This is a genomic window from Massilia sp. HP4, assembly GCF_005222695.1.
GTDB lineage: Bacteria > Pseudomonadota > Gammaproteobacteria > Burkholderiales > Burkholderiaceae_D > Telluria.
Map to the genome: position 1 here is coordinate 1 of NZ_STGG01000069.1, position 56,732 is coordinate 56,732.

Genomic DNA, 56,732 nt, shown 5'->3' on the forward strand with positions numbered 1-56,732 from the left:
GCTCCGAGAATACCGGCGCGCCGCGCTGCCGGGCGATATCAGCGCCGGCATCGTGGTGGCGATGATGATGATCCCGCAAGGCATGGCCTATGCGCTGGTGGCCGGCCTGCCGCCGGTAGTGGGGATCTACGCCAGCATCATCCCGCCGCTGCTGTACGCCCTGTTCGGCACCAGCAGCACGCAATCGGTGGGGCCGATGGCCATCGTGTCCCTGATGACCGCTTCCGCGCTGGCGCCGCTGGCCACGCCCGGCACCGGCCTGTACGGCGTGCTGGCAGCCCAGCTGGCCCTGATGTCGGGCCTGGTGCTGCTGGCCTGCGGCCTGCTGCGCATCGGCTTTCTTGCCAATTTCTTCTCGCGGCCCGTGATGAGCGGCTTCACCATCGGATCGGCGATCGTGATCGCCTGGGGACAGTTGTCGACGCTAGTCGGCTTCAAGCTAGACCTGGACGCCGCGCAACATGGGGCCACGCACTGGCCCACGGCATGGCCGAGCCTTGCGCTGGGCCTCGGTTCGGTGGCCCTGCTGGTGGCGGCGCGCAACTGGCTGGCCCCGCTGCTGCGCTGGCTGCGTGTGAAGCCCGTCGCGGCCGATATCGGGGCCAAGCTGGCGCCGATGTTCGTGGTGCTGGGCGCCACCGCCCTGGTGCCGCTGCTGGGCCTGGAGCGGATGGGCGTGGCCACCACCGGCGCCGTGCCGGCCGGGCTGCCGGGGCTGAACCTGGCCACCTCGTCCAGCCACTGGCAGGCCTTGCTGCAGCCGGCGCTGCTGATCGGCTTCATGGTGTTCCTGATCAGCATGTCGGGCGCGCAGGCACTGGCGCTCAAGCGCGGCGGCGAGAAGCTGGCCAGCAACCGCGAGCTGGTTGGGCTGGGCGCGGCGAATATCGGCAGCGCCCTCTCCGGCGGTTTTCCCGTCACCGGCAGCATGTCGCGTTCGGCCGTCAATTTCGCGGCCGGCGCCAATACCCAGCTGGCAAGCATGATCACGGCCGGCCTGCTGGCCCTGGCCCTGGTGGCGCCCACCGGCTGGCTGGCGCTGCTGCCGCTGCCGACCCTGGCTGCGACCATCATCGTGGCGGTGCTGGGCATGCTCGACTGGTCGACGCTACGCACCGCCTGGCACTACGACCGCGCCGACGCGCTGGCCTTGTTGGCGACCGCCGGCGGCGTGCTGGTGCTGGGCGTGGAGGCGGGCGTGCTGGTGGGCGTGGCGCTGTCGATGGGGGCGCTGATCTGGCGCGCCAGCCGGCCGCATATCGCGGTGCTGGGCCGCATCCACGGCACCGAACATTTCCGTAACGTCGACCGCTATTCGGCCGAGACCACGCCTGGCCTGCTGATGCTGCGGGTCGATGCCGGCCTGTTCTTCGGGAACGTGGAAGCGGTGAACGAGCGCATCGACGACGAACTCGCGCTGCACGCCGGCACCCGGCACCTGGTGCTGGTGCTGTCGGCGGTGAATGCGATCGACACCTCGGCCTTGTTCGGCATGCAGGAACTGAATACCTCGCTGCGCCAGCGCTGCGTGACCCTGCACCTGGCCGAAGTGAAAGGGCCGGTGATGGACCGGCTCAGGGACAGCGACTTGCTGGGCCAGTTGAGCGGCCAGGTATTCCTGAGCGCGGCGAATGCCTGGGACCGGCTGGCGGGATCGGACGCGGCGGGCCGGCCGCTGCCGGCCGCCTAGCGGCCAGTGCGGGGACGACCATCAGGCGCGCTTGCGCTGCGCTTCGTTGTCGTCTTTCGGCGCCAGTTCGATCGGCGCCGCATTCTCGGGATAGAGGGCGGTGACGTCCTTGTACACGGCGCGGATCGCATCCATGTCGCGCTCGATGTCGCCCGAGAGCTCGAGCGTCTCGGTCAGGCGCAGCTCTTTCTTCTTGTAGTCGAAGCTGACCAGCAGCAGTGGCACATTGGCGGTACGCGCCAGGTGGTAGAAGCCGCTCTTCCAGTGCGGCCGGTAGCCGCGCGTGCCTTCCGGCGTGATGCCGACCCAGCACCAGTCTTCCTTGAGCATCTGCTGGGCCAACTGGCGCGTGGCGCCCATCGGCGCGCGCCGGTCGACCGCGATCCCGCCCCAGTAGCGCATCAGGCGCCCAATGGCGCCGCGAAACAGCGAGTCCTTGGCCAGCCAGCGAAACGGTGTATCCAGCGCCCACTTGGCCACCAGCCCGATCGGGAAATCCCAGTTCGAGGTGTGCGGGTAGACCACGGCGATGCCATGCCGGCCGGGCAGCGGCTTGAAGTACACCTTCCAGCCGAACAGCTGCAGCGTACGCAGCGCAGTGCGCTGGCGCAGGGTGGGCAGGGCAGCGGGGCGCTGCAGGTAATCGCTCATCGGGTCTCCGTTGCGGCGTAATGACATGTTGTTATGGGAATCCTCATTGCGCTCTAGAAAATCAAGCGTGGGATTCTAGCCCGTGCGGGAAGGGGGGACAAGCAAAAATACTGGTGCCGGGTATGCGCTGTGGTTATCATGCCGCTATCCAAACGACAATCCGATGGTGAGCAGACACCACCTGTTATGACGATGAATATCACGATTTACCACAACCCGCGCTGCGGGACTTCGCGCAACACCCTGGCCGCCATCCGTGATGCCGGCCACGAGCCGGACGTGATCGAGTACCTGGCGCATCCGCCGACCCGCGCGGCGCTGGCGCGCCTGATCGCCGACGCCGGACTGCAGCCGCGCGACGCCGTACGCCGCAAGGAAGCCCTGTACGCCGAGCTGGGGTTGGACCGGCCGGAGGTGGACGACGCCGCCCTGCTCGATGCGATGGCCGCGCATCCGCTCCTGATCGAGCGGCCGTTCGTGGTCACGTCGAAGGGCGTGCGCCTGTGCCGGCCGTTCGAGCGCGTGCGCGAGATCTTGTAAGCGGCTGGCCGCCCCGAGCCGAGCCAGAGCCAGTGCCAGCGCCGATGGTCGCGCTTGCAGCGCGCCTGCTAAGGCGGCGCCGACGGCAGGGCCCCGATATCGGCCTTGCGCACCGGCCGCACGCCGCTGTTGCCGCTGCCCGGCGGCGCCGGTTCGGCCGGCAGGCCCTGGCCGATCGCGGGCGAGCCCGGGCGCAGGCGGAAATCTGGCGTGCCGGCGGCGCTGTAGTCGACGAATTGCGGCGGCGCGCTGATGCTGCCGGTGTGCTCGCGGCCGGGCGAGAGCTTCCAGTCGTCGCCGGCGTTCTGGTAGACGAGGTTGTTGCGAAAGCTGTTGTGCTTGCCGGTCGCCCCCTGTTCGAGTATGCCGTGCCCATTGTCGTAGACGATGTTGTTGCTCACGTGGGTATGGTCGTTCGGCCCCTTGCTGTGATAAAACTCGCCCCCGCCCACCACGATGCCGCTGCCCGAGGCGGCGACGGTATTGCCGCGCACCGTGACGCGGTTGGCGTCGTGCCACAGGTGGATGCCGGCGCCCGATACCCGGTAGATGATGTTATTGCGCACGCCCGCCGTGGTGCTGATGTAGATGCCGTGCATGAAGCGGCAGCCGGGCGGTCCGATATCGTGCACGTGGTTGCCGGTGACAACCGCATCCACGCCCTTGTAGTAACTGTCGATGCCGATGCCGGCGCCGCCCTTGGCCTCGCACGGCACGTCGTTGCCGATATGGTGGATGCGGTTGCCTTGCACGCTATTGTGCGAGCCGCCGTTGTAGATGCCGCTGAGCCATTTCATGCCGCTCTGGTATTGCGTGCCGTCGATCTCGAAGCCGATGATGTCGACGTAGTTGCCGCGGTTGTCCCAGGCCGCGCTCTGGCGCGCGTCGAGCGGCGGCACGATGCGGGCGCCCCAGCGCTCGGTGCTCTGGTACACGATGCGCGCCTCGGAGGTGCCGCTGGCGGCGGTGCGCATGCCGCCGGAATAGATGCCGGGCGCCACGTGCACCGTGGTGCCGGGCGTGGCCACCTGGGCCGCGCGCGCCAGCGTGCGGAAGGGTTCGGCCCGGGTGCCGGGATTGCTGTCGGAGCCAGTGGGCGCCAGGAAGAGATGGGTGCGCACCAGCTCGGGCACCACGAGCTCTTGATGGCCGCCGTCGCGCAGCCTGCAGCCGGCCAGCAATGGGCCGGCCAGCAGCGGACAGGCCAGCAGCCAGAACAGGACCAGGCGCATATCGATCGAGACCTTGGGCAGAATCCGGTACATCGCGTCCTCGTGATGGGAGCAGGTGACGCGACCAGTCTGATCTGCCTTAAGCGAGGGGGATGCCGGATCGATCAAACTCGTCCTTGAGGCTGCGCAATGCATCCACGCCGGCGGACGGCAGCTCAGTCCGCCAGAGGCGCAACGACCACCGGCATATAGGTGTCGAGGAACTCGGCCGGCATGCGGCGCGGGCGGCCGCTGCTGATCTCGATGCAGACCAGTTCCCAGCGCCCGCGCAGCACGGTGGCGCCATCGCTGTCGCGCACCAGCTGGAAGCGGCGTTCCATCGAGAGCTTGCCGTCGCCGCCGACCAGCCAGGTGGCCAGGCTCAGCGCTTCTCCTTCCAGCGTCGGCAGCAGGTAGTCATAGCTAGCGCGCCGGATCGCCATCGCGCGGTCCAGGCGCCGGTAGTCGCCGAGCGACAGGCCGAGGCCTTCCGAATGGGCCCAGCCGGCCTGTTCGCACCAGCGCACGTAGACGGCGTTATTGGTGTGGTCCAGGCCATCGATATCGCCGGCGCGCGGCACGACCGGCAGGATGAACGGTTGCGGATAATCCCAGTCCAATGCTATTCCTTGGCAGCGCGGCCGGGGCCGCGAACCCGGGCATTGTACGCCAGGGTGCGGCAGCGCGCCGGTCCGCGCCCGCAACCACGCCAGCACCATGTTTACGATGATCCTGCTGCTGTACCTGCAACAGAACCTCGACGTCGTGCTCGAGAGCAGCAGCCTGCGCGGCCCGTTCGCCAACCGCGCCGCCTGCGAAGAGGCCGCCATCGAGCTGCGCGGCCCGCTTCCCACGCCGGAAGGCCTGGCAGCAGCCTGGCATGACGCCCTGTGCGTGCCGGTCGCGCGCGGCGTGACGGTGCGCGAGCGCGGGCCGCCCGACCTGGGCGCCTTGCTGCGCGAACGCCCGCCGGCCGATTGCGGCGCCGACGGCGCCTGGCGCAGGGTGGCAAAACTGTGCCTCCCAAGCGCGCCGCCGGCGGCGCCGCATCGGGCCGGCGCGAGCGCGCCGCAGCCGATCAGCCCTTCGGCGCCGTCATCGCAGCCTTGATCGCCACGCAGCGCTGCTCGTTCTGCAGGGTGTCCAGCAGCGAGCGGCGGGTGAAGGCCGACAGGTCCTTCATGCCGTCCGCGGCGCGGCTCAGGCGCTGCACGCTTTGCGGGGTGCAGGCGGTCGGGATCATGGTGGTCGCATACGCGCGCATATAGACCGGGCCGGCCGCCTTGTCGATGGCCGGCAGGCGCGCCAGGCGCGCATCGGCGTCCGCTTCGCTCAGTGCACCCTGTTCGGCCTGGAACACGCTGCCCATCGCGGTGCGGATGCGCGAGAACGGCAGCGGCGACTTGAGGTCTTCGATCCGCTCGACCCACTCGGCCTTGACCTTCGGATCCGGACGAATGGCGGTGGCCGCCACCGCCGCCACCTGGCCGGCGTCGGACTTGTCGCGCGCCGACTCCAGCGCGATCAGCTTGTCGGCGCCGGCGTGGTTGTAGCGGTTCAGGTGGGCGATAATGGCCCAGCGCAGCTCCTGGCTGACCTGCAGGCCCGCTACATCGACCTTGCCGTCCAGGATGCCGGCCAGGCGCGCCAGCGCATCCGGGCTGGACGCCACGCTCACGTACAGGCCGAACCAGCGGCGTTGCACGTCGGCGTTGGCCTTGTGCGCGAGCACGCCATTCCAGGCCATCTTTTCCAGCGCGGCATAGGTCTGTTTGGCATACGCATTGTCGAGGTCCATGGCATCGAGGTACTGCTTCGATTGGACGACCTTGCCCAGCACGTCGCCGAGCAGCGTGTAGTCCTTCTCTTGCGGCGCGTTGTTCAGGGCCACCGTGATGAAATCGTTCAGCGGCAGCGTGGCGTCGCGCACGCCGTCCCACAGGCTTTGCCACAGCATGGCGCGCAGCAGCGGATCGTCGACTTGCGACAGCTTGGTGCGCGCCGTATCGAACGAGCGCCCGTCGAGCTGGACCTTCGCATAGCCCCAGTCCTGGTAGTTCGGGTAGACCAGGTCGGGGCAGGCCGCGCCGTCCAGGTCTTTCACCGCGGTCCTGGCGCCCTTGTAGGTGACCGGCACGTTCTTGACCAGCACCGGCTTGCCGCCCTCGAACTTGAAGGCCGCGACCTGCACGCGCTGTTCGCGCAAGGTCGGCAGTTCCTGGCTCGGCGCGGCCTGGGTCAGGGTGAAGTCCTTGATCTTGCCGTTGCTGCAGCTGTAGTTGGCGGCGATCGTGTTCACGCCGGCGTGGTACAGCCACTCCCTGGTCCAGCCGGACAGGTCGCGGCCGGCGGTCTTGGCCAGCGTGTCGATGAAGTCGTCCAGGGTGGCGTTCTGCCACGAATACTTGACCAGGTAGTTGTGCACGCCCTTGCGGAACACTTCCTCGCCCAGCAGGTGGCGCAGCTGCTTGAGTGCGGCGCCGCCCTTCGAATAGGTGATGGCGTCGATATTGTCGAAGGCGTTGCTCGAGGACGGCACCGGCACCTCGATCGGGTGGGTGCTCGCGGACTGGTCCTGGATATAGGCGCGCTGCTTGCCGGTCTGGTAGAACTTCTGCCACGAGTCCTTGAACTCGGTCGATTCGGCGGTGGCCAGGATGCCCATGAAGGACGCGAAGCTCTCGTTCAGCCACAGGCCGTTCCACCATTTCATGGTCACCAGGTTGCCGAACCACTGGTGGGCCATCTCGTGCATGATCACTTCGGTCATCGACTGCTTCTGTTCGGCCGTCATATTGGCCACCCCGTAGCGCGCCTCGGCGAAGGTGATCGCGCCGGCGTTTTCCATCGCGCCGTACAAGAAGTCCGGCACGATCAGCTGGTCGTACTTCTCGAACTGGTAGGGAATGCCGAAGTACTCTTCGAAGAAGGTCATGCCGGCCTTGGTCTGGCGGAACCAGTCGCCCGGCACGACCTGCTTGGCCAGTGACTGGCGCGCGAACAGGCGCATCGGGTACTTGCCGCTATTGTCCTCCCATACCTGGTAGGGACCGGCATGCAGCGAGAAGTTATAAGGGCTCAGGCGTTTCGTTTGCTTGAAGCTCCAGCGGCGGTTGGCGCCGGCATCGATGATCTTCGTCTCGCGCGTGGTGGTGACCACATGCCAGTCCTTCGGCGCGGTGACACTGACGGTGTAGCTGGCCTTCAGGTCGGGCTGGTCGAACAGCGGGAACATCTGCTGGGCGGCGACCGGCTCGAAGTGCGAGTAGGTGTAGACGCGGCCATCGGCCGGGTCGACCATGCGGTGCAGGCCTTCGCCATTGGTGCTGTGCAGGCGCTCGTAGGCGACGGTGACGGTGTTGCGGCCCTTGGCCAGGTCTGCCGGCTCGATGGTGATGAACCAGTCGTTGTAGCGCGCCTTGACCGGCTTGCCGTTGACGCTGACCGACTTCACGGTCGCCTTGTTCAGGTCGAGGGTGACGGGCGCGCCGGTGTCCTTGAGGTCGAAGGTGACGGTCGTGGTGCCGGCGAAGGTTTCCTTGCCGGTCAGGGTGAAGTCCAGCACATAGTCCACGTTCGAGATGCGGGCCGAGCGGGCGAAGGCGTCGTCCTGCGACAGGAAGGCGGTCTCGGCGCGGGCCGGGGCGGCTTGTTGGCCTGGCGCGGCCTGGGCGACGCCGCCGACGACGAAGGCGGAAGCGATGGCGAGCGCCATCACGCGGTGTGCGGGAAAGTTCACTGAAAATCCTCTCTCGGGTGGGCGCATCTGGGTGCGCGAAATGTCAATCGCGCAAGAATAGCACTAACATTCCACACTGGACACCCATTGGAGGGATTACGTACTCGACGTATGCACGTCGTATGCATGCTCGATGCCGGCGTCATTACGCACGAAAAACGGGACCGCATGGGTCCCGTCGAAAGAGGCGCCGCGCTTCGCCGGCGAAAAGGCAGCGAAGCGGCGGCGAAAACGTGAAATCAGGCAGCGGCTGGCAGCGCCGGATAGTCGGTGTAGCCGACCGGACCCGGATGGTAGAAGGTCTCGGTATCCGGCTGGTTGAGCGGCGCCTTCAGTTGCAGGCGCTTCGGCAGGTCCGGGTTGGCGATGAACAGCTGGCCCCACGACACCGCGTCGGCGGTGCCGCTGGCGATCAGTTCCTCGGCCTTTTCGCGGGTGAGCTGCTGGTTGGCGATCCAGACACCGCCGAATTCCTTCTTGAGCATCGGGCCCAGTGCGTCCGGACCCTGGCCTTCGCGGGTGAAGATGAAGGCGATCTTGCGCTTGCCCAGCTCGCGCGCCACGTAGCCGAACGTCTCGGCCGGGGTCGAGTCGCCCATATCGTGCGAGTCGCGCGCCGGCGCCAGGTGCACGCCGACGCGGTCGGCGCCCCATACGTCGATGCAGGCGTCGGTCACTTCGAGCATCAGGCGCGCGCGGTTCTCGATCGGGCCGCCGTAGGCGTCGCTACGCTGGTTGGTGGAATCCTGCAGGAACTGGTCGAGCAGGTAGCCGTTGGCGCCGTGGACTTCGACGCCGTCGAAACCGGCCTTTTTCGCGTTTTCGGCGCCCTTGCGGTAGGCGGCGACGATGCCGGGGATTTCTTCGAGCTCGAGCGCGCGTGGGGTGACGAAGGGACGCTTCGGACGCAGCAGGCTCACGTGGCCGTCCGGCTGGATCGCCGATGGCGCGACCGGCAGCTCGCCGTCCAGGAACGATGGATCCGAGATCCGGCCCACATGCCACAGCTGCAGGAAGATGCGGCCGCCGGCCTTGTGCACGGCGTCGGTGACGATCTTCCAGCCTTCGACCTGCTCGTCGGACCAGATGCCCGGCGTATCGGCGTAACCGACGCCCATCGGGGTGACCGAGGTCGCTTCGGACAGGATCAGTCCCGCCGACGCGCGCTGCACATAGTATTCGGCCATCAGCGCGTTCGGCACGCGCGCGCCGCCATCGGCGCGCGAGCGGGTCAGCGGCGCCATGACGATGCGGTTCGGCCATTCGAGGGCGCCCACCTTGATCGGATCAAACATAGTAGTCATTCGGGTATTCCTAAAGTCCGTCGTTCAGTTGTGCGAGGAAGGATTGGATCGCTTCCTCGTTCCGTTGGAAAAAGATCCATTGGCCGACGCGGCGCGTGTTCACGAGCCCGGCGCGCTGCAGGGTGGCCAGGTGCGCCGACACCGTCGATTGCGACAGGCCGGTTTTCTGGTCGATCAGCTTGCAGCACACACCCATCTCGAGCGGATGTTCCTGCTCGATGAAGTGCTGCTGCGGCTCCTTGAGCCACTGCAGGATCTGGCGCCGCACCGGGTTGGCCAGGGCCTTGTGGATCGCGTCGATGTCCATGGTCTGTTCCTTATATCGGTTTCTTTCGATCCGAATATCGTCATCTTACGATATTCAAGAAAAGTTTGCTGGACGTGGCCCGAATTTGTCCCGTGAGTGTGGATCGCGCGGGGTGGACGGCCGTCCACCCCACAAGGCATGTCACTCCTGCTCGCGTCCGAAGCGCGGGTTCGGGCGGGTGAGGTAATACCACTCGGTATTGGCGGCGGCATTCGCCGCCGGGAACAGGATGCGGCCGCCGAACTCGGCCACCACCGGTGTGCCATCGGCGCGGTGGCCGAGCAGTTCACCTTCGCTCACCGGATCGAAGCTCTTCCACGGACGCACGAATGCGTCGTCCGCATGCAGCTTGTCGTGTACCACGACCATCGACAGCGCTTCCATCTCGTCGAAGGCGACCGGTTCCGGATCGCTTGCGGCGATCAGGCCCAGGTGGGCCAGCGTGTTCATGATCGCGCGGTAGGCCACTTCGGGCGCGGCCGGATCGTCATGCTGGCCGCATTCGAGGGTCAGCGCGTAGCCGCCGGTGCTGCGCATGTATTCGGTGGTGCCGACGCCGTAGCGCAGCACGGTTTCCAGTTCGTCGGCGCTGCGGCTGCGGCGCTGCACGCCATCGCCATAGGTGGCCAGCCAGCCGTCGACGAAGCGGCGCACGCCCAGGCGGCGCGCCCAGGCGCGTTCTTTCGCGGCGTGGCGGAACGGCTGCAGGCTGCCGTCGTTGTCGAGCGGGCCGACCATCACGAACGGCTCGCCGGTGGCGGCGAAGGAGTGCAGGTCGAGCAGCACGTCGTGCTGGCCGAGCAGGGGGCACAGCCAGTTGGCGACCTGGTCTTCGAAGTCCAGTGGCTTGTCTTTCGGGAACAGGTCGCGGTTCAGGTTGCGGTCGCCGTTGCGGGTGTTCTGGGCATAGGCCAGCGGGTTGACGATCGGGACGAAGGTGACGCTGCCGGCCGCGATGTGGAGCAGGCCGCTGTCGATTTCTTCGATGACCCGCTGGATCGCCCTGGTGCCGCACACCTCGTTGCCATGGGTCGCGCCCATGATGATGACGCGCGGGCCGGCCGCTAGGGCCGTGTAGTTGATGGATTTGAATTGGAACTGGCGGGCGGATGTCATGGGTAGCGTGGGCCGGTGAAAAAGGGTGGCGATATTCTATCGGACAATGCGTGCACGTAGAGAAAGGCGTGGCCGAGGGCCGGTTCGCCCCGGCGCATGAGTCTGGTTATACTGTCCCCTGGAGCGCGGTCGATATCGTCTGCGCTACCCGATCTGAATGGAGTGACATGAAGACGCGACTGAAGAACGCGGCGCTGCTTGCGCTGCTGCTTGCCGGCGCAGCCCAGCCGGTCATCGCCTGCCGATTCCTGCCGCAGCGGATCAGCGCAGAGGAGCAGGTCGCGCGCGCGACCGATGTCGCGCTGGTCAAGGTGGTGCGCGCGACACCCCGGCCGCACCCGCCGCCGCGGCGCCCGCCGGACACGCCGGCGTGGATGGTGCCCTACCAGGGATGGAATCCGGCGCTCTGGCAAAGTACGCCACCGGATCGGGCCGACGAGCACTACCTGGTCCAGTATCCGGTGGAATACGAGTTCGTGGTCGAGAAGCGCTGGCGTGGTACCGACCGCAAGGTCTTCACGCTCATGGGCGTGTCGCCGCCGACGACCTTCGCCGACCCGGGGCCGCAGGCCAACCAGGGGCGCGAGGAATTCTGGGAGCCCGGAGGCGGCCGCTTCGGCCGGCTGCACTTTTGCACCATCGAGCCGTGGTTCGTCGTCGGCGAGCGCTACCTGGTCTTCGTCGGGAAACCGGTGATCGCGCGCAGCTATGAGCACGTCGCGACCGTCGAGGGCCAGGCCAATCCCGACGACAAGTGGTTGCGTTATATCGAGAACGAACTCGGGGAGGGCGGGCAAGCGCCCGTCACGCCTCGATGACGCCGAACCCCGCCGGCGCATCGCCCAGGTAAGCCAGCACCGCATGTGCCTGGATATTGGCGTCGTACTGCGCATTCGCCGCGATCGCGGCGCGCAATCCGGGCACGATATCCGGCGTATGCGGCTGGCGATACGCCTTGATCAACAGATGCACCAGGTCGGCCGGCGCATCGGCGCGGCGCAGGCGCGCTTCGATGATGCCCAGCAGCGCGCGCTGCATGCGCGGCGTCGGATTGCGGATCTCGCCGAACACATAGGGCGTATTGGCGATCGCGGCGCAGACGATGCCCTCCATGCGGTCGCCCTTGTAGTCGGACGGGATGTCGAAATATGCCTTGTTCCAGCGCGTGTGCGGATAGGCGTGGCCGGGCGGGAAGCGGTCGGCGTTTTCCAGGCCCATCGCCCGGCTTGCGCGCGACCACAGGTCGCCGAGGGTGTCCAGCAGTGCCATTACGAGATGTCTTGCGCTTGTGTCATCCCGCGAGTGTAGCGCATGGCCGACAAGCTCGCATAGGGGGCGGCAGGGCGGTTTGGGGCGCCCTGCTGCCAGTCGTTCAAGCGAACCTGCCGGCCCGGAAATCGTCCACCGCCTGGTGCAGCTCGGCCTGGGTATTCATCACGAACGGGCCGTACTGCGCGATCGGCTCGTTCAGCGGACGTCCGGCCAGCACCAGCAGGCGGGTCGGCGCTACCGCCTTGATGCGCACCCCGTCCGCCCCCGGTGCATTATCGAGGATCGCCATGCGACCCGCGCCCACGCCCTTGCCCTCGATGACCGCTTCGCCGCGGAACACATAAACGAAGGCATTGTGCCCCGCCGGGATCGGCTGGTCGAAGCTCACTCCGGCCGGGATCTCCAGGTCGAGATACAGCGGCTCGGTATGCGCGCGCTGCACTGCGCCGTCCACTCCGTGGGTGTGGCCGGCGATGACCTGCACCGTCACGCCATCGTCCAGCGTAAAGCGCGGCACTTCCTCGAGCGGGATGTCGCGGTACCAGGGCTCGCTCATCTTGTCCCTGGCGGGCAGGTTGAGCCACAGCTGGAAGCCTTCCATCAGGCCCTCGTTCTGCTCGGGCATCTCGGAGTGGATCACGCCGCGCCCGGCGGTCATCCACTGCACGCCGCCATCGGTGATCATGCCCTCATTACCGGCGCTGTCGCGGTGGCGCATGCGGCCGGCAAGCATATAGGTGATGGTCTCGAAGCCGCGGTGCGGGTGCTCCGGAAAGCCGGCGATATAGTCGCCCGGCTTGTCGCTGCCGAAGGCGTCGAGCATCAGGAATGGATCCAGGCGGCGCTGCAGGGGACCGGTGAGTACGCGGTTGATCTTCACGCCCGCGCCATCCATCACGAACTGGCCGTTGATGGTGCGCTCGACGCCGCGCGTTTTCTGTACTGGGGTGATGGCAACTGCGGTGTTCATGCTGTTCTCCTGTTGGTTGCGCCGCCCGGTGGGCGACGCGGATTTACGCCAGTGCTGCTTCGATGGCCGCGTTGGCGGCGTCCTGGCCCCTGGACACGGCTTCCGGTCCCATGGCCATACCCGACGAGTAGATGAAGGTATGGTCGTTCAGGCCCAGGAAGTTCAGCAGGGTGCGCATCTGCGGCACTTGCGGGTCGGTGCTTTCCTCGTACACGCCACCACGCGATGCGGCCACGTACACCTTTTTATTCTTCAGCAGGCCTTCCGGACCGGTCTCGGTGTAGCGGAAGGTCACACCGGCGCGCGCCACCGCGTCGAACCAGCTCTTGAGCTGCACCGGCATCGCGAAGTTGTACATCGGTGCGCCCAGCACGATTACGTCGGCTGCCTGCGCTTCGGCGATCAGCGCGTCGTCCAGCGCCACGCGGGCCGCCTGCTCGGCGCTGCGCTGCTCAAGCGGGGTGAACAGGGCGCTGACGGCAGGGCCATCCAGCAGCGGGTGCGGCTGGGCGCCGAAGTCGCGGCGTACGACGGTCGCGCCAGGATTGGCGGCAGTCAGCTTGTCGACGATCTGCTGGGTGACGCGGGTCGATTCCGATGCGTCGCCGCGAACGCTGGTGGTGATGTGCAGGATATTCATGGTCAGGTCCCTTCGTTGTATGGAGTGTTTCGATGGATGTACTTTATCAATACCAAAAACCATGCGGAAGCCAGTAGAATGGATAACATTATTCTGCTAGTGGAACAATCATGGATGTAGAACCGAATGACCTGCTGCTGTTCGCGCGGATCGTCGAGTCGGGCAGCTTCACCCGGGCGGCCAGCCGAGTGAACCTGCCCAAGTCGACCGTGTCGCGGCGCCTGGCGCTGCTCGAGACGACCCTGGGCGAGCGCCTGCTGCAGCGGACGACCCGCAAGCTGGTGGTCACCGAATTCGGCGCCAGCCTGTACGAGCACGCGCGCCGACTGGCCGACGAAGTCGAGCAGGTCGGCGCCCTGGCCCAGCACCGGCAGAGCGAGCCGAGCGGTAAGCTGCGCATCTCGGCCCCGGCCGACTTCGCCAACAATGGCTTGAACGACGTCATCGTGCGCTTCCTGGCGCGCTATCCGGCGGTGTCGCTCGAGATGGATCTGACGCCGCGCCGGGTCGACCTGGTGGCGGAGAATTTCGACATCGCGATCCGCATGGGCGACCTGCCGGACGACGCCACGCTGAGCGCGCGGCCGATCGTGCTCGAGCAGCCAGGCCTGTATGCTTCGCCGGCCTACCTGGCGCAGCACGGCATTCCCGAGCATCCGGACGAACTGGCGTCGCACGAAGTGCTCTGCATTTTGAGCCGCAGCGGCGGTGCGATGCCGTGGGCCCTGTTTCGCGGCAAGGTTCGCTGGGAGCGCACCCTGCAGGCGCGCCTGACGGTCAATTCGCCCGACCTGCTGGCCGATATGGCGGCGCGCGGCGCTGGCATTGCGATCAGCTCGGCGTTGTTCGCCAATCCCTATGTGCAGACGGGCGAACTGGTGCGGGTGTTGCCGGAGTGGGTGATGCCGTCGGCCAGCGGCTGGGCGGTGTTCCCCAGCCGCAAGCTGATGCCGGCCAAGACCCGCGCCTTCCTGGACATGATGGAAAACATGTGTACCGAAAAAGGCCACACGCCGGAAATGGTGGCGGCAGCCGCGCGCGAACGCGCCGCGCTGGTCGAAGCGGCGCGCGGCGGCGCGGACGGCAGTTAAGGACGCCGGCCCATCGGCTCGCCCAGGCGCACCTTGCCTTCGGGCGCCCAGTCCGGGTTGAAGGCGATCGCGCCGCGCTGGAACAGCATCACCACGGTGGAGCCGAGCAGGAAGCGGCCCATCTCTTCGCCTTTCCTGAGCGAGACCTGGCCCGGCTCGTAGCTCCAGTCGCAGATACGCGGCATGCGCGGCGGATTCACCACGCCATGCCAGACGGTGGCCATGCTGCCGACGATGGTCGCACCGACCAGGGTCATCACGAACGGCCCGAATTCATCGTTCTCGAACACGCACACCACGCGCTCGTTGCGCGCGAACAGGCCCGGCACGCCGCGCGCCGTGGTCGGGTTCACCGAGAACAGCTTGCCCGGCACATAGATCATGCGCGTCAGGCGTCCGTCGCACGGCATGTGGATGCGGTGATAGTCCTTGGGGCTCAGGTAGACGTTGGCGAAGTGGCCGTGCTGGAAGTGCGCGGCCAGGGACTGGTCGCCGCCGACCAGTTCGGCCGTGGTGAACTTGTGCCCCTTGGCCTGGAAGATCTGGTGGTCGTCGATGTCGCCGAACTGGCTGATGGCGCCGTCGACCGGGCAGACATAATCGCTGGCCGCCAGCGGACGCACGCCGTCGCGCAGCGGGCGGGTGAAGAATTCGTTGAAGCTGGGGTAGCTGGCGATGTCCGGATTGGCGGCTTCGCTCATGTCGACGCCGTACTTGCCCACGAACCAACGGATCAGGCTGGTCGTCATCGACCCGCCCTTGTGGCCGGCGACGCGGCCGGCGAAGTTGGTCATCGCCTGTTTCGGCATGACGTATTGGGGCAAGACTTTTATACGGGACACGGGCGATCGCCTTTCTTCGAAAAGTGCGCATTATAGCGGGCGTACTACAGCGGGCGTACTACAGCGGGCGTGCCGAATGGAAACGATATTTCCATGGCAAGGCATGCACGAGTGTACTCCACGCCGTGGCACCGTGGCGAACGATGGTGCTGGTGCTTTTGTATGGAATCAAAAAATGCTCGTTGATGGAAGTTGAATATTCCTCATGTGGGAAGCATAAGTTCCATAAATGCGTTTACATTGTGCCATCAATGGGCATATATTTCCTCTACACATACCTAATAACGAGGAGATTCCCCTGTGATAGTGCCGATCCGATCCCGCCATCCACTTTCCCTGCTCATGCTCACGGCCTTCGCCGGCCCCACTTGTGCACAACAGGGGGAACCCGCGCCGCCCGTCTCACAGGTGGAAATCAAGGGCAGCAGCGCCAGTTATGACCCACGCCGCGACGACACGGCGACCCGCATCGTGATCGGGCGCGACGAACTCGGCCGCTATGGGGACCGGTCCGTGCTCGATGTCCTCAAAAGGGTGCCGGGTGTGACCGTCGACTCGAACCAGGCACGGGGCGGCACGATCCAGATGCGGGGACTCGGTGCCGGCTACACGCAGGTCCTGATCAATGGCGAGCGCGCCCCGGGCGGCTTCGACTTCGATTCGCTGTCGCCCGACGTCATCGAGCGCATCGAGGTGCTGCACGCTGCCACCGCCGACCTGTCGACGCAATCGGTGGCCGGCACCGTCAACATCATCCTGCGCCATGTAGCCAAGAAAGGCGAACGCCAGCTCAAGCTGGGCATGCTGCAATCCTCGCAGTTCAAGGGCCCCAACGCGGCGCTGCAACTGAGCGAGCGCGGCGAGGGTTTCGCCTGGTCGCTGGCCGGCGATGCGACCGCCGAGCGCTATGACCGCGCCTGGAGCATCTTCGAAGAGACGATCGCGCCCGGCGGCGCGGTCGACGTCGCGCGCCTGACCAGTGCGCCGGAACGAGGCCGCATGCGGCGGATGAACCTGACGCCGCGTCTTGAATGGACGCTGGCCGATGGCGACACGATCACCTTCGAGAATTTCGTCAATGTCAACCGCTTCCGCAACCGGACCCGGTTGTCGGTCGCCACCGGGATCGGGGCGCCGCCACCGGTGCCGGAACTGGTCACCCGGATGCGCGCCGACGCCGAAGACCTGCGTAGCGACCTGTCGTGGACGATGGGCTTCGATTCCGGCGCGACGCTGGAAGCCAAGCTCGGACTGCGTGGCGAGAATGCCACGAACACGATTTTCCGCCAGGGCCTGGACGCCCAGGGCCGGCCCGCGACCGACGGCCAGGTCGATGCGGCGTGGCGCGATCGCGGCGCGAATTCGACCGGCAAATACATGCGCAAGCTCGAGAACGGGCATGCCATCGCGGCCGGCTGGGACGGCGGTGTCGGCTGGCGCGACGAGAGCCGCAACGAACGCGACGCGATCCGTGTCTTTCCGCCCAGCCTTCCACTCGACGAGACCTTCGAAGCGCGCCTCACGCGCCTGGCGCTGTACGCGCAGGACGAATGGAATATCACGCCGCAGTGGTCGATGTACCTCGGCCTGCGATGGGAAGGCATCCGTATCCGCGCGGATGGCGACTCCTTCGACTCCACCCGCACCAGTTCCGACGTCTGGAGCCCGATCATGCAGACCCTGTGGAAGATCCCGGATCGCAAGGGCGACCAGGTGCGCTTGGCCGTGACCCGGACCTACAAGGCCCCGGACCTGTATAGCCTGTTGCCGCGCCGCCAGGCCTACGAAAACAATAGCGCCACCGAGGCCGACTTCCAGGGCAATCCCGACCTGAAGCCCGAGCTGGCCTGGGGCATCGACGCCAGCTACGAGCACTACTGGGCCGAGAACGCGATGGTGTCGCTCGGCGCCTCGTTGCGCCGGATCGAGGACTACACCAGCAACCGCATTTATTTCGACGGTTACCGCTGGATCTTTACGCCGGTGAACGACGGCCGCGCCGAGACCCGGACGCTGCAGCTGGAAACGAAGTTCCCCCTCAAGTCGCTGTTCGCCCAGGCGCCGGCGATCGACGTGCGCGCTGGCGTGAGCCGTCACTGGTCACGGGTCGAATCGGTGCCGGGTCCGGACAACCGCCTCGAGCGCCAATCGCCGCTGTCGGCCAATCTCGGCCTGGACTACACCGTCGGCGCGCTCTCGCTGGGCGGCAGCGCCGCCTACCAGCGCAACGGCTATGTGAGGGTGACGGCCAACCGCGGCTACTATTCCGAGGCGCGCACGGACCTGGAAGCGTACGCGGCCTGGCGCTTCGATCCGAAGCGGCAGCTGCGGGTGTCGCTGACGAACCTGCTGCACGAGGATGCGGGCTTCGAGCCGACCTACGCCGACCCCATTGCCGGCGTGGAGAAGCGGCGCTTCCATTATCCGGATGCGGTGCGGGTGCAGGCGAACTACGAGATCAAGTTCTGATCACGCCTGCTTGATTGCCTGGCCATGGCGCCGAAAGTAGCGCCACGCCACCAGCAAGGCCACCGCCTGCATGCCCGCGCACACGAAGAAGCTGCTGCCGACCCGCCAGTCGTCCTGGGGCAGGCGGCTGACCGCGCCCAGGATGGCGGTGCCGAGCAGCGGCGTGACGATCACGCCCAGGCTGCCGATCGATTGCAGGGAACCCATCAACTCGCCCTGCTGCTCGGGCGGCGAGGATTTCGACACGAGGCCCTGCAGCGCCGGGCCGGTGGCGTAGGCCAGCACATTGGCCAGGATGAAGACGTACATCGTCCAGCCCTCTGTGGCCAGGCCATAGGCGATGAAGGTCAGCATGCCGGACGTGAGGGCCAGCAGCGACAGGCGCACTTCGCCGAAGCGCCGGATCAGGATGCCGAGCAGCCCGGCCTGGACCACCACCGAGCCAAGGCCCACGCAGAACAGGGCGATGCCGTTGTCGCGCGGCGTCCAGTCGAAGCGGAAGGTGGTGTACAGCACCCAGGTCGACTGCAGCATCATCTGGGCGAAGGTCGCGAGCGTGATGACGATGACCAGGCCGCGGATATCCTTGCGCTGTACCAGGCGCAGCAGGGCCGACAGGGGATTCAGGCGCGCCAGCTTGAAGGGTTCGCGGCGCCCGGCCGGCAGCGACTCGGGCACCATGAAGTAGCCGTAGACGAAGTTCGCGGCCGACAGCGCCGCCGCCACGTAGAACGGCAGGTGCAGGTTGGCGTCGCCCAGCACGCCGCCCAGCATCGGGCCGCAGATGAAGCCCAGGCCGAAGGCGGCGCCGATCTTGCCGAAGGCCTTGGCGCGGTTCTCCGGGTCGAGATGTCGGAGGCGTAGGCCGAGGCGACCGACATGCTGGCCGAGGACATGCCGCCGATGATGCGGCCCACGAACAGCCAGGCCAGGCTCGGCGCCCAGGCGGTGACGAGGAAGTTCAGGCACATGCCGGCCATCGAATAGAGCAGCACCGGGCGGCGGCCGATGCGGTCGCTCAGGGCCCCGAGCGCCGGCATGAATAAAAATTGCAGGATCCCGAAGGTCGCCGCCAGCACCCCGTACCACAAGGCCCGCTTGTCCGGCCCGTCGACGAACTGGTCGAGCAGCAGCGGCAGCACCGGGACGATCAGGCCGATGCCGAGCATGTCGATGAAGATGCAGACCAGGACGAAATTGAGCTTGCCGGAGACGGGTTGCGGGACGGCGGTCGAACTGGTCATGGACACCTCGGTCAATACGGTGGCTTATCTTAGCATTGCAGCAAGGGGCGCTGGCAATCGCCCGATGGAGGCGTCAAGCCGGCATGGCGCCGCTCCATTCGGCCGCGAACTCTTCGCGAAACGCCAGCAACTGACCGAGCCGCCGCTGCCCAAGCTCCCGCGCGGCGGCGGTCTGCATCATGTCCGGCAGCCTGCACAGCTTGACCATGATGTGATCCAGGGCATACTTGCGGTCGTCGTAGTCGCGCTCCAGCCCCAGCGGATCGGCGGGATGGGCCAGGCCGGATTCCATGCGGCCCGCAATATAGAACATGCGCGCCAGCCCCACCAGGCCCAGGCCGTCGAGACGGTCGGCATCCTGCACGATCCGGGCTTCGATGGTCTCGGCTTCGATCGCCGCCGAAAAACTGTGCGCCTCGATCGCGTGCGCGACGGCGTCCAGTTTCGCGGGCGGGAATCCCAGGTGCGCCAGCTGGTGGCGGGCCAGGCGCGCCGAGCGGCGCGAAGCCTGGTCGCGTTCCGGGTCGTTCTTCGGCAGGTTGACCAGGTCGTGCAGGTAGCTGGCGGCCAGCACTACCAGGCGGTCGGCCTCGGGATGGTGCTCGAGCAGCAGCTGCGCATTGCGCCACACGCGGTCGAGGTGGGCGCTGTCGTGGGCGCCATCGGTGCCGGCGCTGCCGGCGGCCATCGCGGCCAGCTTGCTGCGCCAGCCGGCGAGATCGGTATCGATTGCTTCGGTCATGCTTCGTGTTCCAGGGTAAGGGGCGGCACGGCGCGCTGCGACAGCGCGTCGGCGCGTGAATTCTTGTGGCGCGGGATCCAGCGCAACCGCGCCTGCGGCAACTGGCCGAGCAGGGCGAGCGCTTCGGCGCGCAGCGCGCGCAGGGAGGGGGCGCTGGCGCAGTCGGGGGCGTTGACGTCGTCGACCACGACCTGGCTGTCGCCCAGCACGAGCAGGTCGGTGGCGCCATGTTCGAGCGCCGCGCGCAGCACCGCGTTCAGGGCGCGGTACTCGGCTTCGCTGCTGTTGCCATGGCCGCCGTCGCGCGACAGCTCGATCCGTTGGCCGGCCGGGCCTTCGAGGATGGCGCCCAGGCCGCAGCGGCCGGGGTTCGGGCGCGCCGAGCCGTCGAACCAGGCGCGCCAGGCGCTGTCGCCAGGGCCAACGCCGCGGGTACGCGCGGCGCTGGCGGATGCGTGGCGGCGCGCGGCCTGCTGGTCGGCATGCTCGCGCCGGGCCTGGCGTTCGGCCAGCAGCCGGGAGAGCCCGGCGACGCCGGCGCTGCGTGTCAATACCTGCTGCAAGGCGTCAAGCTCCGCAACGCCGGTGCGCGCCGCCAGTTGTCGGGCGGCGGCCAGCTCGGTCTTGAAGGCGGCGGCTTGCAGGGTGCTCAGGTCGTTCATGGCGAGAGCATAACCGATTCCAGATTGTTGACAGGTGTTAAGACTTTTGAAACACTGTCTTGTCGAGTTCAACCACAGGAGAAGGTATGCGCCAGAATCGCCGTGCTGTCAGTTTGTCCCTGTTTGCCATGCTTGCCGGCGCCGGCCTGGCGCCGATCCAGGCCGTCGCCCAAGCGGCCAAGCCCGTGAAGGCGCTGCCGCCTGGGAAAACGAGGCCGGCCGTCAAGCGCTACACCATCGAACAGTTCATGGCGACGACCTCGCTCACCGGCGCCTCGTTCAGCAAGGACGAGAAGCAGATCCTGTTCAGCAGTAACGAGTCTGGCATCTTCAACGCCTACACGGTGCCTGTCGCCGGCGGCAAGCCGCGTGCGCTCACCACGTCGGGCGACACCACCTATGCCGTGGCGTACTTCCATAACGACGATCGCGTCCTGTTCACGCGCGACGGCGGCGGCAACGAGCAGAACCACCTGTACGTGCGCGAGCTCGATGGCAAGGAACGGGATTTGACGCCCGGCGACAAGCTGAAGGCCTCGTTCGCCGGCTGGAAGCCGGACGGCAGCGGCTTCTACGTCGCCAGCAACGAGCGCGATTCGAAATTCTTCGACCTGTACCTGTACGACGCCGCCACCTATGCGCGCAAGATGGTGTACCAGAACGACAGCGGCATGAATGTCTCGAGCATCAGCCGCGACGGCAACTGGCTCGCCTTCGACAAGCCCAGCACCACCTCGGACAGCGACGTCTACGTGTTCAACCTGCAGACGCGCGAGATGAAGCACATCACGCCGCACAAGGACCCGGCCAGCCATTCGGCCGCGACCTTCGACCCGGAATCGAAGCGCCTGCTGTTGACGACCAATGCCGATGGCGAGTTCGCGCGCATCAAGGGCTATGAGCTGGCCAGCGGCGAGATGAAGGACGTCGAGCAGGCCGACTGGGACCTGCTGGGCACCAGCTATTCGCGCAACGGCCGCCACCGCGTCAGCCTGCTCAACCGCGACGGCAGCATCGCGGTGCGGCTGTATGACATGCGCGTAGGCGACGCCGCCGGCAATCCGGTCGCCTTGCCCAGGCTGCCCGGCGGCGAGATGCGCCAGGTGACCTTCTCCGAGAGCGGCAACCTGATGGCGTTCTACCTGAACGGCGACCGCTCGCCGAGCAATCTGTACGTGCACGACTTCAGGAGCGGCAAGACGTCGCAGCTGACGCGCAGCCTGAACCCCGAGATCGACCCGAACGACCTGGTCGAGGCCGAGGTGGTGCGCTTCAAGTCCTTCGACGGCATGGTGATCCCGTCGATCTACTACAAGCCGAAGGGCGCCGCGCCGAACGCCAAGGTGCCGGCGGTGGTATTCGTGCACGGCGGGCCGGGCGGCCAGACCATGCGCGGCTACAACGCCCAGATCCAGTACCTGGTCAACCATGGCTACGCGGTCCTGGGCATCAATAACCGCGGCAGCTCGGGCTATGGCAAGACCTTCTTCCGCGCCGACGACCGCAAGCACGGCATGGAACCGCTGTGGGACTGCGTCGAGGCCAAGACCTGGCTTGCCAGCCAGGGCTATATCGATCCGGAGCGGATCGGCATCATGGGCGGCAGCTACGGCGGCTATATGGTACTGGCGGCGCTGGCCTTCCGGCCCGAAGCCTTCAAGGTCGGCATCGATATCTTTGGGGTCAGCAACTGGGTGCGCACGCTCGAGAGCATTCCACCGTACTGGGAAGCGCAGCGCAAGGCACTGTACGACGAGATCGGCGACCCGGTCAAGGACAAGGATTTCCTGGTCGCGACCTCGCCGCTATTCCACGCGCACCAGATCCGCAAGCCGCTGCTGGTGGTCCAGGGGGCCAACGACCCGCGCGTGATCAAGGCCGAAAGCGACGAGATCGTCGAGGCGGTACGCAAGAACAAGGTCGAGGTCGAGTATGTCGTGTTCGGCGACGAGGGCCACGGCTTCTCGAAGAAGAAGAACGCGGCCGAGGCGAATGCGAAGATCCTCGCCTTCCTGGACAAGCACCTGAAGGGCTGATCCAGGATTCACATCGCCGGCCGCGCGTGATCAGTAGCGGTGGGGATTGTCCGGCCGGCGGTCGTGGCGGTTACGCACGCCGTCGCCATCGCGGTCACGATCGTGCCGGTCGCGGATGCCGTCGCGATCGCGGTCACGCCCGTGATGGCGGTCGTGCTTGTGGTGGCGGTCGCGGTCACGGTCGCGGTCCCAGCGATCGCGGTCGCGATGGTCGCGCACATACACCGGCGGCGGACCGTAATGGTGGCTCGGGCCGCGGTTCCAGCGCGAGGGTTCCATCACCCAGCGCCCGCCGCGATGGTGCCAGCTGGGCGGCGCATACACATAGCCGGGGCGGGCCACGATATAGTGGCCGGGCACCCAGTGGTGGCGGTGCGTGCGCCATTCCCAGTAACCGGGCGCCCAGACCTGGCCGCGGCGCGGGGCGGGAACGACTTCATAGATGGGCGCCGGCGGCGCGGCGCCGATCACGACCGAGATATGGGGCTGGGCCTGCGAGGCCGTCGGGGTGAAGGCAGCGGCGCCGATGGCGATCAGGGCTGCAATCAAAATGGGGGATTTCATGTTCGTCTCCAGATCCTTGAGCGGATGCTGTGGAATATAGCAATCCGGGGAATGGGACGTGGGGTTTGAAGCAAGTTCTTACAACTGAAACAGATCAGCAGAATCGGCTGGTGAAACCGGGCGGGCACAAGGCCGGCATTGGCCGCCGCGTACCGCATCCGGACTGCACCCGGGCGGCACGTCGGCGACGTGCGGCGCTCACATCCGGCTCCCGGCGGTGACGGTGTCCAGCGCCAGCAGGTCCGATTTCGCGGCGGCGTCCAGGCGCTTGGCGCTGATCGTCACGACCGCCATCTTGTCGCCGCTTGCGATCGCTGCATCGCTCACGCTGTAGCTGGCGGCGTGGGCATCGGGGATCTTGGCCAGGTAGCCAGCCGGGACGGCGACCAGGGCGGCGGCGATGAAGATGGCTTCCATGTGTTTGAGGACGTTCATTTTGTTTCTCCTTGACGTAGTCGATGAAGCGGTTGGTGGCTGGTTGGTGTGTCGATGTATCCACTGTATGCCAAGCCCCGCATGGTCTCCAGCGACATGCGACGAGCCGCAGAAAACGGGGAGTGAGCTGCGCCAGGCGGCACATGAAAGCAGATCCGGCCCAGCCGTTTTCATCCTCCCCCAGCTAGCTGAGCGCGAAGGGCGCGTGGGCGCCACGTCAACCACCGGATTCGCGCATGACAGGCATGTTCACGACCATGATCGCCTCGCTGATCGGCCAACTGGCCTCCTCGCGCACGGCGCGGCGGCGCTCCCGCAACCTGCGCGCCGGGGCGCGTCCAGTGGCCACCGACGGCAGCTGGTCGATCACCCTGGGTCCCGCCTGGCTGTGGGCGGTGCTGGTCGCGATCGTGGGCGGCGGCGTGGCGCTGGCCATGCATGCGCGTGCGCTGCCAGACGGCGCGGCCGAGACGCCGGGCGCGGTTGCGCTGGGCGCCCTGCAGCCGATCGCGCCCGGGCTCGACTTCGTGGTGCCGCGCGAAAGCGGCATCTCGCTCAGCCAGCACGGCGGCCTGGCGCTGCTGGTGGCCAGCGGCATGCGCGCCGGCCCGGCGGTGCGGGTGGACCTGTGCACGCAAATGCTGGACCCGGCGCAGCCGCGCATGCTGCCGCTGCGGATCGGTTATCCGTTCGACGAGGCGGCGCGGATCGCAAGCGCCAGCAGCGCGCCGCCGCGCAGCGTGCTGCTGGCCCGTTCCGGGTCGAGCATGCCGCGCATCGACATCGGCGGCAATGCCGGCGCGGCAGCAACAGGGTTGACGATCGCCTGGAACGCCGGCGCCGCCACCGCCGCCTGGGTTGGCGATGCCAGCGGCAGCGCGGTGACGCGGGCCCGCGACGGTCAGGCTGAGCTGGGTAACAGCGGCTGGCTGCTGTGGGGCGCCGAGGCCTTGCGTTTCACGCGCCAGGCCAGCGCCGCCTGCCCGCAGGCGGGCGAGCTGGTGCTGCATCATTTCCAGCAGGGCGGTGCGCCGGGCGCCGCGGCCCTGGTCCAGGCGTTTCCGGCCCACGGCGAGCCCGTGTCGATGCGGCTGGCGCCCGGCGCCTGGCAGGTGCCGCTGCTGCCCGGCCCCGGCATGGAAGACCAGGCGCTGTTCGAGGCGTTGACCGCGCGCGGCCTGCTGCGCCTGGGCCGCGACGGCCTGGTCGAACTGGCGCCGCGCGACCTGCTGGCCTGGAAGCAGGCCGGCCAGGAGGCGCGCGCGCCGCTGCCGGGCTGGGAAGACCACGCGCTGGACGCCGGCGACCGCCGCCTGCTGGAGCGCCTGCACCACCGCGCCGACGGCGCCTATGTGCGCGAACAGGTGCGCATCTTTAATAGCGAACGCAGGCTGGTGGCCTGGCGCACCCGGCCGGGCGCGGATGCGGTCTGGCACGCGCTGGTCGGCAACGCGCCGGCCCTGCGCGAGGCGGGCTTGCCGGTGGCTGCGATGCGCCTGTTCGCGCGCCTGCCGGAGGGCTGGGAGCCGTGGAACCGGGTCGGCGGCTGGGAAGGGGGACGTGATGGCTCTTTCGTCACCCTGAGTACGCCGGCCAGCGGCCGTCCGCTCGAGTTGCTGGTGGCGGGGCGGGTGCGCGCTGTGACCGGTGCGCGCGTGGTGGCGCAGGCTGCCTGCGACGGCCGCGCATGTCCGGATCGCGAAGCGGTGGCGCGGCTGGTCCTGGTGGCTGTGGCCGGCGCGGCATCGATCTCGGTGCAGGTCGAGCCGCTCGACATGGCCGCGATGTCGGGCGGCGCCGACGCCGCCTACCGGCACCTGGCCGTGGTCAAGGGCCGCCTGGCCTGGCAGGCATTGCCGGCCGGCCGCAGCAACGCGCGTCCAGCCGTGGCGCCGGTAGAGCTGCGCGACCGCAACGGTGAGGCTTTGTGGGCCGACGGCGCGCCGGCGGCGCCCGCGGTGCGCGCCGGCCTGGCCCCGTTGCTGGGCGTGCACCGCCAGCACGACGGCAGCGTGGCCGGCATGCTGGCCCGGCTCGGCGGCGCCGGGCACGCGGCCCAGCTGAGCATCGACCTGGGCCTGCAAGCGAAGGCCCAGCTGCTACTCGACTGCATTGGCCTGGCCGGCGGGCGCTGGGACGGCCAGGCCTGCGTCGGCGGCGCCGACGCCGTGCGGGAACGGCGCGCCGGCCTGGTGCTGCTCGATGCCGGCAGCGGCGACATCCTGGCGGCGGCGTCCAGCGGCGGCGGACGGGCGGATCCAGGCCACTGGAGCGAGTTGCGCGACTTCGACCGCGCCGATCCGGCCCGCAGCCCGCTGCGCAGCGCCGCCTTCCAGCACGACGGCGGCGCGCACCGGGCGCCCGGCTCGACCTTCAAGGTGGTCAGCGCGCTGGGCCTGGAGCAGGCCGCCCGCAGCGACGTGCGCCTGGACGGGCTGCTGCAAGGCTTGCCGCTGCCCGAAGTCGACCGGCTGGCGCGCGAGGGTGGCTATGGCTTCCATACCGGCGCGCCCAGCTATCCGGCCGAAGGCAAGCGCGCCCGCATCACCAATTTTCGCGACCAGATCACCAGCACCCGGGCCCAGGATGGCCGCCTGGGCCTGGCGCAGGCGATGGCGCACAGCGTCAATACCTGGTTTGCCTGGAGCGCTGAACTGAGCGACCGCAGCCTGATGGGGCAGCCAGACGGCGGCATGCCGGGCGCCCGCGAGCTGGAGCCGGGCGCGCTGGATGCGGTGCGGCCGGTGGCGGCGATGGCGGGCCGGCTCGGCTTTGGCCAGCCGCTGCGTCTCGACGGGGGCCTGCTGCCGCCCGATTATCGCTGGGGCGAGTGGGATGCGCTGCAGGCCAGCGCATCGCGGCTCGATCCGGTCGACAGCCGCCACGAGCTGCGCCAGATGGCGATCGGCCTGCGCATGCAGACGACGCCGCTGCAGATGGCGCTGGTGGCGGCGGCGGTCGGGGAAGGGCGCACGGTCACGCCGCGCCTGCTGCTCTCGCTCGACGGCCGCGCCGCGCAAGCTGCGGCGCACGTACCGCTCGGTGTGCGCCTGGACCGGGTGCGCGCCGGGATGAAGGGCGTGATCGATGGCGGCACCGCGGCCGGCGCCTTCCGCGCCGCCGGTTTCGATGGCTTGCGCCCTGGCCTGTACGGCAAGACCGGCACCGCGCCGGTCGGCCGGGACGAGCTGGCGACCGTCTGGTTCATGGGCTGGCTGGAGCCGGGCAGCCTGCCGGGCCAGACCCGGCGGCTGGCGTTCGCGGCCTTCGTCAGCCATTCGGCAGCCACCGGCGGCGGCCATGCGGCCCCGGTCGTGGCGGCCTTATTGCAGTCGATGACAGAACAATCGTTGGAAAAGAGGGACAAATAGCAGTCTCCTGCGCGCCTCAAGGGCGTGTTTGTATGGCATCATCTATTTCAATCCGTGACTTAAACGGAGCGAAACAGAGGATGGGCAAGGTATGCGTTTGCCGGGAACCCGGTATCAGGAGCACGGTTGGGAGCAGGTCCGCAAGCTGTTGGGGCAATGCTCCCTGCAGGCGTGCGCGCGGCTCGGGCCGGCCACGCTGCTTGACGCGGATATCGAACAATCCCTCGGCGCCTACGTCGAGGCGGTGGGACAGGCACTGCATGCATCTGCTGCCCGCGGGCGGGCGCCCGGCAACAGCTATGGCGACACCAGCGGCGAGCTGGCCCTGACCCTGGTCTACGAATTGCAGGCCCGTCCCGCCGACTGGGCCGCCCTGTGCGCCGCCGTGGCGGCCGAGCATGCGCGCGTCGGCCCGTTCTGGGAAGAGGCCAACGGCGAAGCGCTGCTGCGCAAGAAATTCAACGACCTGTACGCTGTCTTGCGCGACAAGGTCGACAGCGACAACTACCAGGCCGCCTGCGGCCGCCCCTGCAGCCCGAACCGCATGTATGCCTGCCGCATGCTCGATACCGCCTACCATGAGGTCGCTCGCCTGTTCGAGGGCTGGCGCGAGCACGCGGCCCAGGTCGGCGCCATCCTGGGGCGCGAGGTGGTGGCGATGCCGATCGAGGTGCGCCAGTTGCGCACGATCGGCGACTGCAAGCCCGAATGGATCATGCGCTGGAGCGAAAGCCAGGAGCGCCATGCAGGTTCGCCAGGGCCGCTGCATACCAAGTCGAAGCGCTTCGCCAGCCTCAAGAACAGCCCGGACAAGATCGGCGCCATCCTGCGCGAGATCGGCGAATACGAGCTGCTGTCGGCCAACCGCGACCACGACTGGCTGCACGACGCGGGCGAGGCGACCGCCTGGCTGGACGATTACTGGCGCGTGCTCGGCGAATCGGAGCAGGGCGCCACGCCCGGCCCCGACCTGATCCTCGAAGCGCGCGAGGATGCACTGGACGTCATGGAGTCCGAGGCGGCGCCGGATCCTGCGCCGCCCGACGCGCACGACGCCGCCCGCCTGGCCCTGGTCGCGCAACAGGTTTCACTGCCCCCCAACTATCTGCTGTTGGCAACGCTGGGCGAGGATCGCGCCAGCTGGGCGGCGCGCCGGATGGCGCAGGAATCGCTGCCGGTGCGGCTGGCGGTGTATCTCAAGCTGCTCGGACCGTTCGACGACAGCTATCCGGCCGAATGGCTGGATCCCGTCAGTGGCGAGCTGCCGACGATGCAGCAGCTGGCCGGCCTGGACGGGATCTCGTTGCCGACCCTGCGCAAGCGGCGTGACGCCGCGATCGCGCGCCTGAACGAGATGGCGGGAATGGAGGAGGAAAGACGATGGGCATGACCGAACTGGATCGCAAGCTGCAGGCCGGGGCACTGCTGGGACGCCGCGTGGAGAGCGACCGCCTGGTGCTGGCCGACGCGGTGCTGGGGCAGGCGCTGGACGGCAGCCGGCCCTTGACGCATGGCGAGCGCGCCGCGCTGCAGGCCTCGCCGCTGACCCTGCGCCGCCTGCGCCACCTGGCGCAAAGCCGGCGCGCGCAGGGGCAAGCTGGCGCCTGGCGCGGCAGCCGCGGCCTGCTGCGCGCCGCCGACAGCGGTGCGGGCCTGACTCTGCTGCGCACCGACGACGGCATGTGGCGCCTGCACTTCGTCGACGCCGGCGGCGCACTGTCCGTGATCGTCCAGCTCGACCCGCAAGCCGCGGGAGCGGCCGGGCTGCTGGCGGCGCGGCCCGCGATCGCGGTGCGCGATGGCGGCGGCGCCGTGGTACTGGAAGGAAGACTCGATGCCGACGGCGAGTGCGAAGGCCCATGGCCGTTCGCGGCACTGCCGGCGGCACATTTCCAGCAGCATGGAGCACGCTTCGAGGTCATCCCCGGCATGCAGCCAATCACATAGACATGGTGTAGTTCGGCCATACCCGACAAGGACGATGATGCTAGGTTCGCTGATCAAGAGCACGTTGCAGGGCACGCTACAGGGCAGGCTACGACTCCCTCACCGCCAACCCGAATTCGACGCCACGCGCCTGGGCAGCGTGGCGATCGCGCTGCCGGCGCCGAACGGCCTCACCGTTCCTCTGGCTTGCGCCGCGGTGCTGGTCGACCGGGTTGGCCGCAGCCGGCGCCAGGCGGCGGGCAGCCGCATCGCTGTCCTCGAAGGAGAAACCGCCTGGTGCGTCCATCCCGGCCCCTATGCCTGCGAACTGCTGCCGTTCGCGGGCGCGCCCGAGATCGGCCTGCGGGTGCATTTCGCGATCGACGCCAACGACCCGCGCGCGACCCACCAGCGCTTCGACCTGTTCCTGGCCAGCGAGGCCGGCTGCACCGTCGAACTGGCGGGTTTCGCCGAGTTGGCGCAGACCGCGCTGCAGCGCGAGCTGGCCCAGGGCAACCTGGAGCTGCCGCCCTGCACGACGCTCGAAGAGTGGAATGCCTTCCGCTCCGGTTTCAACCAGTTGATGTATACGCGCTTCGGGGTGACGGTGGACGATTGCGTGCCGGTCGACCTGGGCGCAGCCAACGACTACGCGGCCATGCTCGATGCGCGCCTGGCCGCGCGGCTCGATGCGGTCAAGCCGGCGGCTGCACGCGAGCAGGCGGCCACCGCCGCGGCGCCGCAAGAAGCTTTCGTACCGGCCTGCGAGGATGGGCGCGCGCTGCGCCGCCTGTTCCTCGAGCTGCCCTGCCTGATGTGCGCGGTGCGCATGGCGGTGATGCCGGCCGACCAGGGACGCTTCCGCCAGCACCAGGAATTGCTGCGCCGGCTCGACCTGGTCAGCCTGTCGGTCGGCACCATGCCGGCCCTGGAACTGGCGGCCCCCGGCCAGCCGCTGGCGCAGGACGAGCAACTGCGGCGCGCGCGCCACAGCCGCCGCGCCGCCGCCGCGCTGGACGAGGCGTGGGCGCTGCTGGCGCGCCTGAAGGTGGCCGGCGAAGCCCCGCTCGACGCTTTGTTCGACGAGGCCGACCGCATCGTGGCCAATCTCGAGACCGAGGCCGGCGCACGGCGCGCCGTGTCGGCCCGCGAAGTGGAACTGGAGGAAGCGTGAGTGTAGGGACAAGCGCAGGAGTGAGCGCGCAAACGTGCGTGTGCCGCAGCATCGCCGCCGACGGCGGCATGCTGGCGATCACCGCCACGCGCCGGCCGCGCGCCGGCCGCGCCGACGTCAAGTGCAGCGTGCCGGGCGCGCCGGCCGTGGCCGAGCGCATGCAGCAGGTGGTGCGCCTGGCGCGCCATGCCGAGGCGCGCTTCGACAGCCGCGACCAGGTGGTGCTGAGCCTGGACCGCGCGCCGCTTGAAGGCGACCGCGATTGGGAACTGGCGGCGGTGCTGGCCGACCGCATCGTGCGCGGGGTCCATGTGCCGCAGCGCGAGGTGGTGGCCAATGGCTGGTCCGACGCCTGGCACCTGGGCCGCGTCGACGGCCGCCGCCTGGCCGGGGCGCCGGCCGGGGTGCTGCTCGGGGGCGCCGACGCCCTTGCGCACCTGGGCGCGCTGAACGGCCAGCCCGATCCCGGCGCAGCGATCTCGAGCGCGCGCGCCTGGTTCCCGATGCACAGCGGTGGCGAGCACGATGGCCTGGGCTGGGTCGAAGTGAGCGTGCGGCCGCTGGCCCGGGCTGGCCAGGCCGAGGACGATCCGGTCAGCGTGCCCGACGTGGATGCGGTGCGCCAGGCGCAGGTGGCGGCGGTGCTGGCCGGCGCCCGCCATTTCGATGGCCGCGGCCAGGGCCAGTGGCGCACCACGGTGCGCTTCGGCGAGCCGCGCTTTTCGGGCGACTCTTACCAGCTGGCGCTGGTGATGGCCGACCGCATGGCGCGCGGCCGCGAATTCGCTGCGCGTGGACGGGTGATTGCGACCGGCGCGTCGAGCGCCTGGCATGCGGGACGGGTCGAGGCGGTCGAGGCGCTGGCGCCGAAATGCGCGCTGATCGCGCGCGAGGCAGGCCCCGGCGACCGCATCCTGCTGCCCAGGGAATGGGAAGCGGCCCTGCCGCAGGGCCTGCGCGAGGCATTGCATGCGCGCGGCGCCAGCCTGGCGTGCGTCGAGCGGATCGGCATCATCTAACGGCCAGGGGTATCACCGGTTTGACCGGATCGCACCCGCGCACGGGAGCGCTCCGCGCCGCAGGCATGGCCCTGCTAGAATCCACGGGTTGGACGGCAGGTTCGCAGTTAAAAGTGACAAGCAGTACGCGATAGAACGGAGTCGGATATGTTGCAGATGTTCGGAGTGAAAGGCGCCACTTGCCCGCGTTGCGAGTGCAAGAATGCGCCCGAGGCGCGCTATTGCGCCGGCTGCGGCGTCATCCTGGGCGCGCCGCGCAACAAGCCGGTGCTGGTCGAGAACCGCTGGGTGCCCGGACCCGACGAACTGGCGGTGTTCTTCGGCGTGCGCGAACTGTCGGGCCTGTTCGTCAAGACGCTGCGGGTGCCGGCCACCGCGCGCGGCTTCATCCTGCAGGGCGACAAGGCGACCGAGGTGCCGCAGGGCGAGTACGAGATCGAAGGCTTCTTCACCCGCCTGAACCACCTGCTGCGCGACCAGCATGCCGAAATCCTCGTCACCCGCACCGGCGCCTTGCCGGTGCCGTTCGAGTTCGACGACGTGCCGACCTGCGAGCATCTCGATATCGCGCTGCGCTTCTCGGTCAGCGTCAAGATTGAAAACGTACCGGCCTTCGCCCGCCACTTCATGACCACGCCGGGCACGATCGGCGCCGGCCAATTGCGCGAGCTGCTGTCGCATCCGGTACGCCAGCTGGCGCTCGAATTCATCGGCGCCCGTTCGATCCGCGAGATGGCCGCCAATGGCGAGCTGCGCGCCCAGTTGGATGAGCGCCTGCAGGGCGGCCTCAAGGTGCTGCTGTCCGGCTACGGCCTGGCGGTGACGGCGGTCGAGACCTTCGAGCTGCGCCACGACAAATACGACGCCAACCGCGCCCGCATCGGCAGCCTGTGGCTGGCCGCCGACGAACAGCACGTGCAGCTGGCGCACAGCCGCCACCTCGACGAGCTGTACACGTCCGAGGAATGGCAGCGCATCAAGCGCAGCGAAGAAGAAGGCCGCCTGCGCCTGCGCCGTGCCGAACTGCGCCAGGATGACGCCATCGCGCGCGCCGAACTGTCGCTGCAGGGCGCCGACCGGGCGCACGGCGTGCGGGCGCGCCAGATCGAGCTGTATGGCCGCATCCTCGAGGCCCAATCGCGCAAGCAGGCGCTGGCCAGTGGCGCGGCCGAGGTGCTGGCCGAACTCGAACACGAGATGGCGCAAAAGCACGCACAGCGGGCCGACGAAGCCGCCGAATGGCAGCACCTGCGCGCGCTGGCCGGCGTGCGCATGCGCGCTGAGGTTGCGAACGCCCAGCAAGAGGCGCTGCAGGCGCGCCAGGTCGCGCAGCAGCGCTTTTCGCAGCAACTGCTGCAGCAGCAGATCCGCAACAAGATCGAACAGGCGCGCCAGATCGAGGATGCAGCGCGCCAGCGCGACGAACTCGTGCGCCTGCGCGAGAGTGAAGCGGAAGCCGCGCGCCGCCTGGGCGACATCGACCAGGCCGAGCACGTGGCGCGCTACCAGGCCCTGTGCCTGGCGAACGAGGCGCGCCGGCGCGAGGCCGAACGGGCGCAGGAATGGGAAGACGAGCAAGCGCGCCAGCGCATCGACAGCGCGCGCCGCGGCGCCGGCCGCGACGATGCCCAGGCCCAGCACGAGAAACTGCTGCGCACGATCGAGGCCGATGCCACGCATGCGCGCAGCCTGCAGGACGTCACCCTCGAAGCCGACGAGCGCCGCGCTGGCATCGAAGAACACGCGCGCGCGGCCGGCCGCGCCCACGAGGTCGAACTGGCCCGGCTGGCAATGGAACGCGCCGCAGCGCTGGGCGCGATGGACGATACCGCCAAGCTGGCCCTGGCCGACGCGCCGAATGCCGTGGTGCTGGCCGACTACCTCAAGACGCGCGTACATGCCTCGATGGATGGCGACCAGCTGACGGCGCTGGCCGGCGTGGCCGGTGTCGGCAAGATCGATGCGGCCGTGGCGGATGCGCGGGTCGCCGCCGAACAGGCGCGCCGCGAACTCGAGGTCGACAAGGACCGGCGCCACCAGCTCGACTTGCTGGCGATGCAGAACGACGTCAACAAATCGGCGCTGACGTCGCAAGCCGCGCTGGCGAGCGGCATTGCGGCAGCGCGCCAGTGCGTCCACGGCCACCCGGCGCAACCCGAAGACCGCTTCTGCGCCGCTTGCGGATCGACGCTGCCTGCATGAATCGCGTGTAATGCAGACTGCCATCGACAAGATCCGCGAACTGCGCGCGCTGCACGAAGACGGCTTGCTGAGCCGTCAGGAATTCGACCTGCGCAAGAACGCGATCCTGGATGCCGCCTATACGCCGGCCGAACGCGCGGCCGAAGGCGCTGCCGGGCAGGCGGCAGGGGCCGATGCTGGACCAGGGGCACCCCTCGCGCGCCCCGGTACCGAGATCGGCCTGATGGCGGGCCAGGAAATCGGCCCGCAAACCCGCCGCTACCGGCTCGAGCGCCTGATCGCCCACGGCGGCATGGGGCAGGTGTGGCAGGCGACCGACCTCGCCACCCACGCCGAGCTGGGTCACAGCGCCCAGGTCGCGCTCAAGATCCTGCCGCCGCACCTGACCCAGGCCGCGAGCCACGCCAAGCTGCTGATCCAGGAAGCCACGCGCGCGCGGCGCCTGGCCCACGAGCACATCGTGCGTGTCTATGAATGGGCCCAGGATCCGGCTACGTCCAGCTACTTCATCATCATGGAATACCTGGAGGGTGAGGACCTCGATGCGGTGCTGGCGCGGGCGTTGGAGAAAGATGAGCGTCTACCCCTGGACCGCGTGCTGGCGCTGCTCGACCCGGTGGCCGACGCCCTCGACCATGCCTGGGACAAGCACCGCCTGGTCCACCGCGACATCAAGCCCGGCAATGTCTTCGTCACGTGCAACGGCGAGGTGAAGCTGCTCGATTTCGGCATCGCCGCGCGCGCCCGCGCCAGCGGCGGCATGTCGCCGCTCGATGCGCCGGCCACTTCCGGCACCGCCGGCTACCGCGCGCCCGAAGCGGCCAGCGAGGGCGTGGTGCCGGAACCGACGCTCGATGTGTACGCGGTCTCGGTCATGATCCACCAGCTCCTGACCGGCGTGCTGCCGGGCGAGCCTGGTGGCAAGGTGCCCGCAACCCTGGGCGCGCGCCAGTGGGAAGTGCTGCGCAGCGGCTTCGGCCGCGATCCGGCGGCGCGGCCGGGCACTGTGCGAGCGCTGCTGGCCGCGATCCGCGCCGCGGCCGGTCCGTCGGCCGAGGAGCTGGCCGCGCAGGAGGCGGCGCGCCGCGTCGAGCAAGAGAAGGAAGCGCGCGAACTGGCCGCGCGCCGCAAGGTAGAGGCCGAAGCCGCCGCGGCCGCCCAGGCCAGGCTCGATGAACAGCGCCGCATCCAGCTGCGCGAACAGCAGCGGCGCGAACGCGCGGCGGCCGAGGAAGCGCGGCAGGCGCGCAAGGAATTGCTGCGCCAGCAGTTGCTGGCCAAGCGCGACGAAGAAGTCGCCAAGACCCAGGCTGCCAAGGAAGAGGCGGCCCGCAAGGTGGCCCAGGCCAAGGCCGCCGCAGCGTATCTCGCGCAGCAGAAAAAGGCGAAGGAAGAGCCGGGGCAAAGCGCCGGCGCTGCACGAGCGGCAGAAACGGCGGTGGTCGAGCCGCCCGCGCCCGCCATGCCCGCCGCCGACGCCCACGGCATCCTGCAAGACCCCTTCCTCGACGGCAGCGGCAGCGGCCCGGCCATGGTCCTGATCGAGGCCGGCCGTTTCGAGATGGGCTCCCCGGAACACGAGCGCCGCATCGCAATGGCGGCCGGCTCGCAAAAGAACTGGATCGCGCGCGAAACCCCGCAGCACTGGGTCGGCATCGAGCGTCCGTTCGCCATGGGCCGCTATCCGGTCACGGTCGCCGAGTGGCGCGCCTTCGTGCAGGCGAGTGGCTGGCAGCAGCACGGCGAGGTGGATTGGGAATCGCCCGGCTTCCCGCAGCTCGACACGCATCCGGTGGTCGGCGTGACCTGGTTCGACGCGCTGCAATTCGTGGCCTGGCTGACCGAGGCCACCGGCAAGCGCTACCGCCTGCCGAGCGAGGCTGAGTGGGAATACGCTTGCCGTGCCGGCAGCAAGACCGCATTCAACGTCGGCGACACGATCGCGACCACCCAGGCCAATTTCGACGGCAGCTTCACCTATAACGGCGGCCCACGCGGCGAGTTCCGCCACGGCACCACGTCGGTCGACCTCTTCGCGTCCAATGCATGGGGCCTGCACGATATGCATGGCAATGTCTGGGAATGGGTGCAGGACGTGGTGCACGACAATTATGAAGGCGCCCCGGCGGACGGCAGCGCCTGGGAAGTGGGCGGCGACCAGGTGCGGCGCATCCTGCGCGGCGGTTCCTGGCTGTACAACCCGCGCTACCTGCGCTCGGCGCTGCGCAACGGCTTCTCGGCCGTGCTGTCGAACGATATCGTGGGCTTCCGGGTGGTGCGCGAGCTCTGACTTCGGTGTACAGTCGAGCATTGCCTCTTTAACCAGGACCAAGCCATGGCCATCGCGCACCTGTTCAAATCCCACGATAAAGACCTGGGCGGCGGCTTCACCGTGCGCCGCATCCTGCCGGCGGCGGCCAGGCAATCGGTAGGGCCGTTCCTGTTCTTCGACCATATGGGGCCGGTCGAAGCCGCGCCCGGCACGCGCCATGACGTACGTCCGCACCCGCACATCGGCCTGGCGACGGTGACGTACCTGTTCGAAGGCGCGATCATGCATCGCGACAGCCTGGGCACCGAGCAGCGCATCGAGCCCGGCGCGATCAACTGGATGACGGCCGGCAGTGGCATCGTGCACTCCGAGCGCACCCCCGAAGACCTGCTCGAGCGCACGCGCCGTACCCACGGCCTGCAACTGTGGGCCGCGCTGCCGCGCGAGCACGAGGAAGCGCCGGCCGCCTTCAGCCATACCCCGGCCGACCAGATCCCCGAAGTCTCGCTCGATGGCGTCAAGGTCAGGGTGCTGGTCGGCACGGCGCTGGGCAAGACCTCGCCGGTGCCGACCTTCGCCGAGACCTTGTACCTCGACGTGCACCTGGACGCCGGCGCCGCGATCGAGCTCGACAAGCTGCCCGAGGAAGCCGCGCTGTACGCGCCGTTCGGCGCCATCGAGGTCGACGGCGAGCCGATCGCCGCCAACACGATGGCCATGCTCGAGCCGGGCGCCGCGGTGCGGGTGAGCTCGGGCGAAGGCGCGCGCTTCGTCGTGATCGGCGGCGCGCCGCTCGACGGCAAGCGCTTCATCTTCTGGAATTTCGTATCGAGCAGCCGCGAGCGTCTCGAGCAGGCGGCGCGCGATTGGGACGAAGACCGCTTCGTGCCGGTGCCTGGCGAAACCGAACGCATCCCTCTGCCGCCGCTGCCGTCGGCGTGGCGCACTGGCTGACCCCGTGACTGATTGCCGCACTGCCAGCACTCGCAAGGCCGCATGAGAAGGCGTAAGCTGGCATCACCAACGTGGGTTCATTACGCGAGGTGATGCCATGAAGATTCCTGAACACCTGCGGGCGCCAGCGATCGTGTTCGCCCTGCAAGCAGCACTATTGGCCGGCGCGGCGCTGGTCTTCCTGATCCTGATACCGCCCCACGGTTGAACGCCGGCCCGCAAGGGCCGGGCGTCAGGCGTTGAGTTCGGCGGTAAGCACGTGGCTGCGATACGCGTCGCCGCCACGTGGGCCGGCTTGCGCCTCGGGATAGGCCTGCGCCACGAAGCGCGCCCCGATGCCCAGGCCGGAGGGCTGCAGGCGGCCCAGCCCGGCTTCTGGCGCGAGCGGGGTTTCGCGGCCGCTGCTGCGGTCAATCTGCCAGAAACCGCCGTCGCGGTGGAACAGCAGCGGCAGCGCCGCGGCGCGCGGCATGCTGGACGGTTGCTGGGGAGTGCGAACGCCGGGCATGCAATCGGGCGCCATCACATAGAAGCATTCGGCGCGCGCGCCGGCATCGAGCCGGTGCAACACCACCGCGTGCGCCATCACGGCCGTCACCTCGAGCGTGACGATGCCCTTGATGCTGGCGGTCAGTTCGATCTTCATGCCGAGCCGTAGCTGCACCGGCATGTGCTTGCCGGGCCAGACGCCGTCGAGCAGCAGGCCGAAGCGCGACACGTCCTCGATCTCGAAGCCGTGGCGGCTGCGGCGGATGATGGCATGCCGCCCAGACAGGCGGCGCGTCAGGCCGCCGTATTCCATGCCAGCCTCGCCGTGGTGGGCCAGCAGCAATTCGGCTTCGGGCGCGATGGTTTCGAAGCGGCCCAGCACGCACTCGTCGAGCGCGAACAGGCGCACGTGGCGCTGGGTGGCGGAATCGGCCTCGGCATGCACCAGGCAGCCGGCGCTGGCCGGGCAGGGGTGCAGCGCCGCTGCGACCGGCATGTCGATCTCGATCAGGTCTTCGTCCCAGGCGATGGTCGACATGCCGAGGTCGATCTTGCCGCTGCCGCCGTCCAGGTTGAGCTGGGCGATCGAGGCGTTGCGGGCATTGACGTCGATGTCGATCCGGCCGCCGCCAGGGGCATTCACGCGCGCGATGCCGGCGTCGTCGGCCGTCACCCGCACGTTCTTGTGGGTGGCGAGGAAGGTCTGGTGAATCTCGCCCAGGCTGGCGTCCTGGCGCGGCACCAGGATCACGGGCGAGCAGGTCCAGGTGCGGCCCGCGTCTTGCGCATGCGGGTGGCGGCTGTGCAGCTCGACCTCGATCCGGTACTGGCCGTGCTCCAGGCCGCGCGAGGAAAATTCGAGGAAGAGCGGGCGCCAGTCGCCGCGCGAGGTGCGCTGGAAACCGTAGCTTTCGCCGCCGTGCAGGCGCAGCGCCGAACGCACCAGCATGCGCACCTCGGGTGCGCAATCCATCGGCATGCCGCGCAGCTCGAGGCGGATCGCCTGGCGGCCACCGGCGGCGCGCGGGTCGAAACCGCTGATGTGCAGCTGGGGGCGTTGCAGGTGGACTGTTCGCTCGACCGGCCTTGGGGAGATGTCGGTATTGCGCCGGCTGCGCAGGGCGGCGATGGCGTCGAAGCTCGACGGCAGGCCGGCCGCCGCGGGCAGCGCGACCGCCACCGGCGCCGCTACAGCTTCGGCCTCGGGCTGGGCATGCCCGTGCGCGCACATGGCGTCGCCGGGCAAGACCCAGACGGTGCAGTGCGGATGCGCGGGATTGCGGCAGCGATTCATGTCAGCTTGACAAGTTGAAAAATGGTCGAAATAAACATTGCTAGCTTACGCTGTTTTTGGACCGCGCGGCGCACCGAGCGCGTTGATTAACAACATTATTTTCGAAAAGCATTACTTTTGGTGGTGGCTGTTGGATGGAAGGACGCTAGCCACGAACGGCCTCGACCGGCAGCACGGTTTCATCCGCGTGGCGCGCCAGCGGACGCAGCACCAGGGCCGTCAGGTTGTCGGGCTGGAGCCCCGGCGGCGGATCGTTTTCGAGCAGGCCGAACAGGCGTTCGACCAGGGTCGCCGCATCCGGCGCGCCGCCCATCAGCGCGGGCCAGCCGGCGACGAAACCATCCGGTTGGGTGCACGACCAGAAGCCGTCGGTGGCCAGCAGGTAGGCCGTGCCCTGCCGCAGCGGCAGTGGACGGCGGTCGGCCAGGTGACCCAGCCAGCACGGCAGGTTACGCGGCGTCAGGGCGAACAGCGGGTCGGACAGGCGCGCCGGGTCGGCGAAGGCATTGCCAAGGATGAAAGCCTGGGCGATCTGCGGCGCATGGCGTCCGTGCACCTGGCGCCACCAGCCCGCTTCGTCGAGGCGGCCGGCAAGGGCGGCGACGGTGGCCGGCACATGGTCGACAGTCAGGGGAGTCGCGTGCATGGCGTCGAGTTCATACAGGCGCGAATCGCCTACATGGTAGAGCAGCGGCGCGCCGGCCGGCGGCAGTTCGAGCAGGGTCAGGGTGGTGCCGGGCCGCACCGCGCCGGCGCCCTCCGGCGCAAAGCGTGCCTGCAGGCCGGCGTGGACGGCGTCCAGCCGTTCCGCCAGCTCGTCGAGCGTGGCGCAGGGCGCCATGTCCAGCAAGGCTGCGGCCAGGGCTTCGGCCGCTTCGCGTCCGTGGCCATGGCCGCCCATGCCGTCCAGTACCGCCAGCCGGCCGTGGTTCGCCGGCCACCCGTCCACGGTGACGCAAACCGGCTGCTGGTCGTGCAGGCGGCAGGCGCGACCGTCGAAATCGATGACGACGAAATTGTCCTGGTTTTCGGCGCGGGTGGATGGGCCGCAACCGACACGGCTGGCGACCGCGACATCGAACCAGGGGGCGAAACGGAAATCGGCGAGGGTGACTGGCATTGGCAAAATGGTCAGGTGAGTGCCGACACTGTACTACTTAGTCAGAGGCATCGATGGTTCGATTAGATGGGGTTTTTCCTGCCGCCGGTCATCAATGCCAGGGCATTGAGCGCGACGCAGGCGCCCGCGGCGGCGAGGGCGGCGCGCACGCCCCAGGCGTCGGCTACCAGGCCCCAGAACACGCTGCCGAGCGCGTACCCGCCGGACATCACGAACAGGTAGATCGACAGCGTGCGCGCGCGGACCTCGGCCGGGAACGACAGCTGGGCGGCCGCGTTCAGGGTCGAGACGGTGGTGGACCAGGCCATGCCGCCACAGACGATCAAGGGCACCAGCAGGGCGAGCGAGCGCAGGTGCGGCATGGCCAGCAGCATGAGGCCATACACCAGCAAGGCGCCGGCCAAGAGGCCCGTGCGGTCGACCCGGGCCCGCACCTGCGGCAGGAAGAAGGCGGCCAGTACCGCGCCGCCGCCCAGGCAGCCCATCAGGATGCCGTACACGCCGGCGCGCAGGTGCAGCACTTCGCGCACGAACACCGGCAGCAGGCTGGCGAAGGCGATGGTGGCGAAGAACACCGAGCACACATTGCGCAGGATGCGGCGATAGCGCGGGCAGCCGAAGGCGGTGGCGACGCCCTGGCGGAAGCGCTGTGCAAAACCTTCGCGCACGACCGGCTGCGGCTCGCCCTCGCGCCACCAGTGCCAGTACACGGCCAGCAGGCCGGCGAACGAGACGGCATTGGCGAGGAACAGGGCGCCGGCCCCGATCCAGCCGAACAGCAGGCCGCCCAGCGCCGGGCCGAGGATGGCGGACAGGTTGTACGACAGATTGTTGAGCGTGGCGGCGGCTTCGACCTCGTCGGGCTCGACCAGGCTGCCGATCGCCGCCTGCCAGGCCGGCCAGAGGAAGGCGGTGCCGATGCCCAGGCAGAAGGTGATCGCCAGCACCGGGCCGCTGGAGACCTTGCCGGTCCAGACCAGCACCGCCATCGCGGCGGCGCACAGGGCATTGAACAGGTTACAGAAGAACAGGAACTTGGGCCGGTGCACGGCATCGGCCAGCACCCCGGCGAGCAGCGCGAACAGGAAGACCGGCGCATAGGTCGCGGTCTGCACCAGCGAGGTGATCGAGGCCGATTGCGACAGCGAGGCCACCAGCCAGGCGGCGGCGAAGGTCTGGACCCAGGTGCCGAGGTTCGAGACCATGTTCGCGAGCCAGATGCGGCGGTAGCGGGCATGGCGCAGCGGCTGGGTGAGGGGGACCTTGCGGCGTTTATGGGCCGTGCCGGCGGCAGGGTGGAAAAAGGCGAGGAAGCTGGCTTTCGGCATGGTCCACCATGGTAGGACGGGGCCATCGTAGTCGTCAATAAAATTGCATTATGGAAAATCAACGCTGTGGTATGTTTACGTCCCACGCAACACTGTCAATACATGCCATGGACATCCGGCCGCTGGTCGACACCGATATTCCGACGCTCGCACCCGCCATTGCAGCCTTGCTGCGCGAGCTGGCGCTGGAGTTCATCGTCCACGAATCGACGCGCGAAGGGGCCGCGACCTTCCTGGCCGAGAACGACCAGATGGGCGTGCGTAAATTCCTGGCCCTGGGGCATGTGTATCACGTGGCGCTCGACGACGGACAGCTGGCCGGCTTCATCGCGATCCGTGACAACAGCCATCTGTTCCACTTGTTCGTGGGCAAGCGCTGGCAGGGGCAGGGCCTGGCGCGCAAGCTGTGGAGCGTGGCGCGGGCGGCGGCCATCGCGCGCGGCGGCGACGGCAATTTCACGGTCAACTCGTCGAACCATGGGGTGCCGGCCTACGAGGCGTTCGGCTTCGTGCGGGTCGGGCCGACGCAGTGCGTGAAGGGGATGTATTTCAATCCGATGCGCCTGGGGTGGGCGGACGACGTCCACGATTGAGACGCCATGCCGCCCCGCTGGCGCGCTATCGGATGCCGGTTACCGGACGCGGTCCAGTTTCCTGCGGCGCCGTGCCCAGCCCAACATGCCGGCGCCGAGCAGCAGCATCGGCGTCGTTCCGGGTTCCGGCACCTCGCCGGCGGGCGCTTCCAGGACGAACGAGAGATTGTCGGCATAGCCGTCGTTGTCGCCCGAAACGAGACGCTCCATCGACAGCCAGAAGGACAGCTTGCGCGTGCCCGCCGGCATGAATCCTTCTGCTTCGCGATAGAACAGGCCGGTCTGGTTGTTGCGATCCTGCGGCGTCACGGGGCCAAGGGCCGAGCTGCCGATTTCATTGTCCAATTCGTCAAGAAACTGTACATAAAACAGTGCATTGTCGCCTTGGTTGCTCCAGCCACCGAGCCATCCTGTCAAGGAATAGGAAATAGTTCTTGCGGTCGCCGCCCCGAAGTCGAGGGTCTGGTAGGCCGCGGCATACTGGCCGACCCCGGCGAACATCTTCGCGCCGCGGTCGACCGGTCCCGGCTGGGTGGGCAGCACCCAGTTGCTGCCATAGTCCACCGACTGGAACATATCGTAGCCGGCATAGCCGGTCCAGCCGGCGACGCCGGCCTCGGCGTCGCCATTGACGACCAGGTTGTCGCCATAGACGACTGCGGCCTGGCTGCCGCACGCCGCGGCAAGCAGCGCCGCGCCAACTAGAAATTGCCATTTCATGAAAGTCTCCTTATCGGGTTCAATTGATGCGGTATTGGTCGAGTTGTGCCGCGCCCTGCAGCGCCGGATCGCTGATCGACGGCAAGCCGTTTTCCAGGTGGCCGGCGAAGCGCCGCAGCCAGCCCGGCAGTCCGTTCACGCGCAGGCTGTAGTCGTACCAGTTGCGGCTCGACGCCAGGGGCAACCGTAGGGTGCTGCGCGAGCGTGCCACGACGCGCACTTCGGTGGGCCGGTTCGAGGCGTACTTGTTGGCGGCCAGGCTGAATACGCACGGCTGCGCGCCGTCGTTGACCAGCTCGATCACCAGGTCGCCGGCCTTGCGGTCGGCGCGCAGGATCAACCCCGGCGCGGCCGCATTGCCACCGCGCCGCACATCGCCTGCCACGTGGCGATGGAAGCCGTTCGGTCCCAGCACCCAGAGGTCGTAGAGCGATGCGGTGCTCCAGCGGCCCTTCAACTGCTTGCCTGCTTCGACGGTGTAGCGGCGCGGGATCCGGTCCAGGGCCAGGCGGTCGTAGACATGGAATACCGCACCGGCTTCGCCGGCATTCTCGAACGTGAGCTCCACCTGGCCGCCGCCAGTCGGTACGTGTGCCTGCACCTGGAGTTCATACGGCAAGGCCCGTGCCGGACGTACACCGGCAAGCTGCACCGGCGCCGCCAGCGACGCTGGCGTGGCCGGCACTTTCGTGTTGGGCAGGCCAAGCGCCATCGCGCGCCGCGCGGCGGTTTCGGGCAGCAGCTGCTCGAAACCGCTGTCCGGCGGATTGACGAAGTCGAAACACGACAGCAGGTCGCCGCTCACCGCGCGCCGCCACTGGCTGATCAAGGGCTCTCGCACGCCGAACCGCGCCTCGATGAAGCGCACGACCGATGAATGGTCGAAGACCTGCGAGTTGACCCAGCCGCCCTTGGACCAGGGCGAGATGACGTACATCGGAACGCGCGGCCCCAGTCCGTAGGGGCGATGCAGCGTGCGCGGATCGGCGCCGTTGAGGACGTGATGGTATTCGCCGCTGGTATCGACGGTCGACGCGCCCGCCACCCGCGCCTGGGCTGGGTCGCTGCTGTAGGTCTCGTACGCTGGCACCGACGGCGGCGGCATGTGGTCGAAGAAGCCGTCGTTCTCGTCGAAGTTGACGAGGAAGACAGTCTTGCTCCAGCTCTCGGGATTGGCCGTCAGGGCGTCCAGTACGCGTGCGATATAGTCGGCGCCCGAGGCCGGGCTCGACGGACCAGGATGTTCCGAGCCTTCGGCAGTGGCGACCACCCAGCTCACCTGCGGCAGGCGGTTGGCCAGCACGTCTGCCTTGAGCAGGTCGAGGTCGCGCGTGCTGACGCCGCGCTCGCGCAGCGCCGGCGCGTGGCCCGGACGCCCGTACCACGCGTTGCGAAAGCTCCGGAAACCGGCCAGCGGATTGTCGGTGAAGTTGTCCGCCATGTTCTGGTAGACCTGCCACGTGATGCCTGCGGCCTGCAGGCGCTCCGGATAGGTGGTCCACAGGTAGTCGGTGGATGGATCGGGATTGAAGTTGTCGTGGCTGTTGTCGGTCGACGGACCGCCGGCTCTGGCCAGCGGGTCGTTGTGGCCGCTGAACAGGAACAGCCGGTTGGTGTTGGTGCCGGTCTGCGTGGCGCAGTGATAATGGTCGCAGATCGTGAAGGCGCGCGCGAGCGCGAACTGGAACGGCACGTCGGCCTCGGCGTAGTAGCCCATTGAATGGTTTTGCTTGGCCGCGCACCAGTCGTTCATGCGGCCGCTATCCCAGGCCAGCTGCGCGTCCAGCCAGGCATGGGGCGTCCCGGCGACACGGATGACCGGGAAGTCCTGCACCGTATTGAGGCGGAATGGCGCGATCGGGCGGCTCTGCGGCCAGTTCGGACGACCGGGCACAGGCGCGCCTCCAACGCTTTTCTGGACGAAGACCGATTTGCGGCTGAAGAGGTTCTGGCGGTCCATCACCGGAATCGGGAACGGATCGCCAAATCCGCGCACGCCTTCCATCGTGCCGAAGTAGTGGTCGAAGCTGCGGTTTTCCTGGGTCAGTACGACGATGTGCTCGACGTCCTGCAGGCTGCGAGTGCGCTGGTTGGCGGGCAGGGCCAGTGCCCGCTGGATGGCCGGCGGGAAGGTGGCGAGCACCGCGCTGGCGCCGGCGGCCTGCGCCAGGGTACCAAGAAAGTCGCGACGGCTCACGCGCGCACCTGCAGGCTGGCTGATGCGAGGTCGAATGGTTGCATGTGATGGCTCCGGGTCGGGTTAAGGGAAGACGACGAGACTTGCGCACGCCGAACCAAAGCTTATGTATTGACGATGAAATGTTGATGACAATCTAACGATTGAGCGCGAAAAGCGTAATCTGGTTGGCAAGGTCGCGTCTGTCGAAAGGATGTATTCAGCGGTGTTTCGGCTTTGCCGACGCATCATGTACAGTGTCGTCTGGTTGGGCCGCTTGACTCGCGCGCGGCATCGCCGACCGTTTGCCCGGACCAATCACGCTATTTCATGACTATCGAGTTGATACTGGCAGCGGCCAGGAGTTTCTTGTTCGTGCTGGTAACGATGCTGCCGATCCTGAATCCGGCCGCCACCGCGCCGATTTTCCTGAGCATGACCGAAGGCGCGTCGCCCGCGACCCGCGCGCTGCTGGCGCGCCGCATCGCGCGCAATATGTTCTGGCTGATGACGGGCTCGATGCTGATCGGATCATATGTACTCGACTTCTTCGGCATCTCGCTGCCCATCGTCCGCGTTGGCGGCGGCCTGATCCTGGCATCGGTCGCATGGCGCCTGCTGGGCGCCACCCCGACCACGCTGGACAGCCGGACCGCCCTGGCCGAAGCCTATACGCCCGACCATGCGCACCGCCAGGCCTTCTATCCCCTGACTTTCCCGATCAGCTGCGGACCGGCCTCGATCGCCGTCGCCATCACGGTGGGCGTGGCCCTGCACGACGTGCAGATCGTGGTCTCGCTGGCGCGCATGGGCGGCGCATTGATGGCGCTGGCGCTGATCGGCGTGCTGATCTACCTGGCGTTCCGCTATGGCGAGCATCTGCTGCGCCTGATCGGCGAAGCGGGGACGGCCGTGTTCCTGCGCCTGACGGCCTTCATCCTGCTGTGCCTCGGGGTGCAGATCGTGTGGGACGGCCTGCGCGAACTGCTGCTCGAGGTGACGTCGGTGCCGGTGCACCTGGCGGCGCTGCGGGCGATCGCTGGATAGAATTGGTGAGCGTGGGGGCCGGCCGGCTCGCTATACTGCTTGTCCATGACCAGCCACTCTCTACCGTTCGGACCGGCCGCCGGCAGGCGCAGCGATCGCTTCACCGGCATTGTCCTTACCCTGGCGGTGCACCTGGCCTTGATATTGGCCTGGCAGGCGGCTGGCAAGCTACCTGCGATGCCCCAGGCAGGCAGCGACGAAGCCATGCAATGGCTGTTGCTGCCAGCCCTGGCGCCGCGCGCCGAGATCCCCGTGCCCGAACCGGAGAAGATAGTTCGGCGCCAGCCCGGCCCTGCGCCAGTGCGCGCCCACCGCAGTGACCCGGTTCCGGCGCCGACGGTGCAGGAAGCGCCGGCGCCAGCGCCAGCACCGCCAGTCGTGGACCAGCAGGCCGGGACCATGCCCGGCGCAGCCGACATCCTGGCCAATGCGCGGCGCAGCGTGGGCGAGATCGACCGCGCCCTGCGCAAGGAAAACCGGCCCCTGATCGTCGCCCCGCCCGACAGCGCGCACATCCGCATGCGCGAGGGCATGGAACACGCGCGCGCCATGGCGCCGCCGCGCATGTGGGAAGCGCCCAAGGTCGAGGAACTGGTGAACAACACGGGCGACGGCGCGCGCCGCACGCGGGTCATCACCGGCAGGCGTACCTATTGCGTCACCGAGCGGGCGCCGACCACCAATGTCGAGATGATCGAGATGCATGGCAAGCAGCGCTTTACCAATTGCCCGACGCACGAGGAGCCGGCCAGGCAGCAGGTCTGGCGGACTGCACGCGACTAGACTTCCCCAGTAAGGCTGGCGATCGTTTCAAGGCTGGTTCGGGAAGTGTCCGCGCCAATCACATATCGCTAGCCTGGCAATCTTCATGTCCGCTACGACGGCATTAGCCTTGCCAAGGCCAGAGATGCTTGAGGGGACGGTCAGGATCGAGATTTAGTTGGCTATTAGATATCGAGAGTCACGTTAGATGTTCTCGAATTTCTCCATCATTGATAGATGAGACTACTCCTTTACAAGCCGGTTGACCTGTATTATGATCTTACTCATTAATCAAGGAGAGTTTAATGAAGGTATCTATTGAGCTGGATGACGCATTGCTTGCCAGGGCACTCAGCAACTGCGTTGAGCGAAAAGTTGAGTTTGAGGCGTTCATCGCAGCAGCTATCCGCGAGGCACTGGACGATCCCGAAGTGAGCGATGCAGAAGACGTTGACATCACTGGCGCGGTGGCTCGAACTGTCGCGTTCGCTAGCGAATTGGCGCCCGGCAGTGAATTTCACATCGATGACGTTTGCCCGCCGAGTGACTGGACCGCTCTTAATAGCGGCGAACGCAAGATCTTTGGCAAAGCGTTTCGTAAAGCGGTAGAGGGAAGCCTTCCGGCTGTTGCCGTCCACGTCGGACGGACGAGCGGGAATAAAGCAATCTATCGGCGCGTCTAATTAAATTCTTGTGGCCTAACCAATCGGGAAACACAATGCCAACAACTAGCGAAGATCAAAAGAAAAAGGAAGTTCTTGCTTATTTAAACGAAATGGTTTTCAGCCCCATTCTGGTCTCTGATCGGGCATCCCCGGCGCTCAAAGCTGGAATACGCACGACGGTATCGCGCATGAGTAGCCGCGATGCTGCCGGGGTTGTCCAATATTTCTGGTCGGCGGTGATCGGAACCGACAGAAGTGTCGTGTTTGCGCGCCAGATGCGCGAAGAGGGATTCAACCGCTTCGAAGAAATCATTGAACCATTCCGTGAGCGTTTCAATGACAAATGGCTTCGTAGCTAGTGCCCGCTGAGATGGTGCTCGTCTGCACGCCGCAGCCACAAGCTGCTGGCCCAGCCCTCGACGTCCTTTCCCTCGACCTTGGCGCGCACCTGCCACCAGTCGCCGTCGCGCAAGCCGGTCGCTTCGACCCGCGCGCCGGCCGGCACCACCAGCAGGCGTGCGGCGCCGACGCCGCCAGCCACGCGCAGGTTGAGCGCGTCGTGCACGCGGTAGCGCGCGCCCGGGACCGGCAGGTCGATGCCAGTCTCTTCCTGCGCCTGCGCCTGCGCGGACGCCAGCTGCTGCGCAACCGGAGCCACGGCGGGGCTGGCGAACATGGCCAGCAACAGCGTGCCGCCGGCCGCCGTGCCCAACCCCAGCACGCCCAGCGCCCGCGCATTCGGCCGGCGCCACCAGGCGCGCGGGGTCAGCCAGGCGCTGGCGCACAGGGTCAGCACCAGGGCCGTGCCGTAGGCGGCTGCGTGAGTCGTGGAGACCATCGCCGACCTCAGGCGTCGAAGCGCAGCACGTAGTGGCCCGCCACCAGGTGATGGCCGGACGGGATCACATAGGGCTGTTCCTGCGTCGCGGTCTCGATCTGGGCGACCAGGGCCAGGTGCTCGTCGAGGTGGTACAGCGCCTGGGTCGGCGACAGGCGCGCAACGCGCAGGCCGTCGCTCGAGGCTTCCCAGCTGAAGGCATTGCGCGACAGGCCGAGGCGGTCGGCGCTGGCGGCTGGCGCGCCGTCTCCCTGGCGCACGAACTGCGGCGTGTCGAGCACGCGCAGCGTGCCCAGCGACGGCATGCCGCGCCCGAAGGTCAGGCGGGTGCCCGATGCCGCCGGCTGCGATGGCCCTTGCGGCAGCATCAGCAGCGCGCTGTAGCGCTCGGCCAACTGCTGGCGCACCGCCAGCAGGCGGATGCTGGCATTGTCGAGCGGAGAGAATTGCGACGGCACGGCGATGCGCTGGCGTCCGGCCGGGGTGATCGCATGCAGCTCGTCGGCCTCGTCGACCGCGAACTGGATGATGCTGTCCTTGCCCGGCGCGCACGGCAGCAACTGGGCGTCCAGGCCGACTTCCATGGCCTGGGCGCCGGTCTCGCGGTAGCGGCTCAGGCGCGGCAGGGCCAGCGCGGCCAGCGTGATGCGGTGGCGCGCCACCGGCGCATAGGTGGCGTCGAGCTCGGGCGCCGGCGCCGGCTTGGCCCTTGCTTCCGGCGCGGCCAGCGGCATCGCGGTCAGGTCGGCGGCGGGCGGCGTGACGGTGCGGCTCTTCCAGACGGCCGGGCTGCGCTGCGGCGGAGCGCTCGGCGCGACGGGGGTGGCGCCCGGCGCCGGCTGCGGGCGGGCGGCGGCGCCGGCGCGGCTGATCTTGAGCAGCAGGCGCTGGGCGCTGGCGCCCTTGCCGCGCAAGACGTAATAGCCATTGGCGGCGTCGAAGCGGCAGTCGAAACTGTCCTTGGGCCGCACCTGCAGTTCGAGCGGGGCGTCCGGACCGTCGTTTACCAGCAGCAGGCCGCCGTCCGGGCCGAATGGCCAGCCGGGCACCGCGAAGGTGGCGTTGGCCGCGTCCAGGCCGACCAGGGTCAGGCGCTGGTTCGGATAGACCGCGCATACCGGCTGCCAGATGGCGCTGTCGCGCGAGGCGGTCACCGTGTACTGGACCTGCTCGCCCGGCGCCGGCAAGTACACGGCGTGGCCGAACTTGACTTCCACTTCGCCCGGATCGAGGTCGTCGCTGCCCAGCACGTGGTAGCGCACTTCGTCGCCGCCGAGCAGGTCGCCGAAATCCTTCTGGTGCAGGGCGGCCAGCGACTGCGCGAGGTCGCGCACGCGGGCGCCGCGGGTCAGGTGGCGGTCGTCGTCGACCTCGTCCTGCGGCAGCACCAGGGTCACGTGCGAGAAGCAGCGGGTGGCGGCGCGGCCGCGCTGCTCGCGCGGGGAGCGCTCGAGCAGGTCGCGCAGCAGCGGACGGCGCGCGAACAGCGCAAGGCCAGGCGCCTGCCACAGGGCGTCGGCATTGAACACATCCTGGACCTTGCCTAGGACTTCGTGTTGGACGTAAACCGGCATGATTGACTCTCCTCGTTGAATTGGGTGCTCGCCATGCCGAACGCTAGCAGGGGGCAGATGAAAAACAGCAGGTGCGAGCCGCCCGCGGACAGGAAGCTCATGGGCTGGCCCATGATCGGGAACATGGCGAGATTGGTGCCCCACGACAGCAGCAGGTGACCGGCGACGAAGGCGGCGCCGCCGCACAGGGCGAAGCACTGGAAGCGGCCGACCCAGGCGCGCCGGAAATCCTTGGCGCCGTTCGCGCCGCGCCAGGCGCCGGCGGCGGCGCGCAGCAGCGCGGCCAGGAACAGCGCCTGCAGCGTCCACAGGGCCAGGCCAGCCGCCAGGCCGTGGCGGTGCAGCAGGAAGGATGGCGCGAAGTCGTCCTGGATCGCGGGGATGGCGAGCGCTTCGCCGGCCGCGCCGCCCAAGGCCGCCATGCCCAGCAAGCCGTCGGCGCCGAGCCAGCCGCCCTGGGCGATGGCACGCGAACCGAGCAGCATCTGCTGGCCGGTATGCGGGTGGATGGTCGGTTCGCTCCACACCTGGAAGCGCTCGGGATAGAAGCCGAAGGCGCCCAGCAGGTCGCCGCCGGCGCGCATCGTCACGCCGCCCGCCGCCAGCAGGCAAGCCGCCACCAGGACCGAGGCCCATGCCGCGCGCCGTCCGCGGCTGGCGCACCAGGCCAGCAGCATCGCGCCGCTCCACACCAGCAGCAGTACCAGCGGAGAGTAGTCGTCGACCCGCACCAGGGCCGCCGCGAGCAGGAACACGAACAGCAGCACCGGCGCCGCCATGCGCAGCCAGAAGCGCCAGTCGCGCCGGGTTTCCCGGCCATGGGCGGCGCCGCCGGCGGCCAGCGCCAGGCAGTGGGCGCTCAGCGCGGCCAGCGCGAACTTGGCGAATTCGAAGGGCTGGATGTCGAACACGCCAGTTTCGTTGCCGAAGCAGACCTGCAGCAGCAGGCCACCCAGCGCGAGCGCAGCGAACAGCAGCAGGATCCGCTCGGTGACCGGGCGCGATACGGCGCCGCGGGCGAAGCAGGACAGCAACAGCAGGGCGCCCGGCAGGCCGATGCCCAGCAGCGCGGTCGTGTTCTGGAAGTGGCGCAGCCAGGCGGTGTCGCTCGCCCCCAGCCCCATCTCGAGCTGCACCAGCAGGCCGGCGCCGAGCAGCAGCACGGCGACCGACGGCAGCAGGGAAGTTCGGCGCGGATACAGCAGGGTAAGCCAGAGCGTGGCGCATCCCAGCAGCAGCGAGATGGCGGCGCCGGGCGCGCCGGCCGTGCGCTGCGTGACCAGCAGCAGCATGGCGCATGACGCCAGCACGGCCGCCGCGAAGGGGCGCACGAGATCCTGGCGCACGCCGTGCTGGCGCAGTCGGAGGACGACGAAGGCCAGTGCCGTCAGCAGCACGGCCAGCGCGGCGGCCCAGGCCAGCGGCGGCGGGACGGGCAGGGCGAGCAGGTCGCGCCGCTCCCAGCGCCACGCTACCGAGGCGGGCAACCCGTTCGAGGGCGCGGCCGACAGGGCGACCTGGCGCGATGGCGTCAGGCGCAGGGTGGCGCCGTCTTGCGCGAGACTGAACACGGTGCGGCCGACGGCGAGGGCGTCTACGCCGGCCAGCGGCAGTTCGCGCTGGGCCGCGTCTTGCCAGCGGGCGCCGTTCGCAACCAGCACCGGCTGGGCGCCGCGCGCCGACAGGGCGATGCTGCCGTCGGCCTGGCGTAATAACAGGGCGTTGCCCGGCTCGATCGCGGCGGCGGCGAGGCGGTTGCCGCAATAGAGCAGGCCGCCCAGGCTCAGGGGACGGGCCAGGCTCGCGGCCCGCGGCAGCCAGCGGTTCCAGGCGGCCACCGCGCGTGCCGATAGGGACGTATCCGGGCAGGCCGGCTGCGGCTGGCCGTCGCGCAGCACGGTGGCGCCGTCGTAGTCCCAGGCCTGCTCGCCGTCGTCCAGCGTGACGCGGCCGCCGTCGGCCGCGACCACCTGCAATTGCAGCGCGCCGGCCTGGATTCGCTGGCCGGCCGCGAGCGGCAGGTCGCTGCTGCGCTGGCGCTCGTCGCCACGGCGCAGCACGACTGGCTGCTGCGGCTCGGCGTTGCGCAGCAGCCAGTCGCCATCGAGGTCGCGGCGCAGCACCAGCTGGCGCGGGGCGGCGCGCGGCGCGCCCAGTTCCTGGCGGCCCAGCATGATCGATTCGCCGGGGCGCAAGGTCACGGCAATCTCGCCCGGCGACCAGGCGGCCGGCGCCTTCATCAGGGCCAGCCACTGCACGGCGCACAGCAACGCGAGCAGGCTCCAGGCGAGGCCGGCGCTGAACGACGGGCGCTTCATGCCGCGCTCCGCAAGGGCACGGCGTCCAGGGCGGCGGCCGTATCGGCCAGCCCGCGGCTGATGTCGAGCGCATGGCGCGGACGGTCGGCGGGGCGTTCGGCCACCAGGGCGCGCAGCAGCGCGAGGCCGGGCGCCGCGGCCGGGCCGAGGCGGCTGGCGAACAGTGCAGCTTCGTCCGGTTGCAGCACGGGTGGAGGCGACTGGCGTTCGTCCAGCAGGCTGGCCGCGGCGTCGCGGCCGTGGGACTGCCAGGCCTGGCCGCAGGCGCTGCTATAGCGCAGCAGGCGGCCGCAGGCCAGGTAATAGAGCAGGGCGCCGAGGGCGAAGTAATCGGTGCGCGCCTCGGTGGCATAGCCGCCGGCGTCGGGGAAGAACTGCTCTGGCGCCTGCCAGTTGGCGGTGCCGGCGTAGGTGTGGGCGCGCAGGTCGTCGAGGCGGCGGTTGGTGCCGAAGTCGGCCAGCTTGACGCTGTCGCTCGGCGCGTCGAGCAGCAGGTTGCCGGGTTTCAGGTCGAGGTAGCGCCAGCCGCTGGCATGGACCTTCGCCAGCGCCTGGTTGACCTGGCCGATCCAGGCCAGGGCGCGCTGCGGGGCGATCGTGCGTCCATGCGCCGCCTCGCGGTTCAGGTAGGCGGCCAGGTCGCCATCGAGCAGCTCGAGCGCCATCGCCGGCATGCCGGCATGTTCGCCGCTGTCGAGCAGGCGCACGATGTGGCGGCCGTCCCAGGGGGCCAGGCCGCGCAGGAAGGCGATCTCGGTGCTGGCGCTGGCCAGCCAGCGCGCGCGCAGGGCAGATGGGGCGCGCTCCATCTGCTCGAGGTTGACCAGCTTGAGGGCAACGCAGCCGTTGGCGTGCAGGCTGTCCGCGCGCCAGACGACGCCATAGGCCGAACCGGCCAGCGCCTCGCGCAAGCGGTACTGGCCGCCGGCCAGCGAAATGACGGTGCCTGCTTCGTACATGGTGTCCCCCGAACCTGGCGCATGGCGCCGATGCGGGGAACTAGCGGAGGGAAGGCGAAAAAAAGCCGCGCAGTGCGCGGCTTGTCCGATCAGCGGTAGTGGCCGTGGCCGCGGCGGTCGTCGCGATCCCAGCGATCGCGACGGTCATGGCGGTCATGCCGATCCCAGCCGCGTCCGCGATGCTCGACGTAGACCGGGCGCGGTTGCACGTAGACCGGACGCGATTCCACGTACACCGGACGTGGCTGCACATAGACCGGCCGCTGTTGCACATACACGGGACGCGGCTGCACGTAGACCGGCTGCGACTGGTAATAGTTGTTGTGATGACCGTAGTGACGGCGGTCGTCGCGGGTATTGATGGAGTTGCCCACCGCCGCGCCGATCACGCCGCCGGCGACGGCGCCGCCGGTGCCGCCGACCGTGTGGCCGACGACGGCGCCGAGCACCGCGCCAACAGCCGTGTTCGTACCACGATCACCGGCCATTGCCGCCGGCGATACCGCGACAGCGGCCAGCAGCACAGCACCAAGCGTTGTCGATTTCAACATGGTTTTTCCTCGTACCCTGGCGAAGATCGGGATGATCACTGCGACACCGGGTATGGAACGTACTATATTCCCGGCGCCGAATTGTGCCATTGGTTAATACAGATTCTTACAACTGCATCTCAGCCGGTAACATTCCATCTTGCAAGCGGCCTCGGGCGCCCCATCTAGGCTCGACCATCAGAATACAAGCCCTACCATGCGCCTGAGAAGTAGCTTCGTCGTCGTCCTCTTCGTTCTTTCAAACTTACGCAAAGTTAACCATAGTCAACTTTCCTGTTGAATTCCTGCTTCACCGGAGACGGTTACACCTGACGATGTACATGCCAGGCCAGTGCCTTCTCCTCCACAGGCAGGGACGGTGGAACTCACCGCCAACAACTTTACCTGCAACCAGATGCAGCCGCAGATAATTGTAAGAGGGCCAGAACAGAAGATAGTTCCCGGCGATCGCCTATGGTAGCGCGCTCTCCGTGCCAATCGTGGCGCTAGCCGTGACCGTGGTCGGCTATGTGAATGCACGGCGGGTGGCGGGGGTGGTCAGGGTCGATGTGCCGATTCGCGACCTGCCGGCCGAGCTCGACGGCTATGCCATCGCCCAGTTCTCGGACATCCACGTCGGCCCCACCATCAAGCGGGCCTACCTGAGCGCCATCGTCGACAAGGTCAACGGGCTCGGCGCGGATGCGATCGCCGTCACCGGCGACCTGGTGGACGGCAGCGTGCAGCGCCTGGCCATGCATACCGAACCGCTGGCGCGCCTGAAGGGGAACGATGGCGTGTTCTTCGTCACCGGCAACCACGAATATTATTCAGGCGCGCTGGAGTGGATCGCCGAGGTGCGACGCCTGGGCCTGACGGTACTGATGAACGAGCACGTGGTGCGCCGGCGCGGCAATGCCGCCCTCATCATCGCCGGCGTGGCCGACTATACCGCTCACCACTTTCATCCAGAACACAAGAGCGACCCGCAGCGCGCCGTGCGTGGCGCCCCGCCCGACGTCGGGGCCAGGGTCTTGCTGGCCCACCAGCCGCGCAGCGCACCCGAGGCCGCCGCTGCCGGCTTCGACCTGCAATTGTCGGGCCACACCCATGGCGGCCAATTCTTCCCATGGAACCTGTTCGTGCCGCTGCAACAGTCTTTTGCCGCCGGACTCAACCGGGTGCGCGATATGTGGGTCTACACCAGCCGCGGAACCGGTTACTGGGGCCCGCCAAAGCGCTTCGGTGCGCCGTCCGAAATCACCCTGGTGCGCCTGGTGCGGGCCTGAGCAGGGCGTCCAGCCAACGATATTCGCATGTACGTACGGCAAGAAAATAGCAGCGGGAAGTTGCCGGATGCGCTATTGTTTGAATCCTTTCGACACAGTCAGGATTCCCCGTATGAAACGTAGTCTCCGCCATCTCCCTGTCATGGGCGTCATCGCCGCCGCGCTGCTGAGCTTTCCGGCCCTGGCCGCCAGCCCCGGCAACGATCCCGCCGCGCTCGCCAAGATCCGCGACACGGCCATGAGCAGCGACTACGCCTGGCAGCGCACCGAAGACATGACCGACCTGATCGGTCCACGCCTGTCCGGTTCGCCGGGCGCGGCGGCGGCGGTGACCCAGGTGGCGGACGCCATGCGCAAGCTGGGCGCCAAGGTGACCTTGCAGCCAGTGAAAGTGCCGCACTGGGTGCGCGGCATCGAGACCGGAGAATTGGTCGAGTACACCGGCCGTCCGCAGGGCGTGACCCAGCGCGTGGTGCTGGCGGCGCTGGGCGGTTCGGGAGCGACCCCGGCCGAGGGCCTGGTTGCCCCGGTGCTGGTCTTGAAAAGCTTTGAAGAACTGAAGACCCGCGCCGCGGAAGTAAAAGGCAAGATTGTCCTGTTCGACGTGGCCTTCGACCAGCACATGGCCGACCGCGGCCTGGCCGGCCATGCTTATGGGCAGGGCTCGGCCTATCGCCGCAACGGCCCCCGCATGGCGGCCGAGCTCGGCGCAGTCGGCGCGCTGGTGCGTTCGGTCGGCGGCGCGGCTTATCGCCTGCCGCATACGGGCTCGTCGGGCTTGCTCGAGAATGCACGCATCCCGGCCGCCGCCGTGACGGCGGAGGATGCGATGCTGATGGCGCGCCTGGCCAAGCGTGGCCCGCTGAGCATGAAGCTGGTGCTGACCCCGCAAAACCTGCCCGACGCCGACAGCTTCAATGTGATCGCCGACTTGCCAGGCACCGAGAAGCCGGACGAGATCGTGATCGTCTCGGGCCACCTCGATTCCTGGGACCTGTCGCCGGGCGCCCACGACGATGCCGCGGCCGTCGCCAGCGCGATGGCCGTGCTCGACGTGCTCAATAAGCTCGACTACAAGCCGCGCCGCACCATTCGTTTCATCGCCTGGATGAATGAAGAGAACGGCCAGCGCGGCGCGAGCACCTACCTGGCCGCCGAACAGGCCAACGCGGGCAAGCACTTCGGCGCCATCGAAAGCGACAACGGTGTCGGCCGTCCCTTCGGCCTGCGCGCCAGCGTGACGCCGCAGTCGGTCAAGCTGTTCGCGCCGCTGCAAGCGGCCCTGCAGCCGATCGGCGCCAATGTGTTCCAGCGCCAGGACGTACTGGCCACCGGCGACCTGGCCGGCCTGGAACGCGCAGGCGTGCCGAGCTTTGCGCCGATCGTCGACACCTCGAGCTATTTCGACTACCACCACACGCCGGCCGACACCCTCGACAAGGTCGATCCCGAGATCTTGCGCCGCCATGTGGCGCTGATGACGGCGACCGCCTGGTACCTGGCCAATATGGAACAGGAGATCGGCCGCTCCAGCGTGCCGAAGCCCTGATTGCTCGCGGTGGGTGGCGGCCGTGCTCAGACCGCCGTGTTGATGCGCCGTATCGCCCGCGCGTGGCCGCGGTAGGGCCTGCCATAGATGGTCTGGATGCCGCTGGCAAAGTTCTGGCCCCAGACCAGCTGCGCGCGGGTGGCGTGCGGCTCGCTCGACCAATACCAGTTGCGCTCGAACGATTCGCGCAGGTTCGCGAACAGCAGGGCCAGTTCGCGCCGCGTGGGCAGCGCGCCCCCATGGCCGTTGGCCCAGTCGACGGCTGTCGGCCAGCTGACATCGGCTGAATCGCCTGGCAGCAGGACCAAGTGGTAGTCGGGTTCGTCCTTGCCCAAGATGAGGCCGGCGTATTCTTCGCCATCTTGCAGCATTCCCCGAATTTGCATGTATTCGCCCATTGAAATCACCTCGCGTTAAGTAGCAGGGGTAAGACTGCCGAGCGCGACGTTTGGTTTCGTTCGCGATTCGATCTAGATCATGCCGGCGTTTGATTTCTACAGGGAATGTTTTTTGGAGCTTTGATATCACGTGGAAATATTTCTGCAAATGATTTGAACTTAGGAAGTTTCCTTCACTCAAAAGGTTTCATTGATTATTTGAGGTAAGGAACCCCGATGAAAAAAACCGCCACCTTCGCTTCGTCATTCCTTGTCAAGGCCGCGCTGTGCTGCAGCGTCGCCGTCCTGCTCACCGCCTGCGGCGGCACCACCGACGATCTCGACAGCCAGCAATCGCTCGCTGCCATGACGGCCAGCGCGACCATGGAAGCAACGAGCGGCGGGGCCACGGGTGCGGTCGACGCCGGGCCGGAGGCGCCGGCATCCATCGTGCACGAAACCGCCACGCCCGACGCTGCCGCGCAGGCAAGCGATAGCGTGGCCGCAACGGCCGCGCCCGCCACCGCGCCGATGCCGGCGGACACTGGCCTGGCCAGCGGCGGGGCCGCCAACCCGGGCAGCCCGGCCGCAGGCAGCGGCGCCCCGGCCTCGGCCGAATTCAATCTCAGTGGTTACCAGGAAGCTCCTGCAGTCTCGTCAT

General features: G+C 68.1%; 48 protein-coding genes and 3 pseudogenes (1 of these 51 running past the window's edge). 23 read left to right on the forward strand and 28 right to left on the reverse strand.

Going from position 1 to position 56,732, the window contains the following annotated elements:
* On the forward strand, positions 1-1,690 hold a 1,690-nt coding region (locus tag E8M83_RS24165; RefSeq protein ID WP_206077515.1), incomplete at its 5' end, for a SulP family inorganic anion transporter.
* Positions 1,691-1,711: 21 nt separating this feature from the next.
* Here E8M83_RS24165 and E8M83_RS24170 read toward each other — a convergent pair.
* Complete coding sequence (locus tag E8M83_RS24170) at positions 1,712-2,341, reverse strand: 1-acyl-sn-glycerol-3-phosphate acyltransferase (RefSeq protein ID WP_137175905.1); 630 nt, start codon at positions 2,339-2,341, stop codon at positions 1,712-1,714.
* Between the two features lie 192 nt (positions 2,342-2,533).
* On the opposite strand from E8M83_RS24170, the pseudogene arsC reads away from it, so the two are divergent.
* Positions 2,534-2,878 (forward strand): annotated as a pseudogene (gene arsC, locus E8M83_RS24175) (arsenate reductase (glutaredoxin)); the annotation flags it as partial.
* Between the two features lie 71 nt (positions 2,879-2,949).
* Here the strand turns inward: arsC and E8M83_RS24180 are convergent.
* On the reverse strand, positions 2,950-4,146 hold the full coding sequence (locus E8M83_RS24180; protein WP_137175907.1) for a right-handed parallel beta-helix repeat-containing protein: 1,197 nt from the start codon (positions 4,144-4,146) through the stop codon (positions 2,950-2,952).
* Between the two features lie 122 nt (positions 4,147-4,268).
* Positions 4,269-4,712, reverse strand: coding sequence for a thioesterase family protein (locus E8M83_RS24185; protein WP_137175908.1), 444 nt, complete (start codon positions 4,710-4,712; stop codon positions 4,269-4,271).
* A gap of 97 nt (positions 4,713-4,809) precedes the next feature.
* Here E8M83_RS24185 and E8M83_RS24190 point away from each other — a divergent pair, with 97 nt between their 5' ends.
* Entirely contained in the window at positions 4,810-5,202 is a 393-nt protein-coding gene (locus E8M83_RS24190; RefSeq protein ID WP_229491874.1) for a hypothetical protein, read from the forward strand.
* Here the strand turns inward: E8M83_RS24190 and pepN are convergent.
* The 4 genes from pepN to E8M83_RS24210 all read right to left on the reverse strand — a co-directional run bounded on the left by pepN (position 5,171) and on the right by E8M83_RS24210 (position 10,558).
* Positions 5,171-7,831 (reverse strand): aminopeptidase N, encoded by a 2,661-nt coding sequence (gene pepN, locus E8M83_RS24195; protein WP_137175909.1) that lies wholly within the window; start codon positions 7,829-7,831, stop codon positions 5,171-5,173. The genes E8M83_RS24190 and pepN overlap by 32 nt on opposite strands.
* A gap of 239 nt (positions 7,832-8,070) precedes the next feature.
* A complete protein-coding gene (locus tag E8M83_RS24200; RefSeq protein ID WP_137175910.1) occupies positions 8,071-9,135 on the reverse strand; it encodes an alkene reductase in 1,065 nt (354 codons plus the stop codon).
* Between the two features lie 10 nt (positions 9,136-9,145).
* Complete coding sequence (locus tag E8M83_RS24205) at positions 9,146-9,442, reverse strand: helix-turn-helix transcriptional regulator (protein WP_137175911.1); 297 nt, start codon at positions 9,440-9,442, stop codon at positions 9,146-9,148.
* A 141-nt stretch (positions 9,443-9,583) separates the two neighbouring features.
* The gene (locus E8M83_RS24210; protein ID WP_137175912.1) at positions 9,584-10,558 is read right to left on the reverse strand and encodes a succinylglutamate desuccinylase/aspartoacylase family protein; all 975 of its coding nucleotides are present in this window, start codon (positions 10,556-10,558) and stop codon (positions 9,584-9,586) included.
* Positions 10,559-10,725: 167 nt separating this feature from the next.
* On the opposite strand from E8M83_RS24210, the gene E8M83_RS24215 reads away from it, so the two are divergent.
* Positions 10,726-11,376, forward strand: coding sequence for a hypothetical protein (locus E8M83_RS24215; protein ID WP_137175913.1), 651 nt, complete (start codon positions 10,726-10,728; stop codon positions 11,374-11,376).
* Here E8M83_RS24215 and E8M83_RS24220 read toward each other — a convergent pair.
* The 3 genes from E8M83_RS24220 to E8M83_RS24230 all read right to left on the reverse strand — a co-directional run bounded on the left by E8M83_RS24220 (position 11,363) and on the right by E8M83_RS24230 (position 13,440).
* Positions 11,363-11,827, reverse strand: coding sequence for a hypothetical protein (locus E8M83_RS24220; RefSeq protein WP_137175914.1), 465 nt, complete (start codon positions 11,825-11,827; stop codon positions 11,363-11,365). The genes E8M83_RS24215 and E8M83_RS24220 overlap by 14 nt on opposite strands.
* 103 nt (positions 11,828-11,930) lie before the next feature.
* Entirely contained in the window at positions 11,931-12,800 is an 870-nt protein-coding gene (locus E8M83_RS24225) for a pirin family protein (protein ID WP_137175915.1), read from the reverse strand.
* A 43-nt stretch (positions 12,801-12,843) separates the two neighbouring features.
* Entirely contained in the window at positions 12,844-13,440 is a 597-nt protein-coding gene (locus E8M83_RS24230) for an FMN-dependent NADH-azoreductase (RefSeq protein WP_137175916.1), read from the reverse strand.
* A gap of 110 nt (positions 13,441-13,550) precedes the next feature.
* Here E8M83_RS24230 and E8M83_RS24235 point away from each other — a divergent pair, with 110 nt between their 5' ends.
* Positions 13,551-14,531: a LysR family transcriptional regulator gene (locus tag E8M83_RS24235; protein ID WP_137175917.1), complete on the forward strand. Its 981-nt coding sequence runs from the start codon at positions 13,551-13,553 to the stop codon at positions 14,529-14,531.
* On the opposite strand, the gene asd is transcribed toward E8M83_RS24235, so the two are convergent.
* Positions 14,528-15,340 carry an archaetidylserine decarboxylase gene (gene asd / locus E8M83_RS24240; protein WP_137175951.1) on the reverse strand — a complete coding sequence of 271 codons (813 nt, stop codon included), beginning with the start codon at positions 15,338-15,340 and terminating at the stop codon, positions 14,528-14,530. The genes E8M83_RS24235 and asd overlap by 4 nt on opposite strands.
* Before the next feature lie 339 nt (positions 15,341-15,679).
* Between asd and E8M83_RS24245 the strand changes: the two genes are divergently transcribed.
* Positions 15,680-17,842: a TonB-dependent siderophore receptor gene (locus E8M83_RS24245; RefSeq protein ID WP_137175918.1), complete on the forward strand. Its 2,163-nt coding sequence runs from the start codon at positions 15,680-15,682 to the stop codon at positions 17,840-17,842.
* Here E8M83_RS24245 and E8M83_RS26620 read toward each other — a convergent pair whose 3' ends face one another.
* The 4 genes and pseudogenes from E8M83_RS26620 to E8M83_RS24260 all read right to left on the reverse strand — a co-directional run bounded on the left by E8M83_RS26620 (position 17,843) and on the right by E8M83_RS24260 (position 20,490).
* On the reverse strand, positions 17,843-18,100 hold the full coding sequence (locus tag E8M83_RS26620) for an MFS transporter (RefSeq protein ID WP_373995072.1): 258 nt from the start codon (positions 18,098-18,100) through the stop codon (positions 17,843-17,845). It lies immediately after the preceding gene.
* A pseudogene (locus tag E8M83_RS26625) lies at positions 18,092-19,086 on the reverse strand (MFS transporter); the annotation flags it as partial. The gene E8M83_RS26620 and the pseudogene E8M83_RS26625, both read right to left, overlap by 9 nt.
* A 73-nt stretch (positions 19,087-19,159) precedes the next feature.
* Positions 19,160-19,828 carry an HD domain-containing protein gene (locus E8M83_RS24255; protein ID WP_137175919.1) on the reverse strand — a complete coding sequence of 223 codons (669 nt, stop codon included), beginning with the start codon at positions 19,826-19,828 and terminating at the stop codon, positions 19,160-19,162.
* Positions 19,825-20,490, reverse strand: coding sequence for a ribonuclease HI family protein (locus E8M83_RS24260; RefSeq protein WP_137175920.1), 666 nt, complete (start codon positions 20,488-20,490; stop codon positions 19,825-19,827). The genes E8M83_RS24255 and E8M83_RS24260 overlap by 4 nt, the downstream gene beginning before the upstream one ends.
* Before the next feature lie 86 nt (positions 20,491-20,576).
* Here E8M83_RS24260 and E8M83_RS24265 point away from each other — a divergent pair, with 86 nt between their 5' ends.
* Entirely contained in the window at positions 20,577-22,526 is a 1,950-nt protein-coding gene (locus E8M83_RS24265) for a S9 family peptidase (RefSeq protein WP_137175921.1), read from the forward strand.
* 30 nt (positions 22,527-22,556) lie between these two features.
* Here the strand turns inward: E8M83_RS24265 and E8M83_RS24270 are convergent, their stop codons facing one another.
* Both E8M83_RS24270 and E8M83_RS24275 read right to left on the reverse strand, forming a co-directional pair.
* Positions 22,557-23,090 (reverse strand): YXWGXW repeat-containing protein, encoded by a 534-nt coding sequence (locus E8M83_RS24270; RefSeq protein ID WP_137175922.1) that lies wholly within the window; start codon positions 23,088-23,090, stop codon positions 22,557-22,559.
* Positions 23,091-23,288: 198 nt separating this feature from the next.
* Positions 23,289-23,525 carry a hypothetical protein gene (locus tag E8M83_RS24275; protein ID WP_137175923.1) on the reverse strand — a complete coding sequence of 79 codons (237 nt, stop codon included), beginning with the start codon at positions 23,523-23,525 and terminating at the stop codon, positions 23,289-23,291.
* Positions 23,526-23,761: 236 nt separating this feature from the next.
* Between E8M83_RS24275 and E8M83_RS24280 the strand changes: the two genes are divergently transcribed.
* The 8 genes from E8M83_RS24280 to E8M83_RS24315 all read left to right on the forward strand — a co-directional run bounded on the left by E8M83_RS24280 (position 23,762) and on the right by E8M83_RS24315 (position 36,443).
* A complete protein-coding gene (locus E8M83_RS24280) occupies positions 23,762-26,896 on the forward strand; it encodes a penicillin-binding transpeptidase domain-containing protein (protein WP_229491875.1) in 3,135 nt (1,044 codons plus the stop codon).
* Between the two features lie 91 nt (positions 26,897-26,987).
* Entirely contained in the window at positions 26,988-28,286 is a 1,299-nt protein-coding gene (locus E8M83_RS24285; RefSeq protein ID WP_137175924.1) for a hypothetical protein, read from the forward strand.
* Complete coding sequence (locus E8M83_RS24290) at positions 28,283-28,843, forward strand: hypothetical protein (RefSeq protein ID WP_229491877.1); 561 nt, start codon at positions 28,283-28,285, stop codon at positions 28,841-28,843. Before E8M83_RS24285 ends, E8M83_RS24290 begins: the two co-directional genes overlap by 4 nt.
* Positions 28,844-28,877: 34 nt before the next feature.
* On the forward strand, positions 28,878-29,996 hold the full coding sequence (locus tag E8M83_RS24295; RefSeq protein ID WP_229491878.1) for a hypothetical protein: 1,119 nt from the start codon (positions 28,878-28,880) through the stop codon (positions 29,994-29,996).
* A 20-nt stretch (positions 29,997-30,016) separates the two neighbouring features.
* Positions 30,017-31,015 carry a hypothetical protein gene (locus E8M83_RS24300; protein WP_307721870.1) on the forward strand — a complete coding sequence of 333 codons (999 nt, stop codon included), beginning with the start codon at positions 30,017-30,019 and terminating at the stop codon, positions 31,013-31,015.
* 147 nt (positions 31,016-31,162) lie between these two features.
* Complete coding sequence (locus E8M83_RS24305) at positions 31,163-33,217, forward strand: hypothetical protein (RefSeq protein WP_137175926.1); 2,055 nt, start codon at positions 31,163-31,165, stop codon at positions 33,215-33,217.
* Between the two features lie 10 nt (positions 33,218-33,227).
* Positions 33,228-35,507, forward strand: a complete 2,280-nt coding sequence (locus E8M83_RS24310; protein WP_137175927.1) for a bifunctional serine/threonine-protein kinase/formylglycine-generating enzyme family protein — start codon at positions 33,228-33,230, stop codon at positions 35,505-35,507.
* Positions 35,508-35,552: 45 nt separating this feature from the next.
* Positions 35,553-36,443, forward strand: a complete 891-nt coding sequence (locus E8M83_RS24315) for a pirin family protein (protein WP_137175928.1) — start codon at positions 35,553-35,555, stop codon at positions 36,441-36,443.
* A 232-nt stretch (positions 36,444-36,675) separates the two neighbouring features.
* Here the strand turns inward: E8M83_RS24315 and E8M83_RS24320 are convergent, their stop codons facing one another.
* The 3 genes from E8M83_RS24320 to E8M83_RS24330 all read right to left on the reverse strand — a co-directional run bounded on the left by E8M83_RS24320 (position 36,676) and on the right by E8M83_RS24330 (position 40,674).
* Positions 36,676-38,226, reverse strand: a complete 1,551-nt coding sequence (locus E8M83_RS24320; RefSeq protein WP_137175929.1) for an FHA domain-containing protein — start codon at positions 38,224-38,226, stop codon at positions 36,676-36,678.
* Positions 38,227-38,371: 145 nt separating this feature from the next.
* Positions 38,372-39,346: a PP2C family serine/threonine-protein phosphatase gene (locus E8M83_RS24325; RefSeq protein WP_137175930.1), complete on the reverse strand. Its 975-nt coding sequence runs from the start codon at positions 39,344-39,346 to the stop codon at positions 38,372-38,374.
* 62 nt (positions 39,347-39,408) lie between these two features.
* Positions 39,409-40,674, reverse strand: coding sequence for an MFS transporter (locus E8M83_RS24330; RefSeq protein ID WP_137175931.1), 1,266 nt, complete (start codon positions 40,672-40,674; stop codon positions 39,409-39,411).
* 107 nt (positions 40,675-40,781) lie between these two features.
* On the opposite strand from E8M83_RS24330, the gene E8M83_RS24335 reads away from it, so the two are divergent.
* Positions 40,782-41,267, forward strand: coding sequence for a GNAT family N-acetyltransferase (locus tag E8M83_RS24335; protein ID WP_137175932.1), 486 nt, complete (start codon positions 40,782-40,784; stop codon positions 41,265-41,267).
* 39 nt (positions 41,268-41,306) lie between these two features.
* On the opposite strand, the gene E8M83_RS24340 is transcribed toward E8M83_RS24335, so the two are convergent.
* Both E8M83_RS24340 and E8M83_RS24345 read right to left on the reverse strand, forming a co-directional pair.
* The gene (locus tag E8M83_RS24340) at positions 41,307-41,987 is read right to left on the reverse strand and encodes a PEP-CTERM sorting domain-containing protein (RefSeq protein WP_137175933.1); all 681 of its coding nucleotides are present in this window, start codon (positions 41,985-41,987) and stop codon (positions 41,307-41,309) included.
* Positions 41,988-42,006: 19 nt separating this feature from the next.
* Positions 42,007-44,184: a phosphocholine-specific phospholipase C gene (locus tag E8M83_RS24345; protein ID WP_137175934.1), complete on the reverse strand. Its 2,178-nt coding sequence runs from the start codon at positions 44,182-44,184 to the stop codon at positions 42,007-42,009.
* A gap of 309 nt (positions 44,185-44,493) precedes the next feature.
* On the opposite strand from E8M83_RS24345, the gene E8M83_RS24350 reads away from it, so the two are divergent.
* The 4 genes from E8M83_RS24350 to E8M83_RS24365 all read left to right on the forward strand — a co-directional run bounded on the left by E8M83_RS24350 (position 44,494) and on the right by E8M83_RS24365 (position 46,996).
* Positions 44,494-45,210: a MarC family protein gene (locus tag E8M83_RS24350; protein WP_137175935.1), complete on the forward strand. Its 717-nt coding sequence runs from the start codon at positions 44,494-44,496 to the stop codon at positions 45,208-45,210.
* Between the two features lie 45 nt (positions 45,211-45,255).
* A complete protein-coding gene (locus tag E8M83_RS24355) occupies positions 45,256-45,993 on the forward strand; it encodes a hypothetical protein (RefSeq protein WP_137175936.1) in 738 nt (245 codons plus the stop codon).
* A 284-nt stretch (positions 45,994-46,277) separates the two neighbouring features.
* A complete protein-coding gene (locus E8M83_RS24360) occupies positions 46,278-46,655 on the forward strand; it encodes a DUF1413 domain-containing protein (protein WP_137175937.1) in 378 nt (125 codons plus the stop codon).
* Between the two features lie 35 nt (positions 46,656-46,690).
* A complete protein-coding gene (locus E8M83_RS24365; protein WP_137175938.1) occupies positions 46,691-46,996 on the forward strand; it encodes a hypothetical protein in 306 nt (101 codons plus the stop codon).
* Here the strand turns inward: E8M83_RS24365 and E8M83_RS24370 are convergent.
* From E8M83_RS24370 to E8M83_RS24390, 5 genes are all read right to left on the reverse strand, one after another.
* Positions 46,993-47,475, reverse strand: coding sequence for an SH3 domain-containing protein (locus E8M83_RS24370; RefSeq protein ID WP_137175939.1), 483 nt, complete (start codon positions 47,473-47,475; stop codon positions 46,993-46,995). The genes E8M83_RS24365 and E8M83_RS24370 overlap by 4 nt on opposite strands.
* Positions 47,476-47,483: 8 nt before the next feature.
* A complete protein-coding gene (locus E8M83_RS24375; RefSeq protein ID WP_137175940.1) occupies positions 47,484-49,049 on the reverse strand; it encodes a hypothetical protein in 1,566 nt (521 codons plus the stop codon).
* The gene (locus E8M83_RS24380; protein WP_137175941.1) at positions 49,019-51,367 is read right to left on the reverse strand and encodes an FtsW/RodA/SpoVE family cell cycle protein; all 2,349 of its coding nucleotides are present in this window, start codon (positions 51,365-51,367) and stop codon (positions 49,019-49,021) included. The genes E8M83_RS24375 and E8M83_RS24380 overlap by 31 nt, the downstream gene beginning before the upstream one ends.
* Positions 51,364-52,326 (reverse strand): protein kinase, encoded by a 963-nt coding sequence (locus tag E8M83_RS24385; RefSeq protein ID WP_137175942.1) that lies wholly within the window; start codon positions 52,324-52,326, stop codon positions 51,364-51,366. The genes E8M83_RS24380 and E8M83_RS24385 overlap by 4 nt, the downstream gene beginning before the upstream one ends.
* An 89-nt stretch (positions 52,327-52,415) precedes the next feature.
* Positions 52,416-52,877 (reverse strand): hypothetical protein, encoded by a 462-nt coding sequence (locus tag E8M83_RS24390; protein ID WP_137175943.1) that lies wholly within the window; start codon positions 52,875-52,877, stop codon positions 52,416-52,418.
* A gap of 440 nt (positions 52,878-53,317) precedes the next feature.
* On the opposite strand from E8M83_RS24390, the pseudogene E8M83_RS24395 reads away from it, so the two are divergent.
* Positions 53,318-54,145 (forward strand): annotated as a pseudogene (locus tag E8M83_RS24395) (metallophosphoesterase); the annotation flags it as partial.
* 112 nt (positions 54,146-54,257) lie between these two features.
* On the forward strand, positions 54,258-55,694 hold the full coding sequence (locus E8M83_RS24400) for a M20/M25/M40 family metallo-hydrolase (protein ID WP_137175944.1): 1,437 nt from the start codon (positions 54,258-54,260) through the stop codon (positions 55,692-55,694).
* A 26-nt stretch (positions 55,695-55,720) separates the two neighbouring features.
* Here E8M83_RS24400 and E8M83_RS24405 read toward each other — a convergent pair whose 3' ends face one another.
* Positions 55,721-56,080 carry a DUF1566 domain-containing protein gene (locus tag E8M83_RS24405; RefSeq protein ID WP_229491879.1) on the reverse strand — a complete coding sequence of 120 codons (360 nt, stop codon included), beginning with the start codon at positions 56,078-56,080 and terminating at the stop codon, positions 55,721-55,723.
* 228 nt (positions 56,081-56,308) lie between these two features.
* Here E8M83_RS24405 and E8M83_RS24410 point away from each other — a divergent pair, with 228 nt between their 5' ends.
* On the forward strand, positions 56,309-56,732 hold the 5' portion of the coding sequence (locus E8M83_RS24410; RefSeq protein ID WP_137175946.1) for a hypothetical protein. 71 nt of this gene lie beyond the right edge of the window; 424 of the gene's 495 nt are visible here — the first part of the coding sequence; the start codon lies at positions 56,309-56,311; its stop codon lies beyond the right edge, outside the window.

Excerpts from the sequence above, each read along its gene's own strand:
- E8M83_RS24380 (WP_137175941.1), bottom strand. The coding sequence starts at position 51,367 with ATGAAGCGCCCGTCGTTCAGCGCCGGCCTCGCCTGGAGCCTGCTCGCG.
- E8M83_RS24220 (WP_137175914.1), bottom strand. The coding sequence starts at position 11,827 with ATGGCACTGCTGGACACCCTCGGCGACCTGTGGTCGCGCGCAAGCCGG.
- E8M83_RS24180 (WP_137175907.1), bottom strand. The coding sequence starts at position 4,146 with ATGTACCGGATTCTGCCCAAGGTCTCGATCGATATGCGCCTGGTCCTG.
- E8M83_RS24385 (WP_137175942.1), bottom strand. The coding sequence starts at position 52,326 with ATGTACGAAGCAGGCACCGTCATTTCGCTGGCCGGCGGCCAGTACCGC.
- E8M83_RS24310 (WP_137175927.1), top strand. The coding sequence starts at position 33,228 with ATGCAGACTGCCATCGACAAGATCCGCGAACTGCGCGCGCTGCACGAA.
- E8M83_RS24225 (WP_137175915.1), bottom strand. The coding sequence starts at position 12,800 with ATGAACACCGCAGTTGCCATCACCCCAGTACAGAAAACGCGCGGCGTC.
- E8M83_RS24305 (WP_137175926.1), top strand. The coding sequence starts at position 31,163 with ATGTTGCAGATGTTCGGAGTGAAAGGCGCCACTTGCCCGCGTTGCGAG.
- E8M83_RS24265 (WP_137175921.1), top strand. The coding sequence starts at position 20,577 with ATGCGCCAGAATCGCCGTGCTGTCAGTTTGTCCCTGTTTGCCATGCTT.
- E8M83_RS24275 (WP_137175923.1), bottom strand. The coding sequence starts at position 23,525 with ATGAACGTCCTCAAACACATGGAAGCCATCTTCATCGCCGCCGCCCTG.
- E8M83_RS24170 (WP_137175905.1), bottom strand. The coding sequence starts at position 2,341 with ATGAGCGATTACCTGCAGCGCCCCGCTGCCCTGCCCACCCTGCGCCAG.
- E8M83_RS24255 (WP_137175919.1), bottom strand. The coding sequence starts at position 19,828 with ATGACCGAAGCAATCGATACCGATCTCGCCGGCTGGCGCAGCAAGCTG.
- E8M83_RS24350 (WP_137175935.1), top strand. The coding sequence starts at position 44,494 with ATGACTATCGAGTTGATACTGGCAGCGGCCAGGAGTTTCTTGTTCGTG.
- E8M83_RS24215 (WP_137175913.1), top strand. The coding sequence starts at position 10,726 with ATGAAGACGCGACTGAAGAACGCGGCGCTGCTTGCGCTGCTGCTTGCC.
- E8M83_RS24190 (WP_229491874.1), top strand. The coding sequence starts at position 4,810 with ATGTTTACGATGATCCTGCTGCTGTACCTGCAACAGAACCTCGACGTC.
- E8M83_RS24400 (WP_137175944.1), top strand. The coding sequence starts at position 54,258 with ATGAAACGTAGTCTCCGCCATCTCCCTGTCATGGGCGTCATCGCCGCC.
- E8M83_RS24355 (WP_137175936.1), top strand. The coding sequence starts at position 45,256 with ATGACCAGCCACTCTCTACCGTTCGGACCGGCCGCCGGCAGGCGCAGC.
- E8M83_RS24365 (WP_137175938.1), top strand. The coding sequence starts at position 46,691 with ATGCCAACAACTAGCGAAGATCAAAAGAAAAAGGAAGTTCTTGCTTAT.
- E8M83_RS24270 (WP_137175922.1), bottom strand. The coding sequence starts at position 23,090 with ATGAAATCCCCCATTTTGATTGCAGCCCTGATCGCCATCGGCGCCGCT.
- E8M83_RS24375 (WP_137175940.1), bottom strand. The coding sequence starts at position 49,049 with ATGCCGGTTTACGTCCAACACGAAGTCCTAGGCAAGGTCCAGGATGTG.
- E8M83_RS24285 (WP_137175924.1), top strand. The coding sequence starts at position 26,988 with ATGCGTTTGCCGGGAACCCGGTATCAGGAGCACGGTTGGGAGCAGGTC.
- E8M83_RS24370 (WP_137175939.1), bottom strand. The coding sequence starts at position 47,475 with ATGGTCTCCACGACTCACGCAGCCGCCTACGGCACGGCCCTGGTGCTG.
- E8M83_RS24280 (WP_229491875.1), top strand. The coding sequence starts at position 23,762 with ATGACAGGCATGTTCACGACCATGATCGCCTCGCTGATCGGCCAACTG.
- E8M83_RS24315 (WP_137175928.1), top strand. The coding sequence starts at position 35,553 with ATGGCCATCGCGCACCTGTTCAAATCCCACGATAAAGACCTGGGCGGC.
- E8M83_RS24235 (WP_137175917.1), top strand. The coding sequence starts at position 13,551 with ATGGATGTAGAACCGAATGACCTGCTGCTGTTCGCGCGGATCGTCGAG.
- E8M83_RS24260 (WP_137175920.1), bottom strand. The coding sequence starts at position 20,490 with ATGAACGACCTGAGCACCCTGCAAGCCGCCGCCTTCAAGACCGAGCTG.
- E8M83_RS24390 (WP_137175943.1), bottom strand. The coding sequence starts at position 52,877 with ATGTTGAAATCGACAACGCTTGGTGCTGTGCTGCTGGCCGCTGTCGCG.
- E8M83_RS24295 (WP_229491878.1), top strand. The coding sequence starts at position 28,878 with ATGATGCTAGGTTCGCTGATCAAGAGCACGTTGCAGGGCACGCTACAG.
- E8M83_RS24335 (WP_137175932.1), top strand. The coding sequence starts at position 40,782 with ATGGACATCCGGCCGCTGGTCGACACCGATATTCCGACGCTCGCACCC.
- E8M83_RS24360 (WP_137175937.1), top strand. The coding sequence starts at position 46,278 with ATGAAGGTATCTATTGAGCTGGATGACGCATTGCTTGCCAGGGCACTC.
- E8M83_RS24290 (WP_229491877.1), top strand. The coding sequence starts at position 28,283 with ATGACCGAACTGGATCGCAAGCTGCAGGCCGGGGCACTGCTGGGACGC.
- E8M83_RS24205 (WP_137175911.1), bottom strand. The coding sequence starts at position 9,442 with ATGGACATCGACGCGATCCACAAGGCCCTGGCCAACCCGGTGCGGCGC.
- E8M83_RS24405 (WP_229491879.1), bottom strand. The coding sequence starts at position 56,080 with ATGCAAATTCGGGGAATGCTGCAAGATGGCGAAGAATACGCCGGCCTC.
- E8M83_RS24200 (WP_137175910.1), bottom strand. The coding sequence starts at position 9,135 with ATGACTACTATGTTTGATCCGATCAAGGTGGGCGCCCTCGAATGGCCG.
- E8M83_RS24340 (WP_137175933.1), bottom strand. The coding sequence starts at position 41,987 with ATGAAATGGCAATTTCTAGTTGGCGCGGCGCTGCTTGCCGCGGCGTGC.
- E8M83_RS24320 (WP_137175929.1), bottom strand. The coding sequence starts at position 38,226 with ATGAATCGCTGCCGCAATCCCGCGCATCCGCACTGCACCGTCTGGGTC.
- E8M83_RS24325 (WP_137175930.1), bottom strand. The coding sequence starts at position 39,346 with ATGCCAGTCACCCTCGCCGATTTCCGTTTCGCCCCCTGGTTCGATGTC.
- E8M83_RS24330 (WP_137175931.1), bottom strand. The coding sequence starts at position 40,674 with ATGCCGAAAGCCAGCTTCCTCGCCTTTTTCCACCCTGCCGCCGGCACG.
- asd (WP_137175951.1), bottom strand. The coding sequence starts at position 15,340 with ATGCCGAAACAGGCGATGACCAACTTCGCCGGCCGCGTCGCCGGCCAC.
- E8M83_RS24210 (WP_137175912.1), bottom strand. The coding sequence starts at position 10,558 with ATGACATCCGCCCGCCAGTTCCAATTCAAATCCATCAACTACACGGCC.
- E8M83_RS24230 (WP_137175916.1), bottom strand. The coding sequence starts at position 13,440 with ATGAATATCCTGCACATCACCACCAGCGTTCGCGGCGACGCATCGGAA.